Source organism: Allorhodopirellula solitaria (genome assembly GCF_007859855.1).
Classification (GTDB): Bacteria; Planctomycetota; Planctomycetia; order Pirellulales; family Pirellulaceae; genus Rhodopirellula; species Rhodopirellula solitaria.
Genome location: NZ_SJPK01000006.1, coordinates 322,648 through 366,419 on the forward strand (window position 1 = coordinate 322,648; position 43,772 = coordinate 366,419).

The 43,772-nt window shown below is 58.1% G+C and carries 30 protein-coding genes and 1 tRNA gene (1 of these 31 running past the window's edge); 14 read left to right on the plus strand and 17 right to left on the minus strand.

Annotated features, from left to right (window positions below; all coding sequences use genetic code 11):
* Positions 1–611, plus strand: partial view of a TraB/GumN family protein gene (locus CA85_RS14235; protein ID WP_146391990.1) — the 3' portion only. It extends 376 nt beyond the left edge of the window; only the last 611 of its 987 coding nucleotides appear in the window; its start codon lies beyond the left edge, outside the window; it ends in the stop codon at positions 609–611.
* A gap of 184 nt (positions 612–795) precedes the next feature.
* Here the strand turns inward: CA85_RS14235 and CA85_RS14240 are convergent, their stop codons facing one another.
* Positions 796–1,608, minus strand: coding sequence for a sugar phosphate isomerase/epimerase family protein (locus tag CA85_RS14240; RefSeq protein ID WP_146391991.1), 813 nt, complete (start codon positions 1,606–1,608; stop codon positions 796–798).
* A 255-nt stretch (positions 1,609–1,863) separates the two neighbouring features.
* On the opposite strand from CA85_RS14240, the gene CA85_RS14245 reads away from it, so the two are divergent.
* From CA85_RS14245 to CA85_RS14260, 4 genes are all read left to right on the plus strand, one after another.
* Positions 1,864–2,520, plus strand: a complete 657-nt coding sequence (locus CA85_RS14245; RefSeq protein ID WP_246112800.1) for a hypothetical protein — start codon at positions 1,864–1,866, stop codon at positions 2,518–2,520.
* A 93-nt stretch (positions 2,521–2,613) separates the two neighbouring features.
* The gene (lpdA, locus tag CA85_RS14250) at positions 2,614–4,035 is read left to right on the plus strand and encodes a dihydrolipoyl dehydrogenase (RefSeq protein ID WP_146391992.1); all 1,422 of its coding nucleotides are present in this window, start codon (positions 2,614–2,616) and stop codon (positions 4,033–4,035) included.
* A gap of 48 nt (positions 4,036–4,083) precedes the next feature.
* On the plus strand, positions 4,084–4,575 hold the full coding sequence (locus CA85_RS14255; protein WP_146391993.1) for an ATP-dependent zinc protease family protein: 492 nt from the start codon (positions 4,084–4,086) through the stop codon (positions 4,573–4,575).
* A gap of 5 nt (positions 4,576–4,580) precedes the next feature.
* Positions 4,581–5,555, plus strand: coding sequence for a leucine-rich repeat domain-containing protein (locus CA85_RS14260; protein ID WP_146391994.1), 975 nt, complete (start codon positions 4,581–4,583; stop codon positions 5,553–5,555).
* Between the two features lie 37 nt (positions 5,556–5,592).
* Here CA85_RS14260 and CA85_RS14265 read toward each other — a convergent pair whose 3' ends face one another.
* The 4 genes from CA85_RS14265 to CA85_RS26145 form a co-directional block, all read right to left on the minus strand.
* Positions 5,593–9,600: an efflux RND transporter permease subunit gene (locus tag CA85_RS14265; RefSeq protein ID WP_146391995.1), complete on the minus strand. Its 4,008-nt coding sequence runs from the start codon at positions 9,598–9,600 to the stop codon at positions 5,593–5,595.
* A 247-nt stretch (positions 9,601–9,847) separates the two neighbouring features.
* Positions 9,848–10,882, minus strand: a complete 1,035-nt coding sequence (locus tag CA85_RS14270; RefSeq protein WP_246112801.1) for a glycosyltransferase family 2 protein — start codon at positions 10,880–10,882, stop codon at positions 9,848–9,850.
* On the minus strand, positions 10,879–12,189 hold the full coding sequence (locus CA85_RS14275; protein ID WP_146391996.1) for a glycosyltransferase family protein: 1,311 nt from the start codon (positions 12,187–12,189) through the stop codon (positions 10,879–10,881). Before CA85_RS14275 ends, CA85_RS14270 begins: the two co-directional genes overlap by 4 nt.
* Before the next feature lie 21 nt (positions 12,190–12,210).
* Positions 12,211–12,381 carry a PEP-CTERM sorting domain-containing protein gene (locus tag CA85_RS26145; protein ID WP_186774946.1) on the minus strand — a complete coding sequence of 57 codons (171 nt, stop codon included), beginning with the start codon at positions 12,379–12,381 and terminating at the stop codon, positions 12,211–12,213.
* A gap of 498 nt (positions 12,382–12,879) precedes the next feature.
* Here CA85_RS26145 and CA85_RS14285 point away from each other — a divergent pair, with 498 nt between their 5' ends.
* Positions 12,880–13,797: a PEP-CTERM sorting domain-containing protein gene (locus tag CA85_RS14285; protein ID WP_146391998.1), complete on the plus strand. Its 918-nt coding sequence runs from the start codon at positions 12,880–12,882 to the stop codon at positions 13,795–13,797.
* 25 nt (positions 13,798–13,822) lie between these two features.
* On the opposite strand, the gene CA85_RS14290 is transcribed toward CA85_RS14285, so the two are convergent.
* Positions 13,823–20,065, minus strand: a complete 6,243-nt coding sequence (locus tag CA85_RS14290; protein ID WP_246112802.1) for an alpha-2-macroglobulin family protein — start codon at positions 20,063–20,065, stop codon at positions 13,823–13,825.
* 293 nt (positions 20,066–20,358) lie between these two features.
* Between CA85_RS14290 and CA85_RS14295 the strand changes: the two genes are divergently transcribed.
* A complete protein-coding gene (locus tag CA85_RS14295; RefSeq protein WP_146391999.1) occupies positions 20,359–21,405 on the plus strand; it encodes a dihydrodipicolinate synthase family protein in 1,047 nt (348 codons plus the stop codon).
* 440 nt (positions 21,406–21,845) lie between these two features.
* Here CA85_RS14295 and CA85_RS14300 read toward each other — a convergent pair whose 3' ends face one another.
* The 3 genes from CA85_RS14300 to CA85_RS14310 all read right to left on the minus strand — a co-directional run bounded on the left by CA85_RS14300 (position 21,846) and on the right by CA85_RS14310 (position 25,938).
* Positions 21,846–22,304: a ferritin-like domain-containing protein gene (locus CA85_RS14300; protein WP_146392000.1), complete on the minus strand. Its 459-nt coding sequence runs from the start codon at positions 22,302–22,304 to the stop codon at positions 21,846–21,848.
* A gap of 119 nt (positions 22,305–22,423) precedes the next feature.
* The gene (locus tag CA85_RS14305) at positions 22,424–23,722 is read right to left on the minus strand and encodes a sulfatase family protein (protein WP_246112803.1); all 1,299 of its coding nucleotides are present in this window, start codon (positions 23,720–23,722) and stop codon (positions 22,424–22,426) included.
* Between the two features lie 128 nt (positions 23,723–23,850).
* On the minus strand, positions 23,851–25,938 hold the full coding sequence (locus tag CA85_RS14310) for a sulfatase-like hydrolase/transferase (RefSeq protein ID WP_146392001.1): 2,088 nt from the start codon (positions 25,936–25,938) through the stop codon (positions 23,851–23,853).
* A gap of 299 nt (positions 25,939–26,237) precedes the next feature.
* On the opposite strand from CA85_RS14310, the gene CA85_RS14315 reads away from it, so the two are divergent.
* The gene (locus CA85_RS14315) at positions 26,238–26,708 is read left to right on the plus strand and encodes a PA2169 family four-helix-bundle protein (RefSeq protein WP_146392002.1); all 471 of its coding nucleotides are present in this window, start codon (positions 26,238–26,240) and stop codon (positions 26,706–26,708) included.
* Between the two features lie 347 nt (positions 26,709–27,055).
* Here the strand turns inward: CA85_RS14315 and CA85_RS14320 are convergent, their stop codons facing one another.
* The 7 genes from CA85_RS14320 to CA85_RS14350 all read right to left on the minus strand — a co-directional run bounded on the left by CA85_RS14320 (position 27,056) and on the right by CA85_RS14350 (position 37,937).
* Complete coding sequence (locus CA85_RS14320; protein ID WP_146392003.1) at positions 27,056–30,595, minus strand: hypothetical protein; 3,540 nt, start codon at positions 30,593–30,595, stop codon at positions 27,056–27,058.
* A 293-nt stretch (positions 30,596–30,888) separates the two neighbouring features.
* Entirely contained in the window at positions 30,889–31,509 is a 621-nt protein-coding gene (locus CA85_RS14325; protein ID WP_146392004.1) for a DUF3467 domain-containing protein, read from the minus strand.
* Between the two features lie 53 nt (positions 31,510–31,562).
* A complete protein-coding gene (locus CA85_RS14330; RefSeq protein ID WP_146392005.1) occupies positions 31,563–32,996 on the minus strand; it encodes an anthranilate synthase component I family protein in 1,434 nt (477 codons plus the stop codon).
* The gene (pseG, locus tag CA85_RS14335; RefSeq protein WP_186774947.1) at positions 32,993–34,483 is read right to left on the minus strand and encodes a UDP-2,4-diacetamido-2,4,6-trideoxy-beta-L-altropyranose hydrolase; all 1,491 of its coding nucleotides are present in this window, start codon (positions 34,481–34,483) and stop codon (positions 32,993–32,995) included. The genes CA85_RS14330 and pseG overlap by 4 nt, the downstream gene beginning before the upstream one ends.
* Before the next feature lie 5 nt (positions 34,484–34,488).
* Entirely contained in the window at positions 34,489–35,511 is a 1,023-nt protein-coding gene (gene dusB, locus CA85_RS14340; RefSeq protein ID WP_146392007.1) for a tRNA dihydrouridine synthase DusB, read from the minus strand.
* A 45-nt stretch (positions 35,512–35,556) separates the two neighbouring features.
* Positions 35,557–36,651, minus strand: coding sequence for a cytochrome-c peroxidase (locus CA85_RS14345; protein ID WP_246112807.1), 1,095 nt, complete (start codon positions 36,649–36,651; stop codon positions 35,557–35,559).
* A 359-nt stretch (positions 36,652–37,010) separates the two neighbouring features.
* Complete coding sequence (locus CA85_RS14350; RefSeq protein WP_246112805.1) at positions 37,011–37,937, minus strand: GDSL-type esterase/lipase family protein; 927 nt, start codon at positions 37,935–37,937, stop codon at positions 37,011–37,013.
* A gap of 207 nt (positions 37,938–38,144) precedes the next feature.
* On the opposite strand from CA85_RS14350, the gene CA85_RS14355 reads away from it, so the two are divergent.
* The 6 genes from CA85_RS14355 (at position 38,145) to CA85_RS14380 (ending at position 43,166) form a co-directional block, all read left to right on the plus strand.
* On the plus strand, positions 38,145–39,503 hold the full coding sequence (locus CA85_RS14355; protein WP_146392008.1) for a Gfo/Idh/MocA family protein: 1,359 nt from the start codon (positions 38,145–38,147) through the stop codon (positions 39,501–39,503).
* Positions 39,500–40,411 carry a 3'-5' exonuclease gene (locus tag CA85_RS14360; RefSeq protein WP_146392009.1) on the plus strand — a complete coding sequence of 304 codons (912 nt, stop codon included), beginning with the start codon at positions 39,500–39,502 and terminating at the stop codon, positions 40,409–40,411. The genes CA85_RS14355 and CA85_RS14360 overlap by 4 nt, the downstream gene beginning before the upstream one ends.
* Positions 40,412–40,681: 270 nt before the next feature.
* A tRNA-Cys gene (locus CA85_RS14365) sits at positions 40,682–40,752 on the plus strand.
* Between the two features lie 422 nt (positions 40,753–41,174).
* Positions 41,175–42,278: a slipin family protein gene (locus tag CA85_RS14370; RefSeq protein ID WP_146392010.1), complete on the plus strand. Its 1,104-nt coding sequence runs from the start codon at positions 41,175–41,177 to the stop codon at positions 42,276–42,278.
* 188 nt (positions 42,279–42,466) lie between these two features.
* On the plus strand, positions 42,467–42,823 hold the full coding sequence (pnuC, locus tag CA85_RS14375) for a nicotinamide riboside transporter PnuC (protein ID WP_186774948.1): 357 nt from the start codon (positions 42,467–42,469) through the stop codon (positions 42,821–42,823).
* Positions 42,771–43,166 (plus strand): AAA family ATPase, encoded by a 396-nt coding sequence (locus CA85_RS14380; RefSeq protein ID WP_186774949.1) that lies wholly within the window; start codon positions 42,771–42,773, stop codon positions 43,164–43,166. The genes pnuC and CA85_RS14380 overlap by 53 nt, the downstream gene beginning before the upstream one ends.
* A 335-nt stretch (positions 43,167–43,501) precedes the next feature.
* Here CA85_RS14380 and CA85_RS24960 read toward each other — a convergent pair.
* A partial coding sequence (locus tag CA85_RS24960) for a hypothetical protein (protein ID WP_186774950.1) occupies positions 43,502–43,772 on the minus strand: 271 nt, incomplete at its 5' end.

Below are 43,772 nucleotides of genomic sequence, written 5' to 3' on the forward strand. Positions count from 1 at the left end.
TCGGCGGTTACGACAAGGTTCTCTATGAGCTCGTCGCGCCCGATGGCACACGCATCCGCCCTGAAGATCTCAAAGAACGACGCTCCGTTTTGGCATCCATGCAAACAGGCATGAAGGATTTGCTGCACCTCGAATACCAACTCGAGAAAATTGACTACATGGCCGAGAACTTCCGCCATGCCGACATGAGCCCTGATGAGTTTGCCGAGGATCTCGAGCGGCGAGGTGATAGCGTGTGGAAAATGGCCGCTCGCATGATGGGGGCTGGCATGGCGTCGCAGTCACAAGGTGGCGACGTGGGGCTGATCATGGCGTTGTTCAGCAAGGACAGGGCGATGATGATGAAGCGGGCCATGGCGTCCCAATTGATCGATATCGAGCTCGTTACCGCTGGCGTCAATGATGCCAATGGTGAGAACACCCTGATCAAGGGACGCAACCGAAAGGCATTCCAAATCCTCAGCGAGGAGCTCGACGCGGGGGCTGAACACGTCGCTGTTTTCTACGGTGCTGGACACCTCGCCGACATGGCTGAGCGGCTCGAGAACAATTTCGATATGGAGCCGACTGAAACCACTTGGCTCGATGCCTGGGATCTGACCAAGAACTAAGCCGGCATCTGAAACTCAACCACCCGTGGCTGACGCCTTCACGGCAGTTTTAGCAGGTGACGCCTACAGCGACATTCGGAAACGGCTTGAAAGCTTGCCCATTCGGCGGGAGCGTACACGGGCTCCGCCCACGGCGACCGCCCGACGCCCTCACGCTCAACGGTCCACACTCCAGCGATGCGGGCTACTTTGCAGCGGCCGCTCGGAGATTGGCAATGCTCTCTTTGGCAAGCGTTTCGGCACCGGGGGAGTAATCGAAGACCTCGACACTGACCCAGCCATCGTACTGGACATCGTGCAGAGCCTGCATGATCGGAGCAAATTCCACGTCTCCCATACCGGGCCCAAGTCGATTGGGGTCGTTGGCGTGAAAGTGAATCATTCGCTCGGCATGTTGGCGGATGACCTGATCGATCGGCTCAGACTCCGTGCTCATTGCTTTGACGTCGAGGTGCAACCCGACACTGCTATCACCGACAGCGTCGATCAATTCGCACGCTTCGTCAGCCGTATTGAGAAAATCGCCCTCCTCGGGACCGAGTGGCTCGACGGCGATTTGAACGTTGTGTTCCTGCAGCGTCGGGACAACCTGCCGCAGCACGTCGGCTGCATTTTCCATCGCCTGACTGCTTGTCTGCCCCTCGGTCCGATTGCGTTGCTGGGGGGACCCCAGCACCATCAGGCCTCCCCCCAGGTCACTGCACAAGCGGGTTAGGCTCTTGAGATACTCGGCTGTGCTGCGCCGTACCTCGGGATCGAGTGTGGTCAAATGCAAGCCCTCAGTCCCGGCAAGCAACCAGTGTAGCCCGATGATCTGCAGCCCAGCGCCTTCGACGGTGCGGCGATATTCCACGCGATCGACCTGGCCAATTTCATCGACGTGCTTGGCGAGCATGAACGGAGCCACTTCCCAACCGGTGTAACCGAGCTGGGCCGTCAAACGCACGGCATCGGCGAGAGACGTGTCGCGGAAAGTTTCGTTACAGAGTGCAAACATGAGCGGGACGCGAGAATGGCAGGGGAGCTAAATTGAAAACCAAAACACCTGCTGATTCGTTCCTGGACAAACCAGTCCAACGGCAATCAGTCTCCGAAAAACGTACACCGAATCTCAGCAAGCGTCGACATCTGGGTCCGTGCCGGTTGTCTGGAATCGCAAGACTGGGGTGGCATTCGGAGACGAAGAATGCGTAACAGGGGGGATCGTATCCCGTTCCACTCTGCCGCATTGCCGCTTTTTATCGCTTGCCGTATGAAACCGACGCCCCCCCGCCTGATCACACTGTCGCTTTTTACCTGTTGCCTTTTGACGACGCAGGCAGGCTGTCTCGGCATCGTTAGCAATCTGATGCACGCTGTCGGAGTCGACCGCATCCCACCCGAGTACGAGGGTTTGGAAGAATCGAAGGTCGCCATAGTGACGATGACCGATCAGAGCCAGTATTCCGACGATGTCGCTGCGCGTTTGCTGACTCGGAAAGTCAGCAATATTCTGTCGATGGAAGTCAAAGATATGACGCTGGTGCACGACGAGGCGATCCAGCAATGGCGTGACACTCACGGTTGGGACAAAATCGATTACTTGGAGATGGGTAAGGACACCAAAGCCGAGAAATTATTGGCCATCGAAATGACCGATCTACGTCTGCGTGATGGTGCGACTCTCTACCGAGGCCGGGCAGCGATCATGATTACGGTCTACGACATCGAAGCGGAGAAGGTCGTTTTCCGCAAGGAGATCGATGAATTCACGTATCCCGTCCAAGCTGGCCAGTACACCAGCGAAACGACCGAAACGAAGTTCCGAAAACTCTTTCTCAGTATGCTATCGAGGCAGATCTGCCGCACGTTCCATTCGTATGACTTCGCCGATACGGTGGCTCTCGACGGAACACTCGCGAGCCAATAGCGACTCAATCATTGACGTGTAGTCGACAATGCCGGTGTGATTGGGAACAATAGGGTGATTCCATCCCTAAGCCTCCTTTGAAAAAATTCTCGCATGTCAAACACGGCTCGCCACGAACTCGTCGTCCTGGGCGGAGGTCCCGCCGGTTATGTTGCCGCCATCCGAGCAGCTCAGCTTGGCATCGACGTCGCCTGTATTGATGAAAACCCACGTTTCGGTGGCACCTGCGTGCGTGTGGGCTGTATTCCTAGCAAGGCATTGCTCGAATCGAGCCACTTGTACGAGGAGGCCGGGCATGGCCTGAGCGACCACGGCGTCGTCGTGAACGGAGTTGAATTGAAACTCGACGTGATGATGTCTCGCAAGGAGAAAATCGTCGACACGTTGACCGGCGGCATCGATATGCTGTTCAAGAACGGCGGCGTGACGGCATACCACGGACGCGGGAAACTGCAGTCGCCCGAGGCGATCGAAATCACGCCGAGCGAGGGGGCGGCCTCGGACCAACCGACGACCGTGGAGGCAGACCAAATCCTGCTCTGCCCAGGCAGCATCGCAGCTCGCCTGCCATCGATCGAAGAGGATGGCGAACGGATCGGCAACAGCACCACGGCTCTGTCCTTTCCCGAGGTGCCCGAGGTGCTCGTGGTCATCGGTGGCGGTTACATCGGATTGGAATTGGGCAGTGTCTGGAATCGGCTCGGTAGCCGAGTGATCGTGCTCGAGGCTCTCGATCGTGTGCTGCCCGGACTCGACAACGAGATGGCCAACCTCGCCCATCGCGCATTCAAGAAACAAGGCATCGAATTCCGCACCAGTACCCTGGTGGCTTCGGCCCGTGTGGATACTTCGCAGTCCAAACCCTGTACCGTCGAAATCAAAGATGGTGAGCCGATTTATTGCGATCGAGTCCTGCTGGCCACCGGTCGCTGGCCCGCGACAGACGACCTCGGGTTAGCAGCGGCGGGGATCCAAACCGATCGCCGTGGTTTCATCGAAGTCGATCATGAGTTTCAAACCAGTGTGCCGGGCGTGTACGCCATCGGCGATTGCATCGGCGGCGCCATGCTCGCCCACAAGGCGATGGAAGAAGGTATCGTGTGCGTCGAACGCATGGCGGGGATCGCGGCGGAAATGAACTACGACGTGATTCCGGCAATCGTGTACACGCATCCGGAGATTGCGATGGTCGGACAGACCGAAGAACAGCTCAAGGAAGCTGGGATCTCTTACAAAAAGGGAGTTTGTCCGCTCGGTGCCAATGGTCGCGCCCGTACCCTCGGGGACACCAATGGCCGCGTCAAGATCTTGGCCGATGAAGAAACCGATCGCGTGCTCGGCGTGCACATCATCGGTCCTCGCGCTGGCGATTTGATCGCTGAAGCCGCATCGGCGATGGAGTTTGGAGCCAGCAGCGAGGATATCGCTCGCACCTGCCACGCCCACCCCACGCTTTCCGAAGCTGTGCACGAAGCCGCTCTCGATGTCGACGATCGAGCCATCCATACCGCTTAAGAAACGCGTTTGGCTTCTCGCTTTTCCTCCTCCCACCCTCCCATCTGCATGTCCGCCCCAAGCGATCATCCTACCGTGCCCAGTGACGATCCCATGTTCATCATTGGATGGCGGGAATGGGTCGGACTGCCGGAATTGGGGGTGGCTCACGTCAAAGCAAAAATTGATACCGGGGCGCGGTCCAGCTCTATTCACGCTTTCGACGTTGAGACCTATGTCGAAGACGATGTCGAACGGGTGCGATTTTCGATTCACCCTGTGCAAAATCGAGACGACATCTTCGTCAATGCGGATGTACCCATTCTCGAACGCCGGCACGTTCGTAGTAGCAACGGCGAGGTCTCCGAACGGATCGTCATCCGCACGCCGCTGGCCATTCTACAAAGGCAAGTCCTGGTCGACCTGACACTCGCTAACCGAGACGCGATGGGCTTTCGCATGCTGGTGGGGCGGGAAGCGATCCGCCGACGATTTCTAGTCGACCCCGCCGCTTCCTTCCTGGCAGGACGCCGCCCGCACCGCAAGAAAAAGAAATCCTGACCGGCATGATTCGAAACTCATTTCAATCCATCGTGTGGGTGATCGCAGCATCAACCAGCCTCACCTGCTTTTCAGCGTGCCGTAGGTCGACAGCCCCGCCCGAAGATGCGGGGGCCACAGCGGAAACTAGTGATCAAGCGAACTCGCCCGCCCCGGTCTCTCTCGACATCCCCGGTGCCCGAGTCGTCACCGACAACGATGGCCACGTCGTTCAACTCGATCTCCGCGCCAGCAGCTTCGCAGACGATTACCTGCAATCGCTGCGAGGTCTAAAACGCCTCAAAGTCCTCAAGTTATCCGGCAAGGACGGCAAATGCACGGTCACCGACGCTGGGCTGAAGTCGATCGGACAGCTGCCTTCGCTGAAGGTACTCGCGCTCGACCTGTTGCCCATCTCGGGTGCCGGCCTCGAGAACATCGCGGGACTCGATCAGCTTCAGGAACTCTACCTGGCGAAAACCAAGATCGATGACAACGCGACAAGCAAACTGAAGAATTTTCCGCGTTTGAAGAAGTTGCGATTGGCAGGGACCACGATCTCGGCAGAATCCGCCAGCCTAATCGCGGATCTGGATGAGTTGGTTGATCTCGATGTCAGTGACTGCCAATGGATCGACGATGTCGCTGCGGAAGAACTATCGCGACTGCCAGGCCTCGAGAAGTTGAATCTCTACAGCACCGCAGTCGGCGACGTAGGTGCAATTGCATTGGCTCAATGCCAGTCGCTTCGATGGCTGAATCTCGATGCCACTTCGGTATCCGACGCTGGGTTGGCCGGGGTCGGGAAACTGACCAAGTTGACGTTCTTGCATCTCGGTTCGACGGACATCACCGACGCGGGCATGCCTCGGCTCTCATCGCTCGTGGACCTCGACAACCTGATCGTCACGCGAACGGAAGTCACACAAGCGGGCGTCGACACACTGCAAGAGTCGCTTCCCGGTACCGAGATTCAACTGCAGTATGTCGCCCCACAATGATCACTGCTGAGTGATTACCGCAGTCGTGACGCTCCTTTTATTTCCGCTTGGGCTGTGAGGTTGGTGTCCGCGATGGCGGCGTGTGAACTTTTAGCACCGGAATGTCCTCGGAGGCAACAAGTGAGCCGGACGCGTCCGCTGTCACATCCGAAACACCACCTTCGCCAACATCGGTTTGCCAGGCCGTGACGGGGTCGCCTGACGAGTTGGCGCCGATCCCCGCCTTGTTGTTGGGCTGGTTCATGAAGCCGATCCGGGGCTTGAAGAACTTGCCCAGGGGACTGACCAGTAACGCCGGCAGCAGGATCAGGTCTCCGATCAGTGCTGCCCCCAGCATCACCAGCATGAGTGTGCCGAATCGTTGGGTCGGTGTGAAAGTCGAGAGGGCAAATACGAACAGGCCGAGCCCGCCAACGATCGTCGTTTGTGTCATCGCGGGGCCGACCTTCCGATAAGTCTCAATGACGGCGGCACAGCGAGATTTGCCCTCTTCGAGGAACTGGCGATACCACGTCAGGAAGTGGATCGTGTCATCGACCGCGACGCCCATCGCGACCGAGGCTGTCATCATCGTTCCAATATCGACAGCGATTCCGGCAAGGCCCATCATTCCGAAGATGAGAATCACCGGGAACAGATTGGGGATCATGGAGATCATCCCCGCCGTGATCCCATCAAATAGATTGCGGGGCTCGAGCCACTGCGACGGAAAACTGCCTGGATTGAGCAGCACGATCATGACCAATCCGATCAGCACAAACGCCATCATGATCGACTCGACCAAGCTGCCCAGCAGGGTGCGTTGGGCTTTGTAGACCACCGGAACCACCCCCGTGAAGACAACCTGTGGCGAGATCGGTGGGTCGACGTCGAAGACCGGGACCTGCCGATCGCCCTTGGTAAATCGCACCGCTTTGGGATTGAAGTGATCGTGGTCCGTGGGCGGGACAGCGATGATGGTCTTCTCGATCGACTCAGCAGCAATCTCGTCAGCATGGATGACTGTCTTCGCCGACGCCAACCACTCCGATGCCTGCGACGCCGGGCCAAGGTGAAGCGGTTCATTTCCCGCACGCTGGCTCTCGAGGGAAGCTTCGATCTGACCGACCCAGATGACCGCATCGAAACCAGCTACGTATTGCTCCCACTTCGGGTCGCCCCGCTTTACATTGCGTTCCGGGTCCCGAGGGTCGCCCCACACCGGGGTTTTGATGTTTTCGTTACCAAGCAACTCGTGCAGTGTGCTGAGGAAAATTGCCGATTGGTTCGCCGTGCCGTCTTCGTGGACGAGAGTTGCCTCGGCGAGATTCTCAACCCGGTTGCTACCCACGACGAGCACCCGTTGCTTGCCGGTCAAGCCACCCTCAGCTTGATTCAGCGCGGCCAACAAGGCAGCCCGTGTCCGGTAGGCTTCGAGCACCGGGGCAACGACGTCTCGAAGGTCATTGATGAATAAACCGTAGTCGTTATCGGACAAGGCGCTCACGCGTAAACTGAGCCGCCACATTTCGCTCGTCTCGAGCGGACCGTAGTCTTCGATCTTGACATAGTCGCTGGCCAGTAACTCCGCTTTTGCTTCGGCCAATCGCCGATTCATCTGGCTGCGGACGACGTTGTATCCATTGTCCACCGCTGGCAGTGGCGGGAGGAAGGTATCCATACTCGATGCTTGTCCGACCTCGCCCGTCCCCTCTTCTCCGAGGGTGCGCGTGACCGCGATGCGAATCCGGCTGACGGCCTCGATTCGCTCTAGCAAGTTCAATGCGATCAGGTCGGCGTCGCCGGCAGGTTCTCGCTGGCTAGATTCTTGCTGGTTTGGTTCAGACGCGGCAGCGGCGGTATCTGCCCCCGCTTCGCTCGTCGCGCTTTCACGTTCCTGCTGGAGCTCCGGTGGCATCCGAACGACGATTTCCATGGGCACGAGTTTGCCAAAGTTCTCCTCCAGCCAAGCATAGTCGCGAAGGATCCGGGCATCGGCGTCAAACAACTTCAGCAACTGCACCGACGTGCGAATGTTCATCAGTCCCAAGGCAGCGATCACGAGCACGGTCAGGCAAACGCTGGCGACCACCCGATAGTGGTCGGTGACGAAACGCCCAAAGCCAGCCCACCAAGCCGCCAACGCCGAGTTCGACGTGGCTGAAGCGGATGCCGGCTCGCGTGAGCCTTCCCCGCCACCGGTTTCTGCTGGCTCGCTATCCGGTTCGGCTCCCTTGCGTCTCTTCTCAGCGGCAAACTTCGGCGCGAATACCTCGAGTGCCGAGGGCAGGTACGTGAAAAGTATGGTGAGCGTCGCGACCACCCCGATTGCCGAGTACAGACCAAAATTGCTAATCGGTTTCAAATTGCTGGTGTACAGCGAACCGAGGCCGATTGCCGTCGTCACCGCGGCGAGCGTGCAGGGCAGCATCGCATGCCGTAAGGCGCGGTCTGCGGCACCGCGCTGGCCTGCCATTCGGACCTCGTCCCGGTAGTAATTGATGACATGGATTGCGCCAGACAACCCGAGCACGTATACGAGTGCCGGCATGCTCAATAGAATCGCGTCGACCTGTCCTCCGGTCCATCCGACCATGGCCATGGACAACATCGCCGCAGAACCGCCGACGACAAACAGCATGACGGTAATTTTGATGCTGCGAAAGCAAAAGTATGACAGCGCCACTCCGATCAGAATGCAGTATCCGATCAACCGCACCAGCGTCACGGTGCCCTCTTCGTCGATGGCGACGTTATCGACCGGCGGTCCGCCCATCCGCAGAGGCGGCATCCCACCGACGGTCTCGGGTGGCTCGCGGTCAAATGGCGGCGGCGCGGTCGATGGTGGGGACGGTGGATGCACCCCACTCTGTTCGGCCAGAGTCAGGAGTCGGCCTTGCGGGCTGCCGAGCGTCCCGCGCCCGATCGCGTAGGCCAAATTGTCTTTGGCGAGGTTCGTTAACGTGACGAGCAAGCATGTCAGCCGCGGGGGGGGCTCGACTTCCATCGCATCGAAGACGGCATACCAGGCTTCGGTCTGAATCGGTGTGATGGCAGTCTTGATTCGGTCGATGCTACCTTCGAGTCGATCGTCGGCGAAGTCCGCTAGGGCTCGCGGCACGATCGCTTGATATCCATCGGGCAACTGGTCGCGTCGCTCGGCAGGTAAGGCTGCGGCAAAACTCTCGGCCGTCCAGTCGAATCCGGGCGGGACTGCGGGGGCGAACAGGCTACCGGTCAGTCGTTCCATCGCGCGGCGGCGGGCGACCCGTGCTCGCAGTTCCGGCGCGGTCGTGTCGACGGGCCACAGCGCGCCCCCTTCGGCAGACAACTCCGCCACAATCGACGATCCGGTTTGTACTGTTTCAAACAGAGGCGCACACAACAGCGACGGGTCGTTGTAGAACGCGTTGGCTTTGTCGGTGGTGGACGGTTCACCAAAGGCCGTGACCAATTGCCCCTCGAGCTCATAGAAACCCAGAGATTTCTTAACCGCGCGAAACAGTCCCGCTGGCCCGTTGCTGGCTTCCTCCCACCGATAGAAACGTCCGTCGGGGGTGATGAAGAACCATGTTCCGTCCGCCGAGGCGACCCATTTTTCATCCAGGCCCCCCCAGTTGTCCAGTTCCTTGCCCGGCGGCAAGAGTTTCAGCTCCTCACCGAGTTCCCGGGCCCGAACCCGAGCGCGTCTTTGAGCAAGGCTGAGGCCGGTGGCTTCCCCGGCATCCAGGTCCAGCATTTTGGACCGGAAGTCAGCCGATTCGTAAAGCAGTTTGTTTTCGAGTAGATGCAGCCGCTGATCACCCACCGTGCAGCCCGGCCACGTCGCCAGCACAAAGCTCTCACCAGCGAAATGTTCGGCGAACCAGTCCAGTTCGGCGGTTTCGGGAAAATCAGCTGGTAACCAGTCCTTGATGTCGTTTTCTTTGTTCTCCAGCCCCAAACGGGCGCCGCGAAAGGCGGACGGCAGAATGAAGAAAAACCCCATCAGCACCAACAACGCGATGCTGGTACCCCAGGGACCGGGGCGTTCTAAAATGGAACGCGAGGATGGGTTCGAGTTCATACGCGGCAGTGCAGCGGTAAAATGGAATTGCGGAGCAATCGACTCATGGAACGACAAACGATACAGGCTAACGCGTATCCGCCCGCAAAACCATTGCCTGCCCACCCAGCGTGCTGGAAATTACCCTTGGGCTGAGCCGGTCATCCCAGTCGGGAAAGATAGGCTGTTGAGGGTGTGGTTTCCGACTCAGATGCGTGAATGTCCTCTTGAATGTCCTCGTGAAATAGCTCGCAGATGACAATCCCGCTCACGGGGTCCGCCGGGGCATCCGCCGCACGTATCGCGACAACAATCGAGCCACTGACCCGAACGTCCGCGCCGATGCTCGCGTCCGTGGCTCCTTGGCGGTCTCACTGAGAATGCCGCAGGCCGCCGCCAGGGGTGAGCAATCCAGATCGTCGAGCACATCGATCAGATGATCGTTCCACGGTCCACGCCGCCGCCCCAATCGCGACGCCGCCGCCAGACGCGGCGCGAGACTGCCTTCGAGTTTCTCACGAATGCGGTCATTCTCCTGCTGAAATCGATTCTCCGCCGCGTCGGCTTTGGACGTCTCCACCATTGTTTTCGATTGCTCATGCAAGCGGAACATCGCACCGATCGAGTCGGAATATTGCACCCGTGGATGTTCGCTGAGATACCTTACGATTAGGTCCCAATCGAATCCATAATTCAGTGTGCGGTCGATCCCGCCACAATCCCATAACGCATCCATGCGAAACCATAACCCGGGCTGACTGAACGAATAGCGATCACATCGCAACATCGCCATCGCAGACAGGTTTCGGTTCACCATTAGCGAGTCGGTGTTCGATGGCGTGCGCCCATTTGCGTCCTCCACCGCGACGCGAAAGGCGTACAGGTCATGCTTGGCGTCAAACTGACTCGCCAGCTCCCACAGGGTTCCCGGAGCCAACCGGTCATCGGAGTTGATCCAATTGAATAGAACGCCGGTCGCCCGATCCAGTCCCTTGCAGATTGCATCGGATTGACCGTTGTCGGGTTCACGAATCACGTGAGTGATACAGTGGGCATACCGGTCCAATACCTCCCCACTGCGATCGGTGCTGCCCCCATCGACGACGATGTATTGCAGGTTCGGGTAGTCCTGTAGTAGCACCGAGCGGATTGTTTCCTCTAAAAACTCGCCCTGATTGAAGCTCGGCGTCACCACAGTGATTCGCGGCCAGACCCGGCTTTCGGAATTCCTTTGCGGCCCGTCGCTGACGCGCGACCAGGGCCAACCGCTGCGATTGCCTTCTGGCTCAGGGAGTTGCATCATGGCCGGGGAGTGTCGAGGAAAGAGAGCAGTGACTGAAAGTGCTTGGCGAATTCAAATTCGTTGAGATAGGTTTGGGCAGCCCGGGATCGGTAGCTCGCGTGATCAGCTAATATCGTCTCGATCGCGTCAGCGACATCATCCACCCGACTGACGCCGACGCCGCAGTCGTGCTTCTCGAGGACCCGAGCGATACTTGGGTTGTCAACACTGACCACGGGAACACCACATCTCAGATAATGCGATAGCTTCCCCGATGCACCGGCGAGTAACTGAAAATTAGGCCCCAGGGAGCTATCGTAGATCACAATACCGACGCTCGCAGAGGCCATCAATTCATCGAGTTTGTCATAGGGCACCGGCTGAGTCGAAATCAGAACTCGCCCCTCACCGCTGGACACGATGTCTCGGTAGTAGTGGGTCTGCAAATCGATTGGCGAGTGACTGTGAAAGATCAGGCGTCGATCGTCGGGCCAGGCGGACGCGATCGCTGCCAAATCACTCGATCGCATGCCTTCGCAGATCGAGCCGGCATGCAAGATCACATGAACGTTGTCCTCCAAGCCAAACTGTTGGTGGAAATGATCCCGCGAAATATTCGGATCGACCTCGCCGCGAGGTGAGTTAGGAATCAAGATCGTCGGGACGTCCCAGGCCCGGTTTTCATCGCAGAGTGCCTGTTGCCGTTCGGTATCCTGGATCACCAAAACGTCGGCGGCGCGGTGGTCTGCCTGCTCGAGCCGCTTCGTCCGCCGCCACACCGGTGACCAGAAATCCCGCACAAACATGATCTCGAGCGACCAATAAACCAATGGCACGCCCTGTTCGGCGGCCAAAGGACGGGCAGCGGCCAAGCCGAGCATATCGACGCCAATGACGGCATCATAATCTCGGCCCCGCGTTACCTCGGCCACGCCCTGGATAAACTGGCCGCGAGCCAACCAAACCGAGGGTTTCAAACCCGCGGCGATGTCGTGGGCTCGATCGCGAGCGGCCGTCAAAGAGGTCGCCCAACGCTCCGGCATCGCCCGTCGGATCCGCGATTTCCACGAAGATTTCTCGCCTGCTGGTGCGGCCTCGCCTCCCGCCCCCCAATCGCAGGTTCCGCCGCAGGAAATCCGCAGGACTTGGACGTGCTCGCCGAGCTCGGGAGGACTGGCATAGGCTGTCGCGACATCACGCATCACGATGTCAACGTCCCAACCCTGTTCATCGAACAGTCTCGCGGCGTTGATTAAACTCGGTGCGCACCCCAGATAGGCCTCGTAAAAGACAATCGCAATTCGTTGGCGGGGTTCCTGGTGCGGCACAGTGATTTCAATCGATCGCCGCTACTTCTTCCTCCGCAGAAAAACACTGCAAGCGAGAACGGCACAAATTCCTAGGACTGAGCTGGGCTCAGGGACAGCGATGGGAGAACCATAGTGGATATCGTCGAAAGTGAAAACGTCCGATGCAGGTGATGCTCCGCTCAATCCGGCAAACGCATCCGGGCTTCGCACGGGCTCAAATCGCGAGTGCTGGAACGCGGCCGCCAAAGCGGCTCAATCTGCTTGACGTCCTCGAATTCTACATCTGCCTAGCTGCCATTCCATTGTGGAATACGCGATGTCCGCTTGGCAATGCCGGATGGTGTTACGCCGTCATTCTGTCTACGCCACTCACACAGGGATGAGGGAGGTGACTTTGCTCGACGTGTCAGCTTTGCCTGTTTGGGGCTTGCGGCGATGCCTCTTAAACCAATCGACTCGAAAGCCCTGCGAGCTGTTTGTGGGGCAACACAAACGGCTTCTATCCCCCATTCGAGGTGACTTTATAGCCGAACACTCATTGGCCGAGACAGTGGCGAGTTCTGCGATCGCACTTCCAGCTACAATCCATCTAAGATAGCGGCCCTCGGGTAGGTTGTCCCCGAGCGGCGGTTGCCCGCAAATGGATTGAATTTCAACGGCATCACAACTGGCAAAGACGAGAATATGTTTGGGAAGACTGGCTTACTAATGAGATTGAGTCTCGCTGTGCTCGGCCTATTGCTGACCACTGGACTTGCCTCGGCAGCGATTTTTGCTGATTTCGATCCCGCGCGCCATGATCGATTCGTCGCTGGCGATCCAGCCGATCCGGATCCACTCAACCCAACCTTCTTGCTCGACCACAGCACGATCACGGGTGTCGGGCTGACCCCCGCTGTGTTGATCTCGCCCCAACATTACCTGACCGCTACTCATTATTTTACCAACAGCGCCACCTTCGTCGCTGCCGATGGGACACGTCACACCTATGCGGCGCACTCGCGGACTGCTTTGCAGACAACGCTTACCTCGGATTTCACTCTGTCCAACGGTACGGTGCTGCCCGCCGGCAGTGTCCACGGGAGTGATCTGACAGTAGTGCGACTGGCCAATCCCATCTCGCCAGCCGATGGGATCGATCCCATGCCGCTTTTCGGTGGCAGTTTCAGTTCGCTGGCTGGCCGCGATATCAATCTGTTTGTGCAGAGCAATCGCGCGGGCCGAGACACAGCAGACTTTGCTCAAACAGCGGAACTACTCAATACCGGAGCGATCACAGAATCGCTGCTATATCGCTATGACAATCCCCCCGGGCAACCCGCATCGGATGAACTGTACTTCGCTGGGGGAGATTCCGGTCGCGGTTCGTTGACCGAGATCAATGGCCAAATGGCGCTCGTGGGGATCCACCTGGGTGTCGGTACCGATAGCAACACGGGCGACACGTATAGTTTCGACAGCTACGTACAGCCCTACCTGGACCAGATCCAGGCGATCGTGGGCCAGGACGGGTTCCAGATCAACGTTGTCGCTGTTCCGGAACCCGCCTCCATCTGGTTTACCCTTGCTGTCGCCCTAACGGCCGCTAGCGTGACGGCGCTGCGTCGCCAGACGCTGACGCGATAAAGCGGCCGATCCCTCTATGGCTCATCTACTCTCCCACTTTCATCAGATAGCTCTCGCTGTGGCTGTTGTACTGGGGGGCGTACATGGATTCGATCGTCGCCAGACCGGATTGATATTGCCCTTTCAATTGCACGCGACTGCGTGATTCGAGCACATAGGTTCCCTTGGGTAGGTCATCGATAAAGAAGTGCTCGGCAGCATCTCGCGTGCTTTGGTAGTACCCCAGTGCATCCTGCCAGCGATAGCCAGAGAGAACGTTGGTCGGTTCGGTTCCGCTGCCGCGGGAATCTTTCAGGTGGATGAACTCCATCGCTCGCGAGGCGCGAACGATCAGGCGTGAGACGATTTCGTCACCGACCTCGATCGGCGTGCCATCGGCATCGACATTCTGATTGGGCGTCGAGTCCGCACCCGCGCCAGCGACGAGGCCGCCGACGATCGGCCGGAGAACCTCACCGCTCGGAGTGCTGCGAACGACAAAGAGCTGCTTTTGAATTTCGAGGGGAGTGCCCTCGTGCGGCGTGACTTCGTCAACGTTCTGAAAGAACGACCAATGCACGCCGCCCCACGCGATCCCGGGGGTGGTCTTGGTCACGGTAATCGATCCCATTTCAGGCTTGATCTCAGCGGCTGTGAATCGCTGCTCGTAGAAACCGGTTCCGGCTTCGACGCTTTCCTGTTCAACGGCTTGCTCGCCGACTTTGACGTCGACAAGAGTTTGGTCAGCGAGAATGTCCACGCCCCGTAGCAGCAGCGCGTAAACGGCATCCGCTGTCGCTTTGGTAGTTTCCCACGAGCGAGTCTCCTTTTGACGCAGTAACCATGCTTTGCACGATTCGACCGACGATTGATCCGCGGCGACTTCATCGAATACCTCGATCATCATCGCTTGGGTTTCAATGTCGGCTTGGTACCAGAACCAGCCTCGCACCTCATCGTTCCAGTGCATGCCAGTATCGTCGGTCAGGCTACGTTCTTTCAGCGATCGGACAATGGCACCGGCATCGTCGGCCCGTCCAAATCGCTTCAAAGCGATCGCGACATGAGCTTCGCTCATGCGTGGGAGTTCGAGCCAGTGTTCGGCAGCCTGGTCGAGCCAATACTCGAGGGCCGGTTTCGCATCAACAGCCACATCGGCATCCCCGAGGAAGAAGCTACGTCCGTAGAGATACAGAGCGATGGTGCTCGACAGATGATTCTGATTGCGATCGTCCGGATCGATGTCGTCATACAATTTTTTGCTAAACGCATCCAAATGGGCGAGAGCTTTGATCGCGGGCGAAGCATCGACATCGGCGCCGAGATGCCTCAATCGGCCGTACCCGGTCGCAATGTAGAGTGTGATAAACGAGTTCGATCGGCCGCCGGGGAACCACGGCCAGCTACCGTCATCGGCCTGTACGTCGATCAGCCGCCGCGTCAACCGCTGGACTTGGTCGTTCACCCGGTTTTGGTCGAACAGGATCCCCACATTGCGTCGGGCCTCAGATTCCGATTCCGCTTCGAGCACCCATGGCGTTTCGGTGAGCGCGATCGAGGCGAGCTCTTCGTTCTGTTGCAGCGGGGAGGCAAGCGTATCACGGCCACCGGGTGCGTCTTTGGATGGCATCGGTTGATTGCGCCAAACGTCGAAGACCCGTTCGATCTTCGGATCCGACGTCGCGATGTGTCTGGCCAACAGATTGGCGTACAAGCGATTGAACGTTTGCTCGCTGCATTCGTAGGGGTAGTCCATCAGGTACGGCAGTGCCATCACCGCGTACCAGGCTGGGTTGGACGTCATCTGCACCGTCAGCGACTCGCTGCGAATGGAGCTTGAGTCAGGATTCAGATCGGCGAGTTTATCGAGCGTGAATGTTTTCGTCTCCTTGCCATCGACAGGCAGTGCGATCGATTCATGCACCAGAATCTTACGCGATAGAACGGGCAGATAGCCTTCTTCACCATCGGATAGCCGGCCCGTTGAACCGACCGCTTTGTAGGTTAGAAACCCAATTCCATCGGGCACGCGAATGGGCCAGGAGAACGACTGTGATCGACCGGCGGGGATCTCAAACGATTGACGCACAGCTGCATTACTGAGTTGGTTGTCGACACTGTCTCCGGTGCGGGCACTGGAGAATTGCAACGCCACGGTTCCGCTTTGGACGGTCGGAGATTGGTTGGTGACCTTCACAGTGATTTCGATCTCGTCGCCTTCACGCAGCACGCGTGGCGGGTTCGGCTGGACCATCAGGTCTTTGCTCGTCACGGCGGTATCACGCAGCAGTCCGCCGGCCAGATCAGCGGTGTGGGCAAAGCCGATGAATTGCCACCGCGTCAGCGCCTCGGGCATGGTGAAGTTCATTCTCACAACGCCATCGTCATCGGCGAGGAGGTCGGGGAAAAAGAACGCGGTCTCGTTGAGGTTCTTGCGTGGAGCAACGTCCGATAGGTCGACGTTCTTCTTATCAGCGGCGCCGGTGTCATCGGCGCTAGCAGCAAAGCTATCGAGCATGCCCTCTTCGGCGACGTCCGCCGCTGCCCCCGCTTTCATGGCCAGTTTCGGAGCGGCAGCAGGCTCGGCTCCATCGGCCATCACTGCGCTTTCGGCCATCATCATTGGCATGACGCCCCGAGATCTCCCCAATGCTTGCATCCTGCCCGGCCGATGGGCATGACTCTGCAGTTCGACTGGGTACTGACGATAGGTCAGCTGCGCGACGTGGGATCTCCTGTAAGAATGCGACGAGATCTGCTGCAAATGGTCCCACTGGTTCTGGTCATCGATCGAAACGTGATCGCGATCTTGATAGAACAGTCCGAATCCGCTGTGAAATACATGCGGCGTGAAAGCATCGAGGGACGCGTCATAGAGCGTCGCGACCATTTCCGCTGCCTGCTGCATTGCGGCCTCGCCCTGATCGGATGCATCCCCCCCAGGGCCTTCGATAACCGCGGTCCATGTTTCCTGTTGCCCCGGCTTGAGCTTGGAGACGAAGTGTTCCCAGCGGATACTGAGCTCTTTATCCGACCAGGGGACGTTGACGTGGGTTTGATGCAGATACAAGCGGTTTTCTCGCACCATCCACACGCGGACTTGAAACCCGCCCCGCATGGACTCGTCGATATCTTGTGTGATCTCGACCTGGGTGCGGTCCTCGGAAGTCCAGAATTGTTGCAAGCTTTTGCCGCGATGGGTGACTTCAACGAATGCGCGAGCGGCCGCGTAGCCGCTACCCCAGACCGCTCGGAACGTTTCACCGGGCTGGTAGGAGTTTTTCTCGGTGGCGAACAGACTGGCGATGGCCAGTTCGCACCGCTCAGCATCGGGATCGATCACCTGCAGGGGCAAAATCGCTTGGACGTCGTTACCGGCGGAGTCGACTGCGGAGAGGACGGCGCGGAAGTTACCTGCGCCGAGTTCGACTTCAAAGTTGGCGCTGCCCGCTGCGTCTGTTGTCAGTTCAACGGTTTTAACAATTTTGTCCTGGGGCCATGAGTTCGGCTCCTCCGCCCGAACCTTGTCTTCGTTCTCGTCGAGCTGGCCCGGTTGGACACCGAGACGGTCCCAGACGCCAGAGTTGCCGATCCGTTTGCGTCCAATCGATTCAGGTTTCTTGAGCGAGTAGACGTCGACTTTGACTTTCGCGGACACCGCATCTCCCTGCAGCGTTTTGGTTGCCACGTTGATTTCGATCGGCTGCTCGTCAGACAACCAATTCGCCTGCGATGTGCTCAGCGTCGCTTCCATCGTCGTGTAGCCAATCAGCACACTGGTGACCGCGTCGCGAGTTTCGCCCGTCGTGTCGGTTACATCGGCGGTGATCTCGTAACGAAACTTCGGTTCACTTTCGCGGTCGACCGATTGGTCTGGGAGCGCGTCGAAAGTCACCGAGAACTTGCCGGTTTCATCTGTCGTGGTTGTGCCTTCGGCGATGGTTTGTTCAGGCTGAGGCGATGGCGGTAGCCACCAGCAGCGATACCTCCACCAAACGGGGAACTCCGTTTTGCGGATCACTCGGTAGCTGACCTTGGCACCGTCGATCGCGGCTGAGGTGTACGCTGTGGCCTCGCCGGACACCGTGACCGGTTCGCCCAAACGCACGGGGTCGGTGGGCGCCTCAATCTTGACTTCGAATTTGGGGCGTTTGTATTCTTCGACACGGATCGACGTCGCACCTTGGAACGCTCCCGTCGTACGCAGCATCATGCCCCCGGTCAATCCGCTGGCGGGCAGGTTGAAACTGCCATGACAACTGCCCAATTCATTGCAGCGATGGTTCGCTGTGTGAACAACCTTGTTATTGGCATCGAGCAGTTCGACAGTGATCTGTTGGTCAGCGGAAACTTGGTACTCGTTCTGTGTTGCATTTGACCGCGTGCAGATGACCTTATAACGGAGCACCTGTCCGGGGCGGTAAATGGATCGATCGGTAAAGAAGTGACTTCGAGTGACGTCGTGATCCTCGCTGCCCCGATTGCGATTGCCATAGGAATTGAGTGTACGTGACCATAGTTGATCGTCGCCGTGGGTGGCTAGAAAGTTGACGCCTCGCAGTCCTGTGCTGTCGAATGCAAAGCGTCCCTGCTCATTCGTTTGGAGGGTCGTTTGCCGACTCGCCTCCTGGCGTCCGCGATTGGACCGCGATTGTCCCCAGACGTCGATTTTCGCACCGCCGAGGGGCTCGCCACTGCGGCCATTGACGAGATACCCAACGATGACTTGGTCGTCGTAGCGACTCTCGACGACAATGGACAGACCGCTGATCCAAACATCTGTCAGGGCGGTGTACTCACCTTCGAGCGGAAAGTCTTCCGATGTGCTCGCGATCAGGTAGTAGGCGCCTCGGGGCACGTCCAGGTGAGCGGGCAGATGCTCGGTGGAATCGCGATAGTCTTCGGTCGGTGGCAAATCGGCTGACCAAGAGGCGACAGGATCGCTCGCCATCAACTCGATTCGTTGATCACGATTGGTGTATCGAGGTTGTTGGCCGGCTTCGCGGAGGGCTTGGTAGTCAAGTTTGACGAGACGAAAGTAGACCGTTGTCGTATTGCGATACTTGACATTGATCTTCGCCTGGGCAGCTTCGTCCAGATCGGGATTCCAGATCTGTTCCGTGGCAATTTCGATCGAGGGAGCTTCGATTTGCTCGATCAGTACGGCGCACTGGCGGGCACCCAAACTCTCTGGATGAGCATCGATCGCGGACTGGGCGATTGAATGGGCGCGGACGAGTTCATTGTTCTGTCGGGCGTGAGTCGCTAAATGGAACTGGGCTCGAGTGGAGAGTGGGCTCTTCTTGTAGCGAACGATAAACGACTTCAACGCTTCTTCGAGACGGTCACCATCAGGATCACCGATAGCGTGGTCTCGTGCAAAATCGAGGCGATGGAGATCGGCATCGATCAACGCGGTGGAGTCGTCATCCCCGCGATGGAATTCCAGCCAATCTTGATACAGAGTCGTTGCCCGCCGCAGGGGGGACGCGGCATCGGTATTGGGAACTTGCCAGCGGAGGAACGCGTCGACGTCAGCGAAAATGGGCGAGTCGGCCATCAATTCAAAGCGAGCGGCGGGGCCGGCGTAGGTCTGGTGGGCGTCGTTATAGAAATCGATCGCGTCCGCGACGACGAAATCATAAAGCGTTGGCCGATACTCGTCCGGAGCGGATCCTTTGACGAGCAAGTCGTCGTAATCACCAATCGGTGTTTGACGAAGTGTTTTTTCGCTGCCGTCGTCGGAGTTTAACGCTGCCTCGAAGAGGGCTGCCGACTGCCCGATGATGCGTTGCCGGGACCATGTCGTAATGTCATCGACGGATTTGATCTTGACCGGTTCGGCTGCGCCGGTGACCTGCGGATCGATCTCCGTGCGATTTTGAAACCGCCACTGATTCTGTTGATAATAGCTCCAGAACCAATTGGCGAGAATCGCGTTGATGACCGGCTTGGTCGATGCGGGTGCTGTCTCCATATCGGCTTGCAGTCGGACAATCCGGTGGACTTCGCCACCGCCTTCGAGCATCCCGTCGAGCGTAGCTCGGGTGGCGAGTAAACGAATAATCAGGCCGTCATCGTTCTGTTCCAGGGCCTTCGGGAGCTGTTTTTCAATTTCTTCTATCGCGGTTTTGGGAAGCCCGCTTTCAATGGCATCCTGGATCGGTTTCCATCCCGATGGATCGAGCGGCGTGGCGGCGTTGCTGGTCATGAGAGGGGCGGGGGCGAGCAGAGCGAGAATGAGAACGAGCGAGATGAAGGTGCCGATCAGACCACAGCGAGCATTCATGGGAGATTCTTCACGGAGGAGACAAGGTAGTGGAGGAGGTGCACACGGACACGTGCTTTCAGGATAACGCTTCAGCACCAGATTCATTAGGCAGATTCGAGAAAAAAAGTCGAAGCACGGCTTCGCGTAAAACCGCTTCCACCTGCGCAAGCGGCCTACGAATAGTTCGTTTTGACGCACTTTCTCTTGCTATGGATGCTTCCATTCGATGCGTGTGGAACGAGTTGTGATTATCCTGGGCGGTTCTCTCGTTTTAAACCTCGGTTTTCTCCTCTTTCCTTTTGCTGACTGCGATGTCTTCCCTCACTGAGCACCCCAACCGCATCACGGGCATTCTCACACCAAACATCACGCCGGTAGACGCGGAGGGACGCGTGGACGAGGAACGCTTGCGTGAATACGTTGATTGGCTGATTCAGCGCGGGGTCGACGGGCTCTACCCCAATGGCAGCACCGGTGAGTTCGTTAGATTCACGCCGCAGGAACGGCGCCGCATCGTGCAAGTCGTCGTGGATCAGACGGCAGGACGCGTGCCCGTTCTTGCGGGAGCGGCGGAAGCCAACGTGGAGGAAACCATCGCTGCCTGCCATGCCTATGGCGCCATGGGGGTCCGAGCGGTAGCCGTCGTGGCCCCGTTCTACTACCAGCTCAGTAGCGACGCGGTGCATGCCTACTTCACGCAAATCGCCCGCAGCGTGGACGTCGATGTGACGCTGTACAACATTCCTATGTTCGCGTCACCTATCGACGTGGAGACCGTAACTCGCTTGGCCCTCGAGCAGCCACGTATCATCGGCATCAAAGACAGTTCGGGGGACCTACCGAACATGCTGCGAATGATGGCCGCGATTCGGCCTCAGAGAGCAGACTTCTCGTTTTTAACGGGCTGGGACGCCTCGCTGGCGCCGATGCTGATCGCTGGTATCGATGGCGGCACCAATGCCACCAGCGGCGTGGTGCCCGAATTGACTCGAGCGATCCATCGCAGTGTTCGGGAGGGCAGCATCGATCGAGCGATGCGTCAGCAGTATGATCTGCTCGCGCTCTTTGATGCGATGATTGGCCTGGGTGAATTCCCCGACGGATTTCGAGCCGGCGCTCGCGCCCGCGGCTGGAACCTGGGTGACGGACGGGTGCCTTATAGCAACGCCCGTCGCGATGAACTGGCCGCAGCCCAGCCTCGCATCGCGTCGATGGTCCACTCCGTCCTCGAAGGGCTGGACCAACCCTCCGGCGAAGGCACATCCGAAAGGGCAGCCATTGCGAAACACCGCGATGGACTGGCTACCGTGGAATCAGTAGTGAAACAGGTAATGCAGCGGCTGAAGACGGCCCGGTAAGCAACGCACGATCAATTTCTGTCGTAGTGGACGAGGCGACGAGTCCAAAGCCGCAGGACTCGTCGCCTCGTCCACTACTAAAACCGGCACTTATTCATCGTGTGATGCTAAGCCAGTTCGTAGTGGAACCTGCTGAGCCTGGCCATTACCCACAAAACCGGATCCCCTGTCAGCTCGTCTGACAGGAATCTCCGTTTTGTGATTAGATCAAGATGGAGCATACACCCCGCTACCACGCGGGCTTGCCCCGTGTGACAGCAAAGTTGATCGACTTGGTTTCCTGTCTGGCAAGCTGACAGGGGAATTTGTGTCGATACCGCGGTTTTCTAATTGGAAAACGTCGCTTCGGCGTGTGGCAAGCACACGCGGGGGCAATTTGTAGGCCAGTGACAGTGATGAAAGATCCACTGCGACAGCTGAGCCATGACAGCCGCGGGCTACTAGCCCGATTTGCGAGCCGATCCACCGCTGGCTGCTTGAGCGTCTGGGGTGTCACGCAGGAGCTTGGTGTACTCGTCGACGCCTTCCTGCTCTTGCACCAAGATATCTTCGAGGAAGACGACAAGGCTGCGATCCGACTCGGCGAGTTCCAATGCTTTGGTGTACATCTCTACGGCTTTGGCTTCGAAGGCGAGGCTGAACTCGAGCACTTCGCGGAGATCCTTGCTCTGTTTGATCTCGTTGCGAGTTGCGACGGGGACGCCACCCAAGGCGACGATCTTGTTCCCAATCAAATTGGCATGCCCGAAGGATTCCTTCGCATCGCCCTCGAACTTCGGCGCGTAGACTTCACGCCACACACCTTCGAGAATGAACGAAGCTTGGGAATACTGAGCGACACCGGTCCACTCATGCTTGAGAATCTCGTTGAGGCAGTCGATCAGGGCTTCACTGGCCATGGAAATGATCCTTTTCTATCGGGGGGATGAGCATCGTATCACAGACGCCATCCTCCCATAAATTGCCCTGAGCGGGAAGGGCGTGATGAAATCACGCGTTGCCCAGATCCCATGGTGGGCTACTCTCCCGCGTCCCAGCGAGTCTTCAGCAGCCCCTTCAATTGGTCGACAACCTGAGGCTGCTCCGCCGCCAAGTTCTGTTTCTCAAGTGGATCCGATTTCAGATCGAACAGCTCCACGCTCTCCGGAGCTGACGTGTATCCTTTGTCGGGACGGCGTGAACCGGGCACAACTAACTTGTTCCACCCGTCGATGACGACCCGTGTGACGAGACTTTTTTCCGGCTTGTCGAGATCGGCGATATCGTGGGTATAGCCTTCGACAAAGACCGTGTCTCGCTTTTGCATCTCTTGGTGATCAACCAGATTGAGTCCCGGTAAGTCGTCAGGAACCTCAATTCCGCAAGCCGAAAAGATGGTGGGCATGACATCGAGAATGGATGCGAGTGTCGTCTCATCGCGTTGAGGTTGCACCTTGCCGGGCCAGCGAACGAAGATCGGCGTGCGGATCCCCAGTTCAAAAGGCGACAACTTCGCTCGCCCTTGCCGCTCTGCATCCCAGCCATTGTCAGCGAGATAGATCACCACGGTGTTGTCAGCCAAGTCGTTCTGGTCCAGGTAGTCGTCCAGTTCGCCACAGGTTTGATCAAACCATTCCACCATGGCGTAGTACTTGGCAGCGCCGGGACTGAGGCCCTGATCCTGATAGCGAGCGAGCAGTTCTTCGGGAGGGTTGTGGGGCAGGTGGGGCAGCAGGGGCGCATACCAAACGAAGAACGGTTTCTCTTGGTCGACGGCACTGTCGATAAACTTGTAGATGGGATCCATCGACTTTCTGCCGATGGCCAACCCCTCACCACCGTGGCGTCCCTCGCGATTGGTCATGCCCTGGGTGAACCCAACTTCTTCCGCCGTGACGTTCCATAGCTTGCCCGTCTGAAAGCTGACATAGCCCGCATCGTCGAGCGACTGAGGCAAGATCGGTGAGTTCGCGAGCAAACGCTGTGAGAGTGGGTCGCGGTCAAGCTTGCCCTTAGCATTTTCGGCTTCAATACTCGCCTGGCTCAAATCATTGCCGGTGATCCCGTGACTGTGCGGCAGTCGCCCTGTCAGCAGGCTGGCCAGAGACGGCGAGCATACGGGCATCACATAGCCACGCGTATACAGCAGGCTCTCTGCAGCCATGCGATCGAGATTTGGGGTCCGTGCGACTTCGCTACCCATGAAGCCATAGTCAGGAAAGCCATGATCATCCGATAGGATTAAAATCACATTGGGGGGCGTTGCTTCATCGGCCCATCCAGGAGCAGCCAGACTGATCGATGCGAAGATCACGGCAAAGCAGGTCATCAATTTCATAGGTGTCGGTCTCGGGGTTGCTGGGGAATCGTCGCTTGTTGAGGTCGTCGTCCAGAGGCACTCGGTCGAACGAAAATCTCGCTCGACCTGTCTGCTTGAGGTGGGCAACAACGAGTTCATGGCAGAACTCATTGTTGGTATAGGAGCTTAGCATCCAAGGTTGAGCTATCCAGGCCCGGGCCGCTCAGGCCCACCTGGGGAACCGCACCGGAGCCCTGCCAATAGAGACGCAGCGGGTGCTTTCCAGCGGCCAAGCTAATCTCACCGTCGAGCTGTTCCTGAGACGCTGCGAAGCCCGCATCGAGTACCGTCGCGTCGTGAAGTCGCAATACGGCCGTCACGCCTGCGGGCAGTGAGAACGTGTATTTGCCATCGGTCGGCACTTCGATCAACGCGGTGATCAGTTGCGATTCGTTGGGTTGGATCTGCGGGCAGTCCTCGATGGACTTCGCTTCCCCGCTATCTTTGGCGGACAGGTCATCCAGCCGTGCTAGCCAGGGTGAATTCGCTTCGTAAACTTGCCAGGCCACGCCGGATTTCGAGCCGGAGTCCGAAACGGCGGGCACGGGCTCGTCATCGTAGGGGCGTTTTGCGGATTCATTGGGCCGTCGCATCCGGAGCACCTGGTCGTGCATCTGCTGCTGGATATCGGGATGCTGAGCTGCCAAATCTTTGGTCTGCTTCGGGTCCTCGACAACATTGTAGATCTTGAATGGATCGGCATGGGATTGGACGTGATAGCGTACACCGACCAAATCGCCGAGGCGGATCGCCTGCATTTGTTTGCGGGCCCCGCCGCGCCGTGACTCTTCAAAATCGGAGTAGCCCGGTGTTCGCTGGCCATTGAAGTACTCGACATAGATTTGCGACGTAGCCTGCGTCCCCTGTCCGGTGAGCATGGGAGCGAGTGATGTGCCATCGCAGCGAGCAGGGGCGGGGACGCCCGCGAGTTCGCAAAAGGTCGGCATCCAATCATGGAACTGACTGGGCACTTCGCTGATTCGATTCCCCTCAGCGGTACCGGGCCAGCGTGCTACCGCACCGACTCGAATCCCACCTTCCCAAGCGTCTCGTTTGATACCGTCGAAGGGGCCGAAGGAATGGAAAAACGTGGGTTCGTATCGTTCGGGCAGATAGGACTCGCGACTCGGTCCGTTATCCGTCGTGAACACAACGAGTGTCTCGTCATCGATGGAGAGGTCCTCGAGCAGTTTCAAGAGGTCGCCCAGGCAGTCGTCGATCCGACGCACGTCGGCAGCGTATCGTTTGTAGACATCCGGCCAGGGTTGCTCGGGCGTTTTCGCGTCGTCATCGTGGTCCCATGTTTGCTCAGCGTAGTCAGGATGCAGATAAGTGTCAGGCACCCCATCGGCTGTATTGATCATCCGCCCGGGTTCGCCTGTCCACTGGAGGCCACCATCGATGCCACCACCCTCCGGGTAGGGTGCCGCGGGTAGCTGCAATTTCGCATGAGGGGTATCGAATGCGAGGTAAACGAAAAACGGTGTCTCGGGCTGTTCACTGCGTTGGTCGATAATCCATTTCTTGGCGCGCGCAGTAAACAGATCTGCCGTATAGCAACCCGCCAAATCACTGGAGACCTCGCGGTCATTCTCCCAAACTTCCTTGCCGTCTTCGTTGGGATAGTGAGCATGGCCATCGCGGTGGCGGACGTAGCCGTAGAAGTCATCAAAACCGCGTTTCGTTGGGTAGCCTGGCCAGTCCTTTGGGGAAACCGACTGGCCGGACTTCTCGAGGGCCTCGCGTTCTTGGCGAGAAGGGCCTCCCTGCAGTCCCCATTTGCCAATCGCCGCAGTCGCATAACCCGCACCTTGCATGACGGTTCCCAAGGTGTGATTGTCCTCGAGCGCCTTGTCGAACTGGTTGTCACGGACATTACTGTGGCCCTGGTGCACGCCGAGCAGCAGCGATGCTCGCGACGGTGCACACACCGGCGCTGGACAATAATGCTGGCGCAACTGCACACCTTCGGATGCCATCGCGTCGATCTGCGGGGTCAGATGCCAAGGCTCGGCACGGTCTCCCTTCCTGCGACGGAGGTCCTGGAAAAACACTCCATAGTCACCGTAGCCCAAGTCATCACACAGCACGAATATGACGTTGGGTTGGGTGTTGGCCTCATCGGCACCCTTGGAAAAAACAGGCGTGAACAGCAAACAGATTAACGAGATCGACAATAAACGTCGCAAGGGCATCTACGATTCCTCAATCAAAACAGGCGGCCGGACGGTAGGGTGGGAGGGACCAGCATTCGGCCGGTCCTCTGCCAATTGTAACGAGCCTGGATCGGGTCGGGGTGCTGCCGCCGAAGTTTTCCCCCCATTCCTTCTGACCTGCTTCACTCCGGCAAGCCTCAGGGCCTCAGGAATTCATCCGCTCAACCGCGTACCGGCGGCATGCCGCATTACTGCTCGGCACGCCATTTGCATCCTCTGTACGTCCCTGTCCAACACGCTGCTGGACGTTGTTTTAATTTCATCATGGAGAACCAATCATGCCTCTGGAAACCAAAACCAATCTCAACGAAACGACCATTGCGAAACTGCAAAAATTGATTCGCGCCAACATCGACTCGTACGACGGTTTTCGCGAAGCCGCTGATGAACTCAAGGACAAGGAGATCGCCACGCTGTTCACGGAACTGAGTGATCAGCGATCAGCTATGGCCAGCAAGCTCCAGAAATACATTGAACTTAATGACGAGGACGCGGAGGAAGACGGCAGTGTGGCGGCCGCGACACACCGGATATGGATGAACATTCGGAGCAAGCTGAGCGGCGGCGACGCCTACGCAATTTTGGCAGAAGCCGAGCGGGGCGAGGATCACATCAAAGCCGCCTATGAGGAGGTGCTCGAAGAGACCGCTGGCAGCGCGATGAACGACGTGCTCTCAGACCAATATCGCGCCGTGAAAGCGGGGCACGACAAAGTTCGCGACCTACGTGACTCGCGGAAGAACGCCTAATCGTCCCAACGTAGGTGCGAGACGCCAACGCTTGAAAACGCCCGGCGCTGTCGGGCTCCGCCCCACCGCTGACCTGCAATCCGCGGGCTCTCCCGCGTACTCCGCCAGTGGGCGACCGGCTGAATCGACGCCGACTCGGCAATCGAGACCGCTTCGCGGTCGAAAGTTGATGGCATTGATTGCCGCCCACCGGGTTATGCGTTTCACGCTATTTCGTTGGCAACGAGTAAATCAACAGCCCGCTTACCCGTCTCGGCTAAATCGCGTGTTCGTCCGCGACTGTCCCTCTAGGGACTTGAGCGAATGGCCGTTAGTCGATGCATCTCGATTACCACGCAACAACGCCGCTAGGACGTTGCTCCGGCGAGGCGGTTGAGCATCACCGGGTCGTCGGCTGTTGGGCTCATCGGGTCGAGCCCGATAGTTCCAACGAGTGACTCAATGTAACCATCCGATGCCGCTCGCTTACCTTGAGACTGCGCGTACTGGAGTCGCTCACGCAGCCCAAGCCGTTCTACGGCTTCCTCGTTCTCCTGACGCTTAATGAAGGCTTGCAGGCGCTCCTCGAAAGCCTTCCAGTGAGCCACATCATGGTTCTGTTTCGTACGCAGTCGGCGCTGATACCAGTCGCTAGCGATCAACGTATCGCGATCAAACAGACTGCGGACCTCGGGCGAGTCGATCGTATGACCGTTGTGTTCACCTTTCGTCATGATATCCAGCACGGCCCGCAAAGGAGGGCACGCCAGTTCGTAGCCAAAGTCGTCGAAGTAAGATTGAGACACCCGTGTTTGAGCTTCGGCGATTTGCAGAATGCCGTCCGCAAAAGCATCCAAATCCTGCTTTTCCGGCCGCAATATGGACTCGGGGAAAATTTTCACAGGGTTATCGAAAACCCTCGCCAGGTAGGTCCGCACAAACTTTTGGGTGACACGGTACCCCAGCCGACTGGCGGGAATCAACTTGCCTTCGTGCTCAAAATCTGCGACCTTCTCGAGCATTCCGCTGGCGATGAGCTGGGCGGGATCGCGTTCTTCGGCCGACATCCGGCACCAGACCTCAGGGATCAGCAAGGAGATATCGTGCCCAACTTCGAAATCAGGGCCGATGTGTCCAGCGGGCGTGCTGAATCCACCGAGTTGAGTGAGGACCATCGACACGATGGCCGAGTTCATGTCGATTGCTGGATGCAGGGCATTGAACGGGCCTTTGGTCAGGGCACCTTCGCTACCCGCCCCCGTCGTGCTGGGGCTTTTCCCTGTCAGCGAGCAAACCCAATCCATGATCAATTCGGGCAGCTCTTGGTAATGCAACGGCGAGTAAACCGCCAGTGAGCGGATGCCTGCTTCGCGGTCCGGTGGATTGTTCCGGCGTCCGGACAGCACCGCGCCGACGGGGGTCAAAGCACTCTCTCCGGAGTCGAGCTTCCGGTGCAGCTGCAGGCCACGCATCGCCACGTAGGTGTCGAGCTCCCGCACCATGTCGGGGCGATCTTGAAGATAACGCGGGTTCTTGGTGCGAGCACCGTTGACGATCCGCGGATCCGCGGTGCTGACCACGAAACCGTCTTCGGCACTGGCCGCATCTTCGAGCAGCTGTTCCATCGGGCCGGTGAACTTATCGAACTCAATCGCATCACGCATGATGTCGCGTGCTTGCTCGCTCGTCAGAGGCTCAAAGTTACTGATGAAGTTGTCAGGGCCAGACAGATCCAATTCAGTTTGCTTGTCGAGCCCACGATGGACGGCGTCGTCGGGACGCTGGAATAAACGGTATTCGCAGTTCTCTACGAACTTGTAGCTGCCCGCTTCGCTGATCATCGAACCGAGTGACTGCACACTGCCCGCCGGTACGACGACGCTACAAGAGATATCATCTTCGCGCTGGACCTTGGCCGCCGCAATGAAATCTTGGCGGAGCTTGAAGGTCCGCCAACGCGTATCTTCCAGACCGACTCGCAGGTAACTGCCCACGAGCGTTCGATCACCGAGTTTGAGCTCGTGACCTGGCGAACCGTTGACAATATCGACGCGGAAATGATCTCGCCAACTGCCCGTTACGCCTGATCCGCTGAATCGTTTGACGATCAACGCGATTGCGTAGACGTGTTCCGGTATCGCCCGCAGCCACTCATTGTATTCATCATTGTACTCCGGCGATGGCGTCAGCAGCTGAATCACGCTGCCGAGTGACCGGGACGGGTCGAGGACGCTGCGACTTGGGCGATCGCTGTAGACTTTCGGCCCCTCAGCGCCCGCGGCCCAGCGAGTGCTGTAGTCCTTGGCAAAAATCTCATCGACGAAAGCGAAATCTTTTTCCTGGTCTTTGACGAAGATCGGGCCGTAGAGCATGTAGTCACGCAGGCTCTTGCTGATTTCACTCTTGCCACCACCACTGACCGTGCAGGGCTTGTGGCAGAAGACACCTTCCCCGGTGGTCCCGATCAATCGCCAACTCGGTGCATGGGTATGCTTTTCGAGCTGCAGCTTGTAACCACTCGGCGCGATGTAGACTTGATCGGGCGACAACGGAATCGACTGGGTCGCTCCATCCGCATTCGTCCAGCGAATGTTGCGGTCATGCAGGGACGCGAACGCACTTTCAGGGATGTACAAGACTTCAGGGAAATTCTTGTCGATTCCGTATCCTTCCTTCTGCACGTCAACGAAATCACTGTATCGCTCGGCCACATCGGCAAACGTTTGACCGTTATACAGACGGCTGTTGACCTGGAAATGATCGCCGAGTGAATACGAAGCGAATGCCAGGGCACCCCCGGCGTGCTCTTCCTCAGCTCCGCCCATCAAATTGGCAGCGAAGCTGAGCTGAGTCTTCACTTCTTTCTTGCAGTAACCGTAATAGTTGTCCGCGATCAGTGTCACGATCACACCCGAATCGTCGCGGCAGGTCAGTTTGAACGCAGAGCCGTCGTTGTACAGCTCCGAGTCGTCTTTCCAGCACATTCCGTCACGGCGTTGTCGCTCGGTTGCGTCGTCATAGCGAGGCAGCCCCAGTTCCTTTTTGGTCAGCTTAACCAGATGCGTCGCTAGAATCACACAGCCGGTGTGACCGCTCCAGTGCCGTGCATCGAGTCCCGCGTCCGCACCGGCAACAAGTGGGTCGCCAGCATTGCCGAAAATCGACTCGACAAAATCGAGGTTACTGCAATGAACCCCCGGTGCAAAGAAACGGGTTTCCATCGTCTTCGATTCACTGACACCCGGGACTTCCGGCGCGACGAGCGGGCGCAACATCAACGACACCCACGTCCGAGCTGGATCGGGCGATCCGCTGGTGTAAGGAAGTTCGAGATCCGAGTCGGGCGGATTCATCGCTGCGGCAAACATCTTCACGAACACGGACTTCGGCACCGCCCGTTTGTCGTCTGGAATCGGCAGGCTGCCTTCGACCACGTGGAATGTGCCCGCCGTCGTGCGGCGGTCAGACTTCGGATTATTGAGCACACCGTTGAAACAACGATAGGATTTGACGAGGTCATTCTCAAAGTTGTTCTTGCCCAGCGGCAAACTGAGTTCGCGAGCGAGACCGTGGCGGTCGAGTGAGAGGGATCGCGAGGGCAACTTCAGCGATTCCGTCTCCGAACAATCGGCAAAGTACCGCTGCAAAAAGTCTTCAATCCGACCATCGATCGGGGGTTGGATTTGACGCAGAATCGAATTTCGCTCCCGGAAACTCACCAGCAATTCGCGGGGGAGAGCCGATTCCGGCTGAGCCTGGCCCGACTCATGCGGTGGCGTCAAACCAGCCATCGCAAGCTGAAACGTCAGATAACTCTGCCGGCGCTGACGCTCGGCTGGCGAAGACGACAATTCCGCGTCCCAACCTACAGTTCGTTGCAGTTCAGCTGAATCACGAAGCAAGGACATGGAGCGGCCTCTCAAAGATGGTATCGATAGTAATCAGTAGCGGCAGAACCGGCGCGCAGCAGATTTCCGTCGCACCGGTAGCTTAGCAAAATGACGAGAAAGTGACAGCCGTCTGCTCGCGGTGGGCCGACCCCCTGCGGCACTCGCAACCGCTATCGGCTGATTAGGGCGGTCAAGATCCTGTCCTGGCATGGCCATGGCGTCGGACCGCAGGCGACCACAGACGACCACAGACGGGAAATCTCCGTGGCGCGAGTATTCGCCGCAACTGCCCGGCGGCTATCACCGCAAAACTATTGTTCACCCTCGGGTGGCTCGTCGGGACCCCCAGTCGCCTCCTCGTCGAGTTGCTCTGGCGGCGGGTTGCGACGCTCCTGCAATTGCCGAATCGCACCCTTGAGCGAATCGAGTAGCCGGGGGACCTGACCAGCGGATAGGTAAACACGGGCGCTGACGGCGGACTGCGGAAAGAAATTGGTTAGGAAATCCAAGCCAAACTCTGTGGCACCGTGACCGATCATCACGCCCGTCGCATAGGCTCCTGAAAGTGTTTCGTCAGGAAGTTTCAGGTCGTCATAGAGCTCCTGTGGCGAAGGGCGACGCTGCTCGGGATCGGGATTGGCCGAGGGGCTCGACGGCTCACCGAATCGGCTGCGGTAGATATCGAGATTCGTCTGCAAGGCCTCGACGAACTGCGGCATCACCGGGTGCGGGAGCACCACCCTCGCTGCCACGCGGTGTGGCCGTCCAACCGTTTGTAAAAAGTCGATGATGAATTCGGTCGGCCCTGTCATCACGATCGCGCCCGTACTGAAGCTACCACCGGCGACATGATCGGGAATGCGAGCGCGCAAAGCGGGGTTCTCATCCGGCGAAGGCTGGTCGGGATGCGGTTCGGGATGGTCGGAATTCATAGAGCACGGCCAAAGAGGAGGCGGGAGGGGAGTCTCCGGTAGTCAACTTTAATCTAGCCTGCCGCCTCGATTGCTTCGAGGAGGCTGGCCGCCTTGACCCAGGTTTCTTCCGTTTCCTCCTGAGGATCGCTCCGCGCTGTGATGCCGCCACCAACGGGGAACTCCCATGCCGCAGAGCCGTCTTCGCGAAGCCGCTCAGTCACCGTCCGGATCAAGATATTGAAATCTGCTGCGCCGCTGAGGCTGACATAGCCCAGCGATCCACAGTAAGCCCCCCGAGGTCGCTTCTCCAGTCTCGCGATGGTTCGCATCGCCTCCACCTTGGGAGCCCCGGTGATGCTGCCACCAGGAAAACAGGCGGCGAGCAAGTCGGTCATGTCTGAGTCCGGGCAGAGCACGCCACGTACCGTTGAAACGAGATGCTGGACTCGCTGGTACGACTCGAGTTCACACAGGCCGGTGACCTCCACACTTTGGTCCTCGCAAACTCGCGAGAGGTCATTTCGCATCAGATCTACGATCATGATGTTCTCGGCTCGATCCTTTTCACTGGCGAGCAACTCACCTCCCAGCCGCGCGTCCTCGCTCTTATCTCCGGTGCGACGCACGGTGCCCTTGATTGGACGCGTGACGACGACCCGCTGGCCTTCCTCAATGCGGACCTGCAGGAAGCCCTCAGGCGACGAACTGAGCACTTGATACGCACCGCAATCGAAATATGCCGCATAGGGAGCGGGGTTGACGAGCCTCAATCGCTCATAAAGCGACTTTGCTGGACACGTCGCCCGGCGGGTCAGTGTCTGGGCAAGATTCACCTGAAAGGTGTCACCCTCGCGGATGCCTTCGATGATCTCAGCCACGCTGCGCGCAAACTGCTCATCGGTGAAGTTGCTGGTTACCCCCGCGGACGAATGCGGGTTCGGTGGAGCAGCGGAATCAGGTTCGCAAGGATCCGCTGCGATCCAGCCCATGACTTGGTCTGCTCTTTTCGTTGCACGCTCTCTATCGATCTCGAATGTCTCGCTCAATCCCGTGCTGAGCAACCACACTTGCTCCAAGCGGTGGTCTACCGCTATTGTCCAGTCGTACAACCCCAACGCCATGCCGGGAATCTCTGGCGGCACCTGTTCTGGCGGCGGCCGAAGTGCCGGTTCGAGCCACCAGGCCGCTTCATAGGCAATCATCCCCACGAGGCCGCCGCAGAACGGAGGCAGCGTTTGAGTATCGAGTGGGCGATGCTGCAACCCACGGCACCACTGACGCAGCAACGGCCATGGGTCGGGTGAAGTCATGTCAGCGCGACACCACGCCACCGGGTCCGCCGTCAGAAACGAATATCGCCCCCGGTCATGCTGATGATCCGACGCCGAGTCCAACCATACGCAGTAGGGAAGATGTCGCAGCCGGCGGAAAAGTTTTACGAGGTCGGTCTTGTGGTCTTGATCCAATTGGCGAACGACTGGGATCACCTGCTGCGCCATCGTCATTGCTCTTCGCTTCGATATTGATACGTCTGATCGAGTTGGGTTCGCTTCCAACCAAGCCTTTCGAAACACTTCGCTGACGCTACGTTGGCTTGCTTCACCGTGGCGACGAAGTCGTGCTCGCCCTCATTTCGCATCGCTGCGATCCCGAGCCGCAAGATCTCTCCGCCGAGTCCACTACCGCGTGCCTCGGCGGCTACAGAAAAGCCAAGTTGCCACTCTCGATCAGGTGTCAGCGACATCCGCACCTGCCCGACCGGTTGTTCCCCCCGTATCGATAAGAACAAGCGTCGATCATCGCGAGCGATCTGCTCGCAAAACCATTCGCAGTGCTCCTCCCAAGCGATCATGCTGCTCTGCAGTGAGTTATTACGTACCGTCGGATCGTTCGCCCAGTCGAAATACAGACGGCAATCAGTCGCAGTTGCTCTCCGCAGCCAAACCCCTGATCCCATCGCCGAGGCGATCCGATCGGCTCCATAGCCATCAACCCAATTTCGAAATCGATTGAGGTCACCAGCTTCGGTGGTGAGTGACTGCACGAATTCCTGGAGACTAGCGATGTCAACCTGCTGCGGATGCCCCAATCCGATCGCAACCTGATGCTCAACGAGCTCGTCATAGATGGGCTGTTGATTTTCCGCGATCACGATAACCGCCGCTGGTAACCCGAAGTACATCCATTCCCAGCACGAACTGCCGCCCGCTGTGAGGACACCGTCGGCCCACTGATACTGTGCGGGCATGTCGTCGACACCGCTGAGAATCTCGACCTTGTGCGGTGACAAATCTGCGTGTTGCTGCAGGGCTTTATGATGTGGATTGGCCATGCCCACCAAAACACGCACATCGATCGGCTCGGTGTCCAGACGAGCAAGAACCTCAAGAATCTCGCCAGTGACATTCTCAGCATCACTGCCACCGAGAGTGACTAGCAACCGGCGAGGTCGATCGAGCAACCCTTGCCCTTCCGTCGCCTCTCTTGCAGTTACAAACTCCCTTCGCAGCAATACGTACCGTGTGCCGAAAAGGCGTTGGCAATCCCCAACATCGCAGCGATAAGGTTCTCGCGAAGCATGAGGATTCTGGTTGACGATTCGGTCCGCGGACCACTCGCGGCAGTAGTCGAAATCGGTCACCATCGTCAATCGCAGCGACGCTCGGCGAATCGCCGTTTGAAACTCGGATGTGAATCCATAACCGTCAGCAACCACCCACGTCGCGCCAACGTGATGAGCCAAATCAATCGTGCTCCGCTGATCGGTGGCTCCTGAAACGATGGCGGCCGCGTCGAGGTGGTGCAGCACAACGGCTTCGGCGGCAACACGTTGGGCCAACTGGTGAGGTAGCGTGTGCGAGAGCAGGTGCACTTGCCCACCACGCCGCTGCCACGCCTGGGCTAAGGCTAGCATGCGCATCACGTGCCCAGTACCGGCATGGACGGAGGCATCGGCTCGAATCAGGAGACTAGGCGTGGGCGCGTTTGGCACTCCATTCAATCCGCGGGGCTGAGTGGAAAATGTTCTTCCACGACGGCATAGAACTCGGCCTCCGTGGACACCTTGGCCACGTGGGTCCGAAAGTGTCGAGCGCCGCGTTTGCCCTGGGCATAGCAGCAAGCGTATTTGCGCATCAATATTGTCGCTTTCTCTTCGCCGAAACGATCGACCACCAACCGATAGTGATGCAACATCACATCGCGTTGTTGAACCATGGTGGGTTCGGGAGGGATGGGCTCGCCTCGCAGCGCCGCTGCGGCTTGTGAAAACAGCCAAGGACGCCCGAGGCACGCACGTGCAATCATCACCGCATCGACATTGTACTTTTCGAATGCGGTCACGACTTTTTCAGGACTGTCGAGATCGCCGTTACCGATCAGCGGGATGTTTTTCAGGTGCGCCTTGATCTCGCTGATGCGGTCCCAATCGGCATGGCCACGGAACATGTCCGCAGCCGTTCGGCCATGGACCGTCAAGGCAGCCGCACCCGCCTCTTCGACGACGCGTGCGATCTCGTCACAATTGATGTTCTTGGGATGACAACCGAGCCGAATCTTGGCCGTGACGGGAGTCGGCGCGCAAACCTGAACGAGCTGGGAAATGATTGCATGCATTCGCTGCGGTTCGCGGAGCAGGTAGCTGCCACTATGGGCTTTCTCGGTGACCTGGCGAACCGGACAACCAAAATTGATGTCCACGACACTGACACCGTACTCTTCCACCAAACGCGCGCCGACCTTGGCCATGGTAGCAGCATCATTGTCCCAGATTTGAACCGCCAAGGGGCGAGGCTCATCCGCCACGCCCCACAGGCGATCCGGGTGCTCGGCTTCGTGCTCGTCGAGCCACACAAAACCGCGCGCATTGACCATCTCGGTAGCGAGCAAACCCGCACCGCCGAATTCGCGGACGATCTGCCGGAAAGCGGCGTTGGTAAACCCGGCCATCGGCGCCTGCAGAATAGGCGGGTCGATGGTCAGGTTGCCGATCTTCAGCGGGGCGATGGCGGTAGCGGGCATGGTGGGCAGGATGATCCGAAAAGTGAGGTAGCGGTGACGACTACCTTACCGGTCAGCCGGCAATCGTCCAGTCTCAATGACAGGGAAATCACTGGTCAGTCCCTGAACCATGAACTCAACCAAGTCGGCTTTCTCGGTGTCGGTGAGGTTCAGTGGCTTCATTTTGTCGCTCAGCCACTTGTTTGGGTGCCCGCCTTTGTCGTACCACTCGACCACCTCCTCGAGCGTCTTTTGGCTGCCGTCGTGCATGTAGGGACCAGACTCCGACGCGTTTCGCATCGTCGGGGTTTTGAAAGCACCACGGTCCTGCTCCTCACCGGTAACGACGAACCGACCGAGATCTGGTTCATCGGTGTCCATCCCCACGCCGATGTTATGGAACTGTTCATCGGTGAAGTTTGCACCCGCGTGACATACCGCACAGTTCGCCTTGCCGAAGGAGAGCTCCATGCCGCGGATAGACGACTCCGTCATCGGATTCTTGGCCGCCTCAGCCTTGAGCTGATTGTACTGCTCGGCGAGCTCGGGTTCTTCGTCGAGGTACTCGAGGTCATCAGCAAACGCCTTCTCGAACGTTGCCAGGGGAACGTAATAGTCGTACGGGGCGGGGCCGGTCACGATCGCACGCTCAAACGTCGCAATGGCTTTGCCAACGTTATCAATTGTCACGCCATCAGGAAAAATTCTCTCAAACTGAGTCCGGTATACAGGGATCGCTGCGAGCGTCTCGACGCAGTCATCGTGGTTGCTCGCCATCTCGACAGGGTTTTCGATCGGCCCCACCGCCTGTTCTTCAAGCGTTGCGGCACGCCCATCATGGAATTGATGCTTGCTCAGTATCCGATTGAACGAAACCGGTGAATTGCGATTCCCTGTTTGATCGCGCACACCCACCCCAAATTGAGTGTCTGCTGCCCAGCCAAACTCCGGGGCATGGCAAGATGCGCACGAGATTGAACTGTCCGATGACAGCCGGGGATCAAAATAGAGCTGACGTCCAAGCTCGATTTTGGCGCGGGTCATCGGGTTGTCCTCGGGAATGAAGATGTTGCCCGACGCAGCATCGAGTCCGCGCGGCAATTTCACGTCCAACGCTGCATGGTTCTCCGGGCGAGCCAACCACCGCTTGGCTTGCTCCATCGTCAACGGTCCCTCGCCGGGGACCCCCTCGGTCAGTGAGGGGTCGCCCAGGTTCGCCTCCTCGGTCGGTACGCCCGCCGACTCGGTCTCGGCAGCGGAAACCTGTGTGCTTGGCGAGAACCAACAGCTCAGACCAACGACGAGGGCAATATTAACGAGGTTCAGACGGGGGCTCAGCGACTGAGTCTGCTGAGAATGGATTTGCATGTTCATGGCAGTAGTGATTCAGACAAAGGCGGGAAATCGGCGGGATGCTCATTGGAAATCGCGCACGGCCCCAGGCCAACCTGAGCCCCGTGGCGACGAAGCTATTCTAAACCAAGAACTAAGCGGCTGCATCCATGTCTACCTGCCCTCGCCTATTTCCCCTCGATGGCAGCGCCACTGACCTCTTGCTGCGAGGAGGATTTCGCTGACGCAGTTGCTGGGGGAGTGGCGCCTCCTAGAACCTCGTCGAGACGCCGGCGAATAATGTCAGCCCAAATTTGATATCCCGGCTCATTCTGGTGAAGTTGGTCCTGCCGAAACAACTCCGGCCGCGCCACGTCCTGGTCATCGAGGTAGTACTGAGCCGTACTAACGAACGATACGCCTGGGTGAGTCAGCGCAATCTCACGCATCATCGCGTTGAGTTCGCGGATCTGTGGCCACACACCCCACCGCGATGGCGTGGGCGTCACCTCGACTAGCAAGACCGGGGCGTCGGGCTGGTGTTCTTGAGAGACCGCGATCACATGCAGCACCATCTTGCGCACCGCGTCGACGGGGCGATCTGCGTTCGAGCCGGTAATATCATTGGCGACGAACACGACGAGTGCTCGGTACTCATGTGGACTGACCAACCGTTTAGCGAATACGACGAGGTCGCTGTATCGAGCGCCCCCATACCCCCGGCGGATGATCGGATAGGGAGCTAGCATCTCGGCAGCATCTTCCCACAGTCGGATGCTGCTACTGCCCATCAACATGACGGCGTTCTCAGGGTCATCGTGTGTTCGATCGAGCCGTTCTAATCTCGCGATCTCTTTCTCCCATCTCGCGATGGCTTTCCCCCGATCGGCTGGCGAAAGGATCCCCTTCAGTTCTGGTTCCGTGGCATTGCGAGAAGACTCCGAAATATTTTTTTCTTGAGCGCAGAGCTCTGGCGAGGCGTTGACGAACACCGCGAGCAGACCTGCCACGACGAGCGAGAACGCTGCGGGAGCGTTTAGCGGTCGACAACTCGCCGGTGCTCCATGCGGTAGGGTGATCGGATGGTCGAAACCGGATTGGGATTGCATTGCCATGATGGTCCAGCTTGAAGGATTCACTGCGAGGAAATGGGTGATGGCGAGCTTGCTGCACGATTGCCCTCGCCATTTTACTTTGGTGTAGAATACCAGACAGATTCTTTAAGGTGGTCTCTTGTGGTGCGGTCTTCCTCTGTGACGCCCGCTCGCGGCGACCCCCTTCCCGCCTCAACACCTTCCCTTTCCACACACACGCGTAAATCTATGACAAACCAACCGAGCAATCCTGAATCGCCGCAGCCTCGTGCCAATGAGAATCGGCGTGACTTCCTTCGCAACCGGGTTGCGACTTCAGCGATCGCTGCATCGACGCTCGCGATCTCATCGAGCGCTTCGGCCGCCGAGACAAGCAGCGAGGAATCAACTAAGGCCGACTCCAGCCAGCACATTCGCATTGCCTTGGTCGGCTGCGGTGGTCGTGGAACGGGAGCAGTCAACGACTCGCTGACCATCAATGAGAACATCACGCTCGTCGCTCTGGCAGACGTCGATCCCTCGAAATGCGAGCGGACACGACGTGGAATGAGCAATCGCCACGGCGATAAGGTGAACGTTCCCGACAGCAAGATGTACGTGGGACTCGACGCTTACAAACAAGTCCTCGCCGATCCTGATGTCGACGTCGTGCTCTTGGCCACGCCTCCCGGTTTTCGCCCCTATCATCTTTCCGATGCAGTCGATGCTGGGAAACACGTATTCGCCGAGAAACCGACTTGCGTCGATCCGGCTGGATACCAAGTCTGCTTAGATGCCCACGAGCGTGCCGTGGCAGGCGGTACCGCAATCGTGACGGGAACCCAGTACCGCCGCCAATCGAATTACATCGACGCGGTCCAGAAAATTCGCGACGGCGCGATTGGCGATATCGTCAGTGCGACGACCCGCTACTGCTCCAATTCGATCTGGTTCAAAAACCGAAAACCCGGAATGAGCGAACTGGAATACCAACTATATAACTGGATGCACTTCGTCTGGTTGTCCGGCGACCAAATTACCGAACAAGCCGTTCATAACATCGACGCGATTAACTGGGTGATGGGCTCTCCTCCAGAATCCGCCTACGGCGCCGGTGGTCAATTCACCCGTCCCGAAGGCAGTGAAATGTGGGACAGCATGTCGGTGGATTACGTCTATCCCGGCAACCGTGTCGTCTCCTTCATGTGCCGGCAAATTCCCAACACGCAAGGTGATAACGGTAGCGTGATCTACGGGACCGAAGCGAACATGCACATCGATGCCATGAGCGGCGGTTCGCGAATGGTTGACCGCCAAGGCAAAGAGATCTGGTCCGCCTCGGGCAGCATCGCCGACGCCTACAAACAAGAGCACAAGGATCTCATCGATTCGATCCGCGCTGGCAAACCGATCGTCGAGCTGAAGCAAACCGCCGACAGCTCTTTGACCGCCGTACTCGGCCGCTTGGCAGCCTACACGGGTCAGAAAGTTACCTGGGATTTTGTGACCGATAAATCGACTCTCGATCTTTGGCCCAAGAACATGGAGACCGAAGGCGTGCCACCATCGGATGGATGCGTCATCCCAGGCAGAACGAAGCTTGTATGAGCCAAGCGAATTGTGACGCCGTCGCGCATCTAATCTTTGATGTCGAGAGCATCGCCGACGGAGAGTTGATCGCCGCTGTTCGATACAGCGGTGAGAAGCTTTCCGCCGACGAAGCGATCGAGAGATACCAAGCCGAAAGGTTGGAACAAACCGGTTCGACCTTCATTCCGCATACCTTCATGGTCCCGATCTCGGTCGTGATCGCCAAAGTGACTGCGGATTTCCGGTTGCTCGATATCAAGTCGCTCGATGAGCCTCACTTTCGCCCTCATGTGATGACCAAGCATTTCTGGCAGGGCTGGGAAGCCTATCAGATGCCCCAGTGGGTGACCTTCAATGGACGATCCTTCGATATTCCACTGATGGAACTCGCAGCTTTTCGATTCGGACTGTCGATCCCCAAGTGGTTTGACGACAGCGGCTACAAATCTCGCCGAAACCGTTTTAGCACCGGATCGCATCTCGATCTGCAAGAACTGCTTACGAACTTCTCCGCCGCCCGTTTCAACGGCGGCTTGAACCTCGCCGCTCAATCGCTCGGCAAGCCCGGGAAGATGGGCCTCAGCGGCGACCAGGTCCAATCCTACTATGACCGGGGTGACTTGAAGGCAATCAGCGACTACTGCCGCTGCGATGTCCTCGATACCTACTTCGTGTTTCTGCGTAGTATGGTTCTCACCGGTCGCGCCAGCCTCTCCCAGGAAACCGAGCTTGTGGATCAAGCCAAAGCGTGGATCGTAGAGCAAGCCGAGAGCTGCCAAGCCTGTGCGGACTACATGGACCATTGGTCGGAGTGGACCAACCCTTGGCAACTCGACGAAGACGAAACGCTCGCCTCCGCCACACACCCGGTCGATCAAGCGGACCCGCAGCCACAGGACGCCGCGAGCAACGAATCGCCGCAGTAAGGGACCTCTCCGGTGGTGTTCGCTCCGCTCAAACCGCCGGCTGTTTTCTGAAATGCCTTTGGCATGCAGAAGGTTGTCGGTATCTGGCAGGGCAGCGGCCGAGCATCTTCTCGCCAATTATCGCGAACATCGCCAGCCAAATTGCCTCTAGGTCAGTGCGATCGGCCGATGTGAGTTCCGGCGGCGCGGTTTCCTCGCGGCCTTGCGATTGGTTTTCCGTGTACCGCGAGTTCCCTAAGTCTTAGGGTGGGTTCTAAACGTGCATCGGTCGCAGTAGCTCAGTGGATAGAGCATCAGGCTGCAACCCTGACGGTCACGGGTTCGACTCCCGTCACGCACCAACGCTTTGACTGAGAGGTCAAAGCTCCCGAGCGCGAAAGCGTTCACCATGAAGCTGGCGGGCATTCGGTTGCCTCGCTGAATCGGCCTTCGGCGACGCAATAGCAACTGCTGGCGTGTCGTCCTCGGCAGCACCCGAGCATCGCCTTGCAGGAATGCAGCGCGAGCTTTCACGCGAGGTTGTCAGAAACTGAAAACGATTCCAACCGATGACGCTGTCTGCGGGCGGCCGAAATTCGGCGGGGGTCCGATTCAGCGGATGACAGTCAAGCTCGATCGTTCGTAGCGTTTCTCCGTGAATGTTCTGTGTGATTCCGGCGAACAATCGTTTGCCCAAAAGCCTCCTTCTTCCACCTCAATCCGAAACGATGCCGCCTGCGAGTCGGCTGTGAATCTCGCCGCTATGGTTCAGGAGAACCTTCTTATGTTGTTCAAAAAAATACGTGTTCGCAGCCACGAAGTCGGGCTGAAACTCCGTGATGGCGAATTCGTCGGCTTGCTCGCTGCCGGAAAGCACTTCGTATTCCCTCGCTTCGGCAAGTACCACGTTGAAGTGGTCAGCAAGCGTGATCCGTGGATCTTTCATGAGCAACTCGACGTCATCGTAAAGTCGGGCGCTTTGGCCGATGCGGCAGAGGTCGTGGACCTGCGCGATCATCAGCGAGCCCTGGTGTGGATCGACGGTCGTTTCAGCCGCGTGCTCGGTCCTGGACTCTACGCGTTCTGGACCGGCGTTCGCGATGTCTGCGTCGAAACGGTTACGATCGAGAACGCACGACTCGAGCACAGCCAGCTCGCATCGATCGTTCGCGGCGGCGATGCGGTCCGATTCCTCGATGTGTGCAAAATTGACCGTGATCACGTGGGCGTGCTGTTCTTGGACGGCCGTTACGTCGATCAACTTGATCCTGGTTTGTACGCGTTCTGGAAAGGCGCCGGAGATGCTCGCGTGGTTGAAATCGACACGCGTGAATCGCAAGTCGACGTGTCCGGCCAAGAGATGTTGACGGCGGACAAGGTGTCGCTACGGATCAATGCGATGGTGACTTACATCGTCCATGATGCTCGCCGCGCGGTCAGTAGCTCGGATGACGTGCGTCAGTCGATCTACCGTGAAACGCAGCTCGCGCTGCGTTCGGCGGTGGGGGGTCGGGATCTCGATCGCTTCCTGAGCGGTAAGGATGATCTGGTCGAGGAACTCGAGCAGAGCGTTCGCCAGCGGGCCAGCGTGCTCGGCCTGGAAGTCGTCTCGGTAGGAATCCGCGACGTCATCCTGCCAGGCGACATGAAGGACTTGATGAACAAGGTGACCGAAGCCAAGAAAGCGGCCGAGGCGAACTTGATCGCTCGTCGTGAGGAAACGGCAGCTATGCGTAGCCAGGCCAACACGGCCAAGCTACTCGCCGACAACCCCACGCTGATGCGATTGCGGGAACTGGAGGTGCTCGAAAAGATCGCATCGACGGGCAATATGAGTATCGTGCTCGGCGAGAAAGGACTCGCCGACCGCGTTGTCAATTTGCTTTAAACCAGCCGGTCAACCGAAACCAAAACGCCCGCGACAGAGCAATCCGTCGCGGGCGTTTCGTATTTTCGGGTACAATTCGAATCATGAAGACATCCCAGAAAGCCCGTCTTGCCCCGCCGTGCGGATGAACTGATGGCATCTTGTGATTTCCCCGAAGAACAGAAAAGAGTGCCATAGGATTTTATGCTGTGAACTGGATCGAACTGACCGCGACCGGATTCGGGTTTCTGTGCGTCCTGTTGACGATTCGCCGAAGTGTTTGGTGTTGGCCCACCGGACTGATTCAGGTTCTTCTATTCCTCGTCGTTTTCTACGATGCAAAACTGTATTCGGATCTGTTGCTGCACGTCATCTACGTCTTCCTGCAGTTCTATGGATGGTACTACTGGACTCGTCAAGATGCGCGTGAAGAGGAACTGATCGTGAAGTCGCTGGCTACTTCTTGGCTGGCTTTCTCGATTGCGGTATCCGTCGTCGGAACGATCGCGTTGGGTGGGGCCATGGCTCGGTGGACAGCTAGCGGAGATCGCAGTGGAGCATCGTGAGCGTGAAGACGAAATCCTTTTGGATGCCAATCGCTATCTGTTCATCGATACGGACGCTACCACCACCTATCAGTTCTCCTATGATTATCACGCAGAGGCTCATCCGATCGTCAGTGCATTGGCGGATCAATGCCGTGATCGGTATCAGCTCTGTTTTGTTTGCGACACCGACATTCCCTACGATGACACCTGGGATCGCAGCGGCGAACTTCACCGCGAGGACTTTCAGGCAAGGATTAAATCGGATCTCGTTCGCCGTGAGATCAGCTATCTCAGTCTCTCAGGCACGCTCCCGTGCCGCATGAACCAAGTCATCGAAACACTCAAAGGATTGGACATGTGAATGAGGACCGGCTCCACCCCGCCATATTCGCAAGTGCTCACAACGCCCCAGTGGAAGCCAACCTCCGCCTGCACATCGATTGGCTTGCAGGGCTTGTCGGCTTCCTCACTGTGACAGTATTCGAATGGGCCGGCGCCTACGCACGTCGGGATGCCCCCTTCCGCGTGACTCTTTTCAGCCGGCCGCGGTGGGTAGCGGTGGGTGCCCACTGCTAAGGAACGCAGGAGTAATAAGTGGCATAGTGGACGAGGCGACGAACTGTCAGTTGCCCACAAGTATCCCGTTAGGGATTTCAGAGAATAGCCGTAGGTCAGCGCAGCGCCACCTCATAGGCATCAAGTTAAGCAGTACTCGAGGAGGTTTGGGTCGGCGAGCAACTCCATTGTTCCTGGTTTTGCCTTGCGTTTGGTTCTTTGGCAACGACGTCGGACGCGGGAGATGAGACGATTGAAAAAATCCACCAGTTGAGCACTCGATGCGTTGAGGTGACTGGCGATTTCCGCCGCCATCTTCGCAATCAGTGATGCCAGCTTGGCGAAACTAATCGCTGTCGCTTCAGGCCATCCGATGATAACGATCAACCAATGCTGCAAGATCGCAGCGCAA

What these genes read in the sequence shown, in the direction of transcription:
- CA85_RS14240 (WP_146391991.1), bottom strand. Translation starts at nt 1,608, where the DNA reads ATGTTTGCACTCTGTAACGAAACTTTCCGCGACACGTCTCTCGCCGAT.
- CA85_RS14245 (WP_246112800.1), top strand. Translation starts at nt 1,864, where the DNA reads ATGAAACCGACGCCCCCCCGCCTGATCACACTGTCGCTTTTTACCTGT.
- lpdA (WP_146391992.1), top strand. Translation starts at nt 2,614, where the DNA reads ATGTCAAACACGGCTCGCCACGAACTCGTCGTCCTGGGCGGAGGTCCC.
- CA85_RS14255 (WP_146391993.1), top strand. Translation starts at nt 4,084, where the DNA reads ATGTCCGCCCCAAGCGATCATCCTACCGTGCCCAGTGACGATCCCATG.
- CA85_RS14260 (WP_146391994.1), top strand. Translation starts at nt 4,581, where the DNA reads ATGATTCGAAACTCATTTCAATCCATCGTGTGGGTGATCGCAGCATCA.
- CA85_RS14265 (WP_146391995.1), bottom strand. Translation starts at nt 9,600, where the DNA reads ATGAACTCGAACCCATCCTCGCGTTCCATTTTAGAACGCCCCGGTCCC.
- CA85_RS14270 (WP_246112801.1), bottom strand. Translation starts at nt 10,882, where the DNA reads ATGATGCAACTCCCTGAGCCAGAAGGCAATCGCAGCGGTTGGCCCTGG.
- CA85_RS14285 (WP_146391998.1), top strand. Translation starts at nt 12,880, where the DNA reads ATGAGATTGAGTCTCGCTGTGCTCGGCCTATTGCTGACCACTGGACTT.
- CA85_RS14290 (WP_246112802.1), bottom strand. Translation starts at nt 20,065, where the DNA reads ATGAATGCTCGCTGTGGTCTGATCGGCACCTTCATCTCGCTCGTTCTC.
- CA85_RS14295 (WP_146391999.1), top strand. Translation starts at nt 20,359, where the DNA reads ATGTCTTCCCTCACTGAGCACCCCAACCGCATCACGGGCATTCTCACA.
- CA85_RS14300 (WP_146392000.1), bottom strand. Translation starts at nt 22,304, where the DNA reads ATGGCCAGTGAAGCCCTGATCGACTGCCTCAACGAGATTCTCAAGCAT.
- CA85_RS14305 (WP_246112803.1), bottom strand. Translation starts at nt 23,722, where the DNA reads ATGAAATTGATGACCTGCTTTGCCGTGATCTTCGCATCGATCAGTCTG.
- CA85_RS14310 (WP_146392001.1), bottom strand. Translation starts at nt 25,938, where the DNA reads ATGCCCTTGCGACGTTTATTGTCGATCTCGTTAATCTGTTTGCTGTTC.
- CA85_RS14315 (WP_146392002.1), top strand. Translation starts at nt 26,238, where the DNA reads ATGCCTCTGGAAACCAAAACCAATCTCAACGAAACGACCATTGCGAAA.
- CA85_RS14320 (WP_146392003.1), bottom strand. Translation starts at nt 30,595, where the DNA reads ATGTCCTTGCTTCGTGATTCAGCTGAACTGCAACGAACTGTAGGTTGG.
- CA85_RS14325 (WP_146392004.1), bottom strand. Translation starts at nt 31,509, where the DNA reads ATGAATTCCGACCATCCCGAACCGCATCCCGACCAGCCTTCGCCGGAT.
- CA85_RS14330 (WP_146392005.1), bottom strand. Translation starts at nt 32,996, where the DNA reads ATGACGATGGCGCAGCAGGTGATCCCAGTCGTTCGCCAATTGGATCAA.
- dusB (WP_146392007.1), bottom strand. Translation starts at nt 35,511, where the DNA reads ATGCCCGCTACCGCCATCGCCCCGCTGAAGATCGGCAACCTGACCATC.
- CA85_RS14345 (WP_246112807.1), bottom strand. Translation starts at nt 36,651, where the DNA reads ATGGAGCAAGCCAAGCGGTGGTTGGCTCGCCCGGAGAACCATGCAGCG.
- CA85_RS14350 (WP_246112805.1), bottom strand. Translation starts at nt 37,937, where the DNA reads ATGGCAATGCAATCCCAATCCGGTTTCGACCATCCGATCACCCTACCG.
- CA85_RS14355 (WP_146392008.1), top strand. Translation starts at nt 38,145, where the DNA reads ATGACAAACCAACCGAGCAATCCTGAATCGCCGCAGCCTCGTGCCAAT.
- CA85_RS14360 (WP_146392009.1), top strand. Translation starts at nt 39,500, where the DNA reads ATGAGCCAAGCGAATTGTGACGCCGTCGCGCATCTAATCTTTGATGTC.
- CA85_RS14370 (WP_146392010.1), top strand. Translation starts at nt 41,175, where the DNA reads ATGTTGTTCAAAAAAATACGTGTTCGCAGCCACGAAGTCGGGCTGAAA.